At 45.4% G+C, this 57,475-nt stretch carries 55 protein-coding genes, 8 tRNA genes, 2 rRNA genes and 1 riboswitch (2 of these 66 only partly in view); of the genes, 56 read left to right on the forward strand and 9 right to left on the reverse strand.

Translation table 11 applies throughout. The features are described 5' to 3' along the window. The 23 genes from IGJ15_RS16130 to IGJ15_RS16240 form a co-directional block, all read left to right on the forward strand. Positions 1-221, forward strand: a 23S ribosomal RNA gene (locus tag IGJ15_RS16130) (it extends 2,694 nt beyond the left edge of the window). 82 nt (positions 222-303) lie between these two features. Continuing rightward, a 5S ribosomal RNA gene (gene rrf / locus IGJ15_RS16135) occupies positions 304-419 on the forward strand. A gap of 16 nt (positions 420-435) precedes the next feature. Further along, positions 436-508 (forward strand) — tRNA-Val (locus IGJ15_RS16140). Between the two features lie 3 nt (positions 509-511). Further along, positions 512-584: transfer RNA gene (locus IGJ15_RS16145), tRNA-Lys, on the forward strand. Positions 585-598: 14 nt separating this feature from the next. Beyond that, a tRNA-Leu gene (locus tag IGJ15_RS16150) sits at positions 599-680 on the forward strand. 7 nt (positions 681-687) lie between these two features. Then, positions 688-760: transfer RNA gene (locus IGJ15_RS16155), tRNA-Thr, on the forward strand. Positions 761-770: 10 nt separating this feature from the next. Next, positions 771-842 (forward strand) — tRNA-Gly (locus tag IGJ15_RS16160). 18 nt (positions 843-860) lie between these two features. After that, positions 861-946 (forward strand) — tRNA-Leu (locus IGJ15_RS16165). 11 nt (positions 947-957) lie between these two features. Beyond that, positions 958-1,031 (forward strand) — tRNA-Arg (locus tag IGJ15_RS16170). A 30-nt stretch (positions 1,032-1,061) separates the two neighbouring features. Next, positions 1,062-1,135: transfer RNA gene (locus tag IGJ15_RS16175), tRNA-Pro, on the forward strand. A gap of 103 nt (positions 1,136-1,238) precedes the next feature. Continuing rightward, positions 1,239-2,123, forward strand: coding sequence for a ribosome small subunit-dependent GTPase A (gene rsgA, locus IGJ15_RS16180; RefSeq protein WP_154694635.1), 885 nt, complete (start codon positions 1,239-1,241; stop codon positions 2,121-2,123). A 9-nt stretch (positions 2,124-2,132) separates the two neighbouring features. Next, positions 2,133-2,786 (forward strand): ribulose-phosphate 3-epimerase, encoded by a 654-nt coding sequence (gene rpe, locus IGJ15_RS16185; RefSeq protein ID WP_010748842.1) that lies wholly within the window; start codon positions 2,133-2,135, stop codon positions 2,784-2,786. Continuing rightward, entirely contained in the window at positions 2,787-3,419 is a 633-nt protein-coding gene (locus IGJ15_RS16190) for a thiamine diphosphokinase (protein WP_010748843.1), read from the forward strand. 142 nt (positions 3,420-3,561) lie between these two features. Beyond that, positions 3,562-4,419: a rod shape-determining protein MreC gene (gene mreC / locus IGJ15_RS16195; RefSeq protein ID WP_010748844.1), complete on the forward strand. Its 858-nt coding sequence runs from the start codon at positions 3,562-3,564 to the stop codon at positions 4,417-4,419. Between the two features lie 2 nt (positions 4,420-4,421). After that, entirely contained in the window at positions 4,422-4,931 is a 510-nt protein-coding gene (mreD, locus tag IGJ15_RS16200) for a rod shape-determining protein MreD (protein ID WP_010748845.1), read from the forward strand. 185 nt (positions 4,932-5,116) lie between these two features. Continuing rightward, the gene (locus tag IGJ15_RS16205; RefSeq protein WP_154694634.1) at positions 5,117-6,478 is read left to right on the forward strand and encodes an NlpC/P60 family protein; all 1,362 of its coding nucleotides are present in this window, start codon (positions 5,117-5,119) and stop codon (positions 6,476-6,478) included. Positions 6,479-6,547: 69 nt separating this feature from the next. After that, on the forward strand, positions 6,548-8,296 hold the full coding sequence (locus tag IGJ15_RS16210) for a PTS sugar transporter (protein ID WP_034696252.1): 1,749 nt from the start codon (positions 6,548-6,550) through the stop codon (positions 8,294-8,296). Next, a complete protein-coding gene (locus IGJ15_RS16215) occupies positions 8,277-10,307 on the forward strand; it encodes a BglG family transcription antiterminator (protein WP_010748848.1) in 2,031 nt (676 codons plus the stop codon). The genes IGJ15_RS16210 and IGJ15_RS16215 overlap by 20 nt, the downstream gene beginning before the upstream one ends. A 12-nt stretch (positions 10,308-10,319) precedes the next feature. Next, complete coding sequence (locus tag IGJ15_RS16220) at positions 10,320-10,754, forward strand: PTS sugar transporter subunit IIA (protein ID WP_010748849.1); 435 nt, start codon at positions 10,320-10,322, stop codon at positions 10,752-10,754. A 313-nt stretch (positions 10,755-11,067) separates the two neighbouring features. Continuing rightward, the gene (locus tag IGJ15_RS16225) at positions 11,068-12,840 is read left to right on the forward strand and encodes a PTS mannitol transporter subunit IICBA (protein WP_010748850.1); all 1,773 of its coding nucleotides are present in this window, start codon (positions 11,068-11,070) and stop codon (positions 12,838-12,840) included. Between the two features lie 15 nt (positions 12,841-12,855). After that, entirely contained in the window at positions 12,856-13,293 is a 438-nt protein-coding gene (locus tag IGJ15_RS16230; RefSeq protein WP_005230254.1) for a PTS sugar transporter subunit IIA, read from the forward strand. 22 nt (positions 13,294-13,315) lie between these two features. Further along, the gene (locus IGJ15_RS16235) at positions 13,316-14,464 is read left to right on the forward strand and encodes a mannitol-1-phosphate 5-dehydrogenase (RefSeq protein WP_010748851.1); all 1,149 of its coding nucleotides are present in this window, start codon (positions 13,316-13,318) and stop codon (positions 14,462-14,464) included. 175 nt (positions 14,465-14,639) lie between these two features. Then, positions 14,640-14,939, forward strand: a complete 300-nt coding sequence (locus tag IGJ15_RS16240; protein ID WP_010748852.1) for a hypothetical protein — start codon at positions 14,640-14,642, stop codon at positions 14,937-14,939. 135 nt (positions 14,940-15,074) lie between these two features. Here IGJ15_RS16240 and IGJ15_RS16245 read toward each other — a convergent pair whose 3' ends face one another. Next, complete coding sequence (locus IGJ15_RS16245; RefSeq protein WP_010748853.1) at positions 15,075-15,587, reverse strand: type 1 glutamine amidotransferase domain-containing protein; 513 nt, start codon at positions 15,585-15,587, stop codon at positions 15,075-15,077. A 189-nt stretch (positions 15,588-15,776) separates the two neighbouring features. Between IGJ15_RS16245 and IGJ15_RS16250 the strand changes: the two genes are divergently transcribed. From IGJ15_RS16250 to IGJ15_RS16260, 3 genes are all read left to right on the forward strand, one after another. Beyond that, positions 15,777-16,262, forward strand: coding sequence for a hypothetical protein (locus IGJ15_RS16250; protein ID WP_231434790.1), 486 nt, complete (start codon positions 15,777-15,779; stop codon positions 16,260-16,262). Between the two features lie 182 nt (positions 16,263-16,444). Then, complete coding sequence (locus IGJ15_RS16255; protein WP_010748855.1) at positions 16,445-16,876, forward strand: hypothetical protein; 432 nt, start codon at positions 16,445-16,447, stop codon at positions 16,874-16,876. Between the two features lie 8 nt (positions 16,877-16,884). Next, the gene (locus tag IGJ15_RS16260; protein ID WP_005230266.1) at positions 16,885-17,640 is read left to right on the forward strand and encodes a DUF6681 family protein; all 756 of its coding nucleotides are present in this window, start codon (positions 16,885-16,887) and stop codon (positions 17,638-17,640) included. A 55-nt stretch (positions 17,641-17,695) separates the two neighbouring features. On the opposite strand, the gene IGJ15_RS16265 is transcribed toward IGJ15_RS16260, so the two are convergent. After that, positions 17,696-18,103 (reverse strand): Hsp20/alpha crystallin family protein, encoded by a 408-nt coding sequence (locus IGJ15_RS16265; RefSeq protein WP_010748856.1) that lies wholly within the window; start codon positions 18,101-18,103, stop codon positions 17,696-17,698. Positions 18,104-18,277: 174 nt separating this feature from the next. Here IGJ15_RS16265 and ispE point away from each other — a divergent pair, with 174 nt between their 5' ends. Next, complete coding sequence (gene ispE / locus IGJ15_RS16270) at positions 18,278-19,129, forward strand: 4-(cytidine 5'-diphospho)-2-C-methyl-D-erythritol kinase (RefSeq protein ID WP_005230268.1); 852 nt, start codon at positions 18,278-18,280, stop codon at positions 19,127-19,129. A 179-nt stretch (positions 19,130-19,308) separates the two neighbouring features. Here ispE and IGJ15_RS16275 read toward each other — a convergent pair whose 3' ends face one another. After that, entirely contained in the window at positions 19,309-19,488 is a 180-nt protein-coding gene (locus IGJ15_RS16275) for a hypothetical protein (RefSeq protein WP_005232965.1), read from the reverse strand. 306 nt (positions 19,489-19,794) lie between these two features. Here IGJ15_RS16275 and IGJ15_RS16280 point away from each other — a divergent pair, with 306 nt between their 5' ends. The 7 genes from IGJ15_RS16280 (at position 19,795) to thiT (ending at position 26,778) form a co-directional block, all read left to right on the forward strand. Next, entirely contained in the window at positions 19,795-20,754 is a 960-nt protein-coding gene (locus tag IGJ15_RS16280; RefSeq protein ID WP_034696266.1) for a metal ABC transporter substrate-binding protein, read from the forward strand. 12 nt (positions 20,755-20,766) lie between these two features. Next, the gene (locus IGJ15_RS16285) at positions 20,767-21,447 is read left to right on the forward strand and encodes a metal ABC transporter ATP-binding protein (protein WP_005232967.1); all 681 of its coding nucleotides are present in this window, start codon (positions 20,767-20,769) and stop codon (positions 21,445-21,447) included. Further along, entirely contained in the window at positions 21,420-22,250 is an 831-nt protein-coding gene (locus tag IGJ15_RS16290; RefSeq protein WP_005230272.1) for a metal ABC transporter permease, read from the forward strand. Before IGJ15_RS16285 ends, IGJ15_RS16290 begins: the two co-directional genes overlap by 28 nt. 151 nt (positions 22,251-22,401) lie before the next feature. Beyond that, positions 22,402-23,226, forward strand: coding sequence for a pur operon repressor (purR, locus tag IGJ15_RS16295; RefSeq protein ID WP_005230273.1), 825 nt, complete (start codon positions 22,402-22,404; stop codon positions 23,224-23,226). Between the two features lie 179 nt (positions 23,227-23,405). Beyond that, on the forward strand, positions 23,406-24,779 hold the full coding sequence (glmU, locus tag IGJ15_RS16300) for a bifunctional UDP-N-acetylglucosamine diphosphorylase/glucosamine-1-phosphate N-acetyltransferase GlmU (RefSeq protein ID WP_010748857.1): 1,374 nt from the start codon (positions 23,406-23,408) through the stop codon (positions 24,777-24,779). 115 nt (positions 24,780-24,894) lie between these two features. Continuing rightward, on the forward strand, positions 24,895-25,869 hold the full coding sequence (locus tag IGJ15_RS16305) for a ribose-phosphate diphosphokinase (protein WP_005230276.1): 975 nt from the start codon (positions 24,895-24,897) through the stop codon (positions 25,867-25,869). A 181-nt stretch (positions 25,870-26,050) separates the two neighbouring features. Then, a riboswitch (TPP riboswitch) is annotated at positions 26,051-26,152 on the forward strand. 53 nt (positions 26,153-26,205) lie between these two features. Next, positions 26,206-26,778 (forward strand): energy-coupled thiamine transporter ThiT, encoded by a 573-nt coding sequence (thiT, locus tag IGJ15_RS16310; RefSeq protein ID WP_010748858.1) that lies wholly within the window; start codon positions 26,206-26,208, stop codon positions 26,776-26,778. Between the two features lie 55 nt (positions 26,779-26,833). Here thiT and IGJ15_RS16315 read toward each other — a convergent pair whose 3' ends face one another. After that, positions 26,834-27,622 (reverse strand): hypothetical protein, encoded by a 789-nt coding sequence (locus tag IGJ15_RS16315; protein ID WP_010748859.1) that lies wholly within the window; start codon positions 27,620-27,622, stop codon positions 26,834-26,836. Positions 27,623-27,853: 231 nt separating this feature from the next. Here IGJ15_RS16315 and IGJ15_RS16320 point away from each other — a divergent pair, with 231 nt between their 5' ends. From IGJ15_RS16320 to gor, 18 genes are all read left to right on the forward strand, one after another. After that, positions 27,854-28,570: a class A sortase gene (locus tag IGJ15_RS16320; RefSeq protein WP_005230283.1), complete on the forward strand. Its 717-nt coding sequence runs from the start codon at positions 27,854-27,856 to the stop codon at positions 28,568-28,570. A gap of 75 nt (positions 28,571-28,645) precedes the next feature. Continuing rightward, positions 28,646-30,310 carry a patatin-like phospholipase family protein gene (locus tag IGJ15_RS16325; RefSeq protein ID WP_010748860.1) on the forward strand — a complete coding sequence of 555 codons (1,665 nt, stop codon included), beginning with the start codon at positions 28,646-28,648 and terminating at the stop codon, positions 30,308-30,310. Beyond that, the gene (locus tag IGJ15_RS16330) at positions 30,303-30,518 is read left to right on the forward strand and encodes a YdbC family protein (RefSeq protein WP_005230288.1); all 216 of its coding nucleotides are present in this window, start codon (positions 30,303-30,305) and stop codon (positions 30,516-30,518) included. The genes IGJ15_RS16325 and IGJ15_RS16330 overlap by 8 nt, the downstream gene beginning before the upstream one ends. A 27-nt stretch (positions 30,519-30,545) precedes the next feature. Then, positions 30,546-31,430 (forward strand): YicC/YloC family endoribonuclease, encoded by an 885-nt coding sequence (locus IGJ15_RS16335; protein ID WP_010748861.1) that lies wholly within the window; start codon positions 30,546-30,548, stop codon positions 31,428-31,430. A 13-nt stretch (positions 31,431-31,443) separates the two neighbouring features. Beyond that, on the forward strand, positions 31,444-31,725 hold the full coding sequence (locus IGJ15_RS16340) for a hypothetical protein (protein ID WP_005230307.1): 282 nt from the start codon (positions 31,444-31,446) through the stop codon (positions 31,723-31,725). Between the two features lie 124 nt (positions 31,726-31,849). Continuing rightward, on the forward strand, positions 31,850-32,464 hold the full coding sequence (gene gmk, locus IGJ15_RS16345; protein ID WP_005230308.1) for a guanylate kinase: 615 nt from the start codon (positions 31,850-31,852) through the stop codon (positions 32,462-32,464). 5 nt (positions 32,465-32,469) lie between these two features. Further along, entirely contained in the window at positions 32,470-32,775 is a 306-nt protein-coding gene (rpoZ, locus tag IGJ15_RS16350) for a DNA-directed RNA polymerase subunit omega (protein ID WP_005232977.1), read from the forward strand. Between the two features lie 128 nt (positions 32,776-32,903). Then, entirely contained in the window at positions 32,904-35,306 is a 2,403-nt protein-coding gene (gene priA, locus IGJ15_RS16355) for a primosomal protein N' (protein ID WP_010748862.1), read from the forward strand. 10 nt (positions 35,307-35,316) lie between these two features. Beyond that, on the forward strand, positions 35,317-35,808 hold the full coding sequence (def, locus tag IGJ15_RS16360) for a peptide deformylase (RefSeq protein ID WP_005230314.1): 492 nt from the start codon (positions 35,317-35,319) through the stop codon (positions 35,806-35,808). Next, positions 35,801-36,754 (forward strand): methionyl-tRNA formyltransferase, encoded by a 954-nt coding sequence (gene fmt / locus IGJ15_RS16365; RefSeq protein WP_010748863.1) that lies wholly within the window; start codon positions 35,801-35,803, stop codon positions 36,752-36,754. Before def ends, fmt begins: the two co-directional genes overlap by 8 nt. Continuing rightward, complete coding sequence (gene rsmB, locus IGJ15_RS16370; RefSeq protein ID WP_010748864.1) at positions 36,744-38,102, forward strand: 16S rRNA (cytosine(967)-C(5))-methyltransferase RsmB; 1,359 nt, start codon at positions 36,744-36,746, stop codon at positions 38,100-38,102. Before fmt ends, rsmB begins: the two co-directional genes overlap by 11 nt. Before the next feature lie 14 nt (positions 38,103-38,116). After that, positions 38,117-38,857, forward strand: a complete 741-nt coding sequence (locus IGJ15_RS16375; protein ID WP_010748865.1) for a Stp1/IreP family PP2C-type Ser/Thr phosphatase — start codon at positions 38,117-38,119, stop codon at positions 38,855-38,857. After that, entirely contained in the window at positions 38,854-40,851 is a 1,998-nt protein-coding gene (pknB, locus tag IGJ15_RS16380) for a Stk1 family PASTA domain-containing Ser/Thr kinase (protein ID WP_010748866.1), read from the forward strand. The genes IGJ15_RS16375 and pknB overlap by 4 nt, the downstream gene beginning before the upstream one ends. Positions 40,852-41,075: 224 nt before the next feature. Further along, entirely contained in the window at positions 41,076-41,543 is a 468-nt protein-coding gene (locus IGJ15_RS16385; protein WP_005230319.1) for a CtsR family transcriptional regulator, read from the forward strand. A gap of 5 nt (positions 41,544-41,548) precedes the next feature. After that, positions 41,549-44,029, forward strand: coding sequence for an ATP-dependent Clp protease ATP-binding subunit (locus tag IGJ15_RS16390; protein WP_010748867.1), 2,481 nt, complete (start codon positions 41,549-41,551; stop codon positions 44,027-44,029). A gap of 269 nt (positions 44,030-44,298) precedes the next feature. Next, complete coding sequence (locus IGJ15_RS16395) at positions 44,299-45,219, forward strand: peptidase U32 family protein (protein WP_010748868.1); 921 nt, start codon at positions 44,299-44,301, stop codon at positions 45,217-45,219. Between the two features lie 13 nt (positions 45,220-45,232). Then, positions 45,233-46,474, forward strand: coding sequence for a peptidase U32 family protein (locus IGJ15_RS16400; RefSeq protein WP_008381725.1), 1,242 nt, complete (start codon positions 45,233-45,235; stop codon positions 46,472-46,474). 92 nt (positions 46,475-46,566) lie between these two features. Continuing rightward, positions 46,567-47,913, forward strand: coding sequence for a glutathione-disulfide reductase (gene gor, locus IGJ15_RS16405; RefSeq protein ID WP_010748869.1), 1,347 nt, complete (start codon positions 46,567-46,569; stop codon positions 47,911-47,913). Positions 47,914-48,075: 162 nt separating this feature from the next. Here gor and IGJ15_RS16410 read toward each other — a convergent pair whose 3' ends face one another. The 4 genes from IGJ15_RS16410 to IGJ15_RS16425 form a co-directional block, all read right to left on the reverse strand. Beyond that, entirely contained in the window at positions 48,076-49,062 is a 987-nt protein-coding gene (locus tag IGJ15_RS16410; protein ID WP_010748870.1) for a polyprenyl synthetase family protein, read from the reverse strand. Positions 49,063-49,073: 11 nt separating this feature from the next. After that, positions 49,074-49,634, reverse strand: a complete 561-nt coding sequence (locus tag IGJ15_RS16415; protein ID WP_005232987.1) for a Gx transporter family protein — start codon at positions 49,632-49,634, stop codon at positions 49,074-49,076. Between the two features lie 10 nt (positions 49,635-49,644). After that, positions 49,645-50,052: a NusG domain II-containing protein gene (locus IGJ15_RS16420; protein ID WP_010748871.1), complete on the reverse strand. Its 408-nt coding sequence runs from the start codon at positions 50,050-50,052 to the stop codon at positions 49,645-49,647. Between the two features lie 206 nt (positions 50,053-50,258). Continuing rightward, on the reverse strand, positions 50,259-52,199 hold the full coding sequence (locus tag IGJ15_RS16425; protein WP_005230327.1) for an NAD(P)/FAD-dependent oxidoreductase: 1,941 nt from the start codon (positions 52,197-52,199) through the stop codon (positions 50,259-50,261). A gap of 269 nt (positions 52,200-52,468) precedes the next feature. Here IGJ15_RS16425 and pplA point away from each other — a divergent pair, with 269 nt between their 5' ends. The 3 genes from pplA (at position 52,469) to menA (ending at position 55,713) form a co-directional block, all read left to right on the forward strand. After that, the gene (gene pplA, locus IGJ15_RS16430) at positions 52,469-53,407 is read left to right on the forward strand and encodes an extracellular electron transfer flavoprotein PplA (RefSeq protein ID WP_010748872.1); all 939 of its coding nucleotides are present in this window, start codon (positions 52,469-52,471) and stop codon (positions 53,405-53,407) included. 263 nt (positions 53,408-53,670) lie between these two features. Then, the gene (locus IGJ15_RS16435; RefSeq protein WP_005230331.1) at positions 53,671-54,747 is read left to right on the forward strand and encodes an FAD:protein FMN transferase; all 1,077 of its coding nucleotides are present in this window, start codon (positions 53,671-53,673) and stop codon (positions 54,745-54,747) included. A gap of 12 nt (positions 54,748-54,759) precedes the next feature. Then, complete coding sequence (gene menA, locus IGJ15_RS16440) at positions 54,760-55,713, forward strand: 1,4-dihydroxy-2-naphthoate polyprenyltransferase (protein WP_010748873.1); 954 nt, start codon at positions 54,760-54,762, stop codon at positions 55,711-55,713. A gap of 326 nt (positions 55,714-56,039) precedes the next feature. Here the strand turns inward: menA and IGJ15_RS16445 are convergent, their stop codons facing one another. Then, complete coding sequence (locus IGJ15_RS16445) at positions 56,040-57,002, reverse strand: biotin--[acetyl-CoA-carboxylase] ligase (protein ID WP_010748874.1); 963 nt, start codon at positions 57,000-57,002, stop codon at positions 56,040-56,042. 433 nt (positions 57,003-57,435) lie between these two features. Between IGJ15_RS16445 and rpoB the strand changes: the two genes are divergently transcribed. Next, positions 57,436-57,475, forward strand: the start of a protein-coding gene (gene rpoB / locus IGJ15_RS16450) for a DNA-directed RNA polymerase subunit beta (RefSeq protein ID WP_008381746.1). It continues 3,578 nt past the right edge of the window; only the first 40 of its 3,618 coding nucleotides appear in the window; the start codon lies at positions 57,436-57,438; the stop codon falls past the right edge of the window.

The following is a 57,475-nucleotide window of genomic DNA, read 5'->3' on the forward strand; positions in this document are numbered from 1 at the left end:
CCGCTGGTGTACCAGTTGTCTCGCCAGAGGCATCGCTGGGTAGCTATGTAGGGAAGGGATAAACGCTGAAAGCATCTAAGTGTGAAGCCCACCTCAAGATGAGATTTCCCATTTCTTTAAGAAAGTAAGATCCCTGAGAGATGATCAGGTAGATAGGTCAGAAGTGGAAGGCCAGTGATGGTTGGAGCGGACTGATACTAATCGATCGAGGACTTAACCAAAAAGAAAAAAGCACGTAAACTCGGAAGAGTTTTGATTTCTTCGATCCAGTTTTGAGTGAGCAACACTTACTCAATTGAATAGTGTGGTGGCGATAGCAAGAAGGATACACCTGTAACCATGCCGAACACAGAAGTTAAGCTTCTTAGCGCCGATTGTAGTGAAGGGTTTCCCTTTGTGAGAGTAGGACGTCGCCACGCGTTTTTTTTACCTTATGGGGGTTTAGCTCAGCTGGGAGAGCATCTGCCTTACAAGCAGAGGGTCAGCGGTTCGATCCCGTTAACCCCCATATGAGTCGTTAGCTCAGTTGGTAGAGCATCTGACTTTTAATCAGAGGGTCACAGGTTCGAGCCCTGTACGACTCATAGTAATAACCTATGCGGGTGTGGCGGAATTGGCAGACGCACTAGATTTAGGATCTAGCGCCTTCGGGCGTGGGGGTTCAAGTCCCTTCACCCGCACTTCATTGCCGGCTTAGCTCAGTTGGTAGAGCATCTGATTTGTAATCAGAGGGTCGAGGGTTCAAGTCCTTTAGCCGGCATCAGGAATATGCGGAAATAGCTCAGTGGTAGAGCACCACCTTGCCAAGGTGGGGGTCGCGGGTTCGAACCCCGTTTTCCGCTTTGCCTTAGCAATTTTCAGCCGGGGTGGCGGAACTGGCAGACGCACAGGACTTAAAATCCTGCGGTGAGTGATCACCGTACCGGTTCGATTCCGGTCCTCGGCATTTCATAATATGCGCCCATAGCTCAATTGGATAGAGTGTTTGACTACGGATCAAAAGGTTAGGGGTTCGACTCCTCTTGGGCGCGTAGTCTTTTTATTTGTTTCATTTTTATTATCGGGAAGTAGCTCAGCTTGGTAGAGCACTTGGTTTGGGACCAAGGGGTCGCAGGTTCGAATCCTGTCTTCCCGATTTTTTGATGCCTGAAGCATTCGCTTCAGGCTTTTTTTGTGTTTTCAGCCAGTGAGAAGACCTGAAAATATGATACAATAGTAAAAAACGAGGAGGAAATTGTTTGAAGGGAAAAATCATCAAAGCGCTAAGCGGATTTTATTATGTGGCATCAGAAGATGAAATCTTTCAAACCCGCGCTCGAGGAAATTTTCGGAATCGAAAAATCACTCCTTTGGTGGGGGATGAAGTGATCTTTGAAAGCAGCAATCAAACAGACGGTTATCTTTTAGAGATCTTGCCGCGAAAAAATGAGCTGGTTCGACCGCCAGTCGCAAATGTGGATCAAGGGGTGGTCGTGACAAGTCTAGTTGAGCCGAACTTCTCCTATAACCTATTGGATCGCTTTTTAGTGACGTTAGAGTATGAGGGGATCGAACCGATCGTCTTTTTGACAAAAGCGGATCTTGTGAAAGATCTTGCCGCAATGAAAGCAATTGAGGAGACCTATCAAGCAATTGGCTACCACGTGATCACGTCAAAAGCAGAAGGCGAAGATCTATTGGAACTTCAACGGTACTTTCCTGAGCGGATCACCGTATTTATGGGACAATCCGGTGCTGGAAAGTCGACATTGCTGAATCGGATCGTCCCAGAATTGGCATTGGAAACGGGAGTGATCTCAGAATCTCTCGGGCGGGGGAAACATACGACCCGTCATGTGGAGCTCTTGCCGATTTGTGATGGATTGGTTGCCGATACACCAGGATTTAGTTCGATCGACTTTTTGGAAATCGAAGCGGTGGAGTTACCCAAACTATTTCCTGACTTTTTAGCGGTAGCTGCCAACTGTCGTTTTAGGGAATGTAGGCACCTTAATGAACCTGATTGTGCAGTTAAGCAGGGGGTTGCAGCAAATGAGATTGCCGAGACTCGTTATAAGAATTACGTGCAATTTTTAGAAGAGATTGAAAACCGACGTCCGGTTTATAAAAAGAAGAAAAAGTGAGGGAAAAGCATGATAAAACTAGCACCATCTATTTTAAGTGCCGATTTTGCAAATCTTCAAAGAGACATTGAGCTGGTAGAGCGCCATGGCGCAGATTATATTCACGTAGACGTGATGGACGGTCATTTCGTCCCTAATATTACCTTAGGCCCAAACATCGTTAAAGCGATTCGCCCAGTTACCAAACTGCCGTTGGATGTTCACCTAATGATCACCGAACCAGAAAAGTATATCCATGCCTTCGCAGAAGCTGGGGCAGATATCATTGGGATCCACGCGGAAGCAACACCTCATATCCATCGTGCGATCCAAATGATCGTGGCAGAAAATGTCAAAGCAGAAATCGTCATCAACCCAGGCACACCAGTATCAGCCATTGAACATGTTTTATCTATGTGTGATCAAGTGTTAGTCATGACGGTCAATCCTGGATTTGGTGGGCAATCCTTTATTGAAGAATCACTAGAAAAAATTGCGGTACTGGCTGCTTTAAAAGAAGAAAAAGGCTACCAATATGATATCGAAGTAGATGGCGGGATCGTTCCTGAGACAGCCAAACGCTGCCTGGAAGCAGGCGCAAATGTCTTTGTAGCAGGAAGCTATATTTACGATGCCGATGAACCTGCGGCGCAAATCAGAGCCTTGAAAGAAGCTTTACAGTAAATGAAAATTTTGTTAGCGGCAGGTGGAAGTCCTGAAAATTGGCCACAGTTGATGGCGTATGATAAATACATTGGAATTGATCGTGGGGCCCTGTTTTTGCTTCAGCACCAACGGCCAGTCGATCTGGCAATCGGTGATTTCGACTCCCTGACCGCAGCAGAACTGCAAGCGGTCAAACAACAAGTTAAGACAGTGATCCAAGCCCCTGCTGAAAAAGATGATACAGATACTCAATTGGCATTGGTTGAGACGTTGCGTCTTTATCCAGAAGCGCAAATCGACGTGACTGGTGCAACGGGGGGACGCCTTGACCATCTTTTAGCCAATCTGTGGTTAGTTTTAGAAGATCGGTTTCGTCCATTTGCCCCAAATCTGCGTTTTTTAGATCGTCAAAATGTCGTTCAGTTCTTTTTACCAGGCACCTATCAATTAGAAAAAGAACCCGAGATGCAGTATTTGGCGTATTGCTGTTTGACGCCGGTAACAGATTTGACGTTGATAGGTAGCAAGTATTTATTAGAAAACGTCCAAGTGCCGTACCCAACTTCTTATGCCAGCAATGAATTTCTGACACAAACAGCAGGTTTTTCCTTTAGCAGCGGGATGATAGCAGTCATTCAAAGTTGTGATTAAGAGACGCAACGTCTCTTTTTTTTGTTGAAAATTTCAGAAACTTAATTACAAAAAAAACATTAAGACGGTCAACTTAGCTTTTGTTTGCAGGGTATTAATGGTAAAATTGGAACTACAGTTTGGAATTATTTGAGGTGTCTTTGTGAAAAAGTTTAATCCTAATAAAAATATTATCATCACATTGATTATTGTGATTTTAGTTGTCACCGTATTAAGCGTGACGATCGCCCGCAGAGCTGCGGGAAACTCCACCAATGTTGTGCAATCAACGGTCAATGACTCCGTTGGCTTTATCGATAAAGTGATTACGGCGCCTTTTCGTTGGATCGAAAATGGTGCGAATTCAGTCAAAAACTTGTTTGTGACGTATGAAGAAAATGAACGTTTAAAAGAGAAATTGGACAGTTTTGATGAATTGGAACAAGCGAAGGACAATGCGCAAAGAGAAATCGATGCCTTGAAAGAAGAGCTAGAGCTGAATGCGACCTTGACGAATTATGAACGGATCTCCGCCAATGTCATCAATCGGTCACCTGATACTTGGCAAGATATGCTGATCGTGGATCGAGGCTCAAGAGACGGCGTTGAGGTCAACATGGCGGTCATGTCGCAAAAAGGCTTGATTGGTCGTGTGATAGAAGTCAATGCAGCTTCTTCTAAAATTGAACTTTTGACTTCTGAAAACCAGAATTCTAACCACTATCCGGTTCGGATCAGCGGCGAAGATGGGTCAAACTTTGGGATTCTAAGTAGTTACGATCAAAAAGAACGTTCCTTGGTCATTACCCAGTTGACAGGGGACAATGAGCTGAAGGAAGGCGATGTCGTGCAGACCTCTGGATTAGGAGGAAACTCACCTGCCGACTTAGCGATCGGAACAGTGATCCGTACCACCAAAGATGAGTTTGGTCTTGATACCCAAGTGTTTGTAAAACCGTATGCCCAAATGTATGATATTCAAGCAGTAACGATTATCAAACGCTTGGCAGGTGAGGAATAGCCATGAAAAAGCATGACTACATCAAATACCTGGCAGCGGGCGTCTTCTTTTTGATGATGTTGGCAGATGGACAACTGACGCGTTTTTTAGAAAAATGGACCCAAGACAATTATATCGCCAGTGCGCATCTTTTATTGATCGCCCTTTTATGTGGCGCGAAGTATTTGCCGAAAAACTTTTTGATCACCACGGCGCTTGTGATCGGCTGCCTCTATGACGTGTATTATGTCGGTGTGATCGGCATCTACACGGTGGCGTTTCCCTTGATCGTGTGGATCATGTATATTTTGCAAAATACGCTTTATCAAAATGTATTTACCATGTTTTTCGGAATGATCATCTTTGTTACAAGCTTAGAAGTTGTGACGTTGGGCGTCCAGTTGCTATTTAAGATCGCATCAGTTAGCACGTCATTCTTTGTTTCCCGCTTTTTAGCACCAACGCTTTTATTGAACATCATTTTGTTTATCCTTTTAGTCGTTCCATTCATGAAGCTATTCAAAGACGAATAGCTTCATTTTTTTTGCGTTTGACTGTATAAAAATAACAGCGATTGAAATGTTTTTGTAATATTCCTTTTATCTCTCTGACATACGGCTGTGTTACAATCACACTATCGTGAAGGACTTTAGGTATTCTTAAGCATTTATACATAAAAAAACCATATTAGGGGAAGCAACAGCCGGAGGAATGAAGAGTGAAAAAGCGAATTTTATCTTTATTGTTAGTAAGTTCAATTGTTCTTACTTCTGCAGCAGCACCGACACTTGTCTTTGCATCAGATTTTGACAATAAAATTGAAGAAAAAAATAAGGAGATCTCTGACTTGCAAAGCCAGCAAGCGAGCATCCAGTCACAAGTAGCAGCACTTGAAAGCGACGTGGCTGCAATCAATGAAAAAGCCCAAACTTTGTTGCAACAACAAGGTGATTTGCGTGCGGATTCTGAAAAGTTGAAGCAAGAAATTGCTGATTTGAAAGTCAGAATCGAAAAGCGTGAAGAAGCGATCCAAAAACAAGCCCGTGACGTTCAAGTCAATGGACAAAGCACGAACTTTATTGATGCAGTATTAGAAGCTGACTCTTTAACAGATGCTATTGGCCGTGTGCAAGCAATGACGACGATCGTCAATGCTAATAAAGATCTTGTGGATCAACAAAAGGCAGACCAAGAAGCAGTTGAAGCGAAAAAAGCGGAAAACGACGATAAATTGGCAGAGATCGCAGCGAACCAATTTGAATTAGAAACACAATTAGGGGATTTACAAGCCAAACAAGCTGATTTGAATGTTTTGCAAGCGGAATTGGCTGTTCAACAAGCATCTAAAGAAGATGAAAAAGCTGATTTAGAAAAACAAAAAGAAGAATACGAAGCAGAACAAGCTCGCATCGCTGCAGAAGAAGCGGCAGCAGCAGCAGCTCGTGAACAAGCAGCACAAGAAGCAGCGGCTCAAGAAGCGGCAGCAGCTGAAGCAGCTACTCAGGAAGCAGCATCAAGCGAGTCTTCAACGTCGAATTCAACGACATCAAACTCAACAACAAATTCTAGTACGACGACTGATACTACGCAAGGCAGTTCATCACAAGGTGGCGGTTCAACAAATACGACACCATCGACTCCTGCCAACAATAATAATAGCAATAACAACCAAGGATCGAACAATAGCGGCAATGGTGCAAGCAATACTCCTGCACCCGCACAAACGGTCAACGGTTCAGCAATCGTAGCAGAAGCAATGAAATACATTGGTACTCCTTATGTATGGGGTGGTACGACACCAGACGGCTTTGACTGTTCTGGCTTTACACAATATGTATTTGCTAAAGTTGGGATCTCATTACCACGGGTAACTTACGCACAAGAATTTTCTGGTACGGTGATTTCGATCAATGAAGCAAAAGCTGGTGACTTGTTATTCTGGGGTAGCCGCGGAAGCACACACCACGTGGCGATCGCTATGGGTAACGGACAATACGTTCATGCACCAACACCAGGTCAAAATGTTTCTGTTAGCAGTTACTCTTATTACTCACCAGATTTCGCGGTACGCGTAAACTAAATCAATTGAAGCTATTTCAAAAGCTGGCGTTTTACGTCAGCTTTTTTTGATTTCTGTTTTAAAAAACGTATGCTTTTTTTGTTTTCAGTCTTGCCAGAACATCTTATAATAGAGAAGAGAAAGGAAGCGGATAAAATGAACAAGACCTCGTCTTCCAGAGAAAAAATGATAACGGTTAAGTTTTATACGAATTATCTTTCTCGCATGATGATGCCGAATTTAAGTATTTTTATTGCGTGGATGCTGATTTCATTCCTGCTACCTTTTTTTTCAGTCGATCAACAAGTGATCCAGCAAATGGAACAAGGGGTCTTGACTGTGCTGCTGCCCCTCATGATCGCCTATACAGGTGGGCAAATGTTGGCGCCTGAACGAGGTGGGGTCGTAGGAGCAGTGGCGGTCTTAGGGGCTATTCTCGCAACCGATATTCCCCAGGTCTTTGGGGCGATGCTGCTGGGGCCGCTAGCGGGCTGGCTATTGTACCGCAGTGATTCGATCGTGAGCAAAGTCAAAAGTGGCTATGAGATGCTGGTGCGCAATTTTATTGCAGGTGCGTTTGGCGGACTCCTTTTTTTAGGCAGTTACTTCCTATTGGCGCCGCTTTTTAATTGGTTCAGTCTCGGCAGCTATCAGCTGGTTGATTATTTTGTTCAGCAAAACGTTTTGCCCTTTATTCATATCATTGTAGAACCATTGAAGGTTTTGTTTTTTAATAATATTGTCAACCATGGTCTATTTACACCGCTAGGGATCGAAGCAGCGGCACTCAATGGTCAGTCGGTTTTATTTTTGATCGAGGCCAACCCCGGTCCAGGATTAGGGGTCTTAGCGGCGTATCTTTTTTTTGGTTCAAAGCGAAACCGAACGAATGCCGCAGCTTCCGTTTTTGTGCAGGCTATTGGTGGGATTCATGAAGTGTATTTCCCGTTTGTTCTGCTCGATCCTTGGGTGTTGCTCGGTCCGATCGTTGGTGGTTTCAGTGGCACGCTGATCTTCCAATTTTTAGGGGTAGGCTTAAGAGCGCCTGCGTCTCCGGGCTCGATCTTAGCGATTTTACTCAATACACCGCCGTCTATGATCCTAGGTGTCTTAGCTGGGATTATCGTCAGTACGGTCGTATCGTTTGCGATCGCTAGTGTGCTGTTAAAACGGAAGTCCAATATAGAAAATGAGGAGCGTAAGATGCCGAAAATGAAGAAAGTCACTGAGATCGTCGTGGCCTGTGACGCAGGGATGGGGTCCAGTGCGATTGGTGCCAGCATACTAAAAAAACAGTTACAAGAAGCCCAGCTAACGTTTCCTGTCCGCTATCAGTCGATTTATCGTGTGACGGATGATCCCAAGCTGTTAGTGATCACCCAACGGGAATTAGCAGCTATTGCCCAAAAGCAGACACCACACGCACAGCATTATGTGCTAGATAATTTTTTGGCGGCAGATGAGTATGCTCCGCTGATCCAAGAATTACAAAGAAGAGAACAGGATCCGCAAAAATCGTTACAAATCGAAGCAGCAAATCCGCTAGGGTTTTCAACGATCATCTTTTTGTATACTGGAAAAAAACGCGGTTCACAAACGATGGCAGTGGAGATACTAAGAAAAATGGCCCACCAACAAGCGCTTCCTTTGACCATCAAAAAAATGGCATATGAAGGACAAGCTCTTGATCCTACGGCAATCTATATCCTCCCGAAAGAACTTGCAGAAAAGTGCTCGATCCCAGATGTTCCTTTACTGGTGGTGGATGATTTATTGACGACAGATGCGTATCGTCAGTTACTGACAGAAGGAGTCGACTATGTTTTTGACCAATCGTGAAACACTTTTATTAACGGAATTGATGAATAGTACCGGTCCGGTTTCTTTAGATCGCATGATGCAAGTCTTAAAAGTCAGTAAACGAACGGTGTACCGTGAACTGGCTAATCTAGAAAAATCCTTAGAAACAGTAGATGCTACCTTAGAGAAGGTCGGTCGTGGTCATTTCCAAATTTTTGCATCAGAAACGAGCATTCGCCAATTGCAAGAAGCCATTATGGCAGATACCGATCAAGAATTCGCGGCTAGTGAGCGACAACATCGTATTTTGCTGCAACTGACTACCGCCACGAAGCCTGTATCTAGTCATTTCTTCTTGGATCGCTACCAAATCAGCAATACGACGTTTTTTTCAGATATCAAACAGCTAGAAGAAAGTCTCGCACGGCTGCCGTTAAGGATCGTGCGCAATCAAGGGTATGAGATCGAAGGCTCCGAAAAATATCGGCGGTTGATCACAGCCAATACACTAGTGATGGAGATCAATGAATACCAATTTTTCCATTTACTAGAAACCGATGATGAAGCCCCGTTTATTTTTCAATTTCTGTCCCGCGACCATCTATTGCTAGCCCAGCGGCTGATTCGGGAAACCATCGAACCGCAGTTCAAGGAACTTAGTGACCGCAAATTGGCGTTTATCGTCTTGATGCTGGCGCTAGCCATGGATCGTGTAGCTTTGGGCTACACGGTGGAAGAAGAGACGTACCCGAGTCAGATCAACAAAGACTTGCTGAAGGTGGCGAAAAAGATTTTTGCTCAGATCGCCGAAAAGACGAAACTGCTTTATTCCATCAACGAAATCGTCTTTTTTGCCGTGTTACTAGGTGATTTTGCTAATTCCTTTGATCGTGATTTTTTTGATGACAATTTTGATACTGACTTGGCTTATCGTGTGAAACGCTTGATCGAATTGGTCAGTGAGCAAACGGAAGTGGCGTTTTATGAAGATACGAACTTGTATAAAATGCTGCTGACCCATATCTCAGGAGTGATGACGCGGGCTATTTTAGAAGAAGATCATTTGAACAACCCTATCCTAGAAAAAATCATGAACCAGTATGTCGAGATCGCCAGCGGGATTCGCAATCATCTGCCGCAGATCTTTCCGCAGCAGCAGTTCTCGGAAGAAGAAATCGCCTATATGGTCCTGCATTTTGCCAATTCGTTGGAAAAAAATCCGAAAGTGTTAGAAGTCAATATTGCAGGGATCTCTCCTAGCGGATTAGCCTCCATCAGTTTATTAGAGATGCAGCTGCGGAAGCATTTTCCCTTTATCAATCAAATCACCTTCTTTCGAGTGGGGGATGTCAAACGGGAAAATATCGAGGAGACCTATGACTTGGTGATCTCGACTTCCTTGCTACCAGGGTATCAAGGAGAGTACAAACTCGTTTCACCGATCCTGCTCGAAGAAGACATTCAAGAGTTGAAGAAGGCCTTCCAAGCCATTAGTCAGAAAAAACGTTCCGCAAAAAAAGCGCCCTCTGCTTTGGTCAAAGAGGAATCCTATGAAGCGGTCTTGGCTTTTATCGAAGCCATTAACCAGCTATTGGCGCTGTTTCAAGTGCAGGCCATTGATAACCCAGCGGACTTGGAAGAAACGTTGCAGCTGGTACTGACGTCTTTTGATGAACATGTTGTTTTGGATCGTGAGAAAGTCGTTGATCGTCTCTTACGGCGCTACTTCCAAGCGCCAGTGGGCATTCCTGACACTCACTTTGCCTTGTTTCACGCAGCGAGCTCGGCGATCTTGCAACCAGTTTTTCGTATTTTCGACTTGAAACAACCTTTGCCCCTTTTAGCGATGGATAAAAAAGAAATCGCTGTTACCCGTTTATTAGTCATGCTTGCGCCGTATCCTATCAATGAAACAAGCTCTCAGATGTTAGGAAAAATCAGTGGTTCGATCATTATGAATGATCTAAATACGGAGATTTTTAATTCGGGCAATGATTCGATTATTTATCAGTTGCTCTCTTCGCTCTTGATTGAAGAAGTAAAACAATAGGAGGGATCAGCGATGTATATTCCACAGGAGCGGATTTTGTTGGATCAACACTTTACCGATGCCACAGAGGCTCTGACAAAAATTGGCGAGTACTTAGTCAACCAGGAGATCGTTTCCTTGCCCTATGTCAAAAGCCTTTTGCGTCGCCATCAAAAAACAGGTGTTTACATCGGTAACTTTGTGGCATTGCCCCATGCGGAAGAAGAAGCCCAGCAATGGATCAAGGAAGAAGGACTCTTTTTGATCCAAGTGCCTGATGGCGTCGACTTCGGCACGAAGGAGCAGCCTAAAATCGCTACGATCCTTTTCGTAGTCGTCCTAAAAGAGCAGCAATTAGCTGTTTTGCAAGAAATCGCCTTTTTTTGTTCTGATATGCAGAATGTTCGGGTGCTTAGTGATACCGAATCGGTTGAAGAGATCCAACAGATTTTGCTGGCAGAAGAATAAGCGATCAGCAGCAGGCTGGCTTGCAACAAGAGCAGCGAACGAAATAAATGAATGAGCTGCCTCCGTGTACTTGCTCTTTCTACCTTGTGTAGAAGGAGCGGGTACACTTTTTTTTTTGCGTTTTGGCAAAATCCAAAAAAATGCTCCACGTGAAACATAACAAAAATAAGCGAGTGCAGGGGCTGCTCGCCTTTTTTTGTTCTATCCGTTTGGCTACAAGTTTTGGCACAGTTTTTTGTGCCAAAGTACGACTTTCGAGCTTTTTGGGAAGCGCCTACAATAAGGGTGTAAGCAGACGAGAGGAGAGAAAAAAATGGAACAGACACAAAAAGCAGCCAAATCATCAGTCAAAGCAAAAGTTCAAAAATTAGGCAGTACGTTGTCGAGTATGGTGATGCCGAATATCGGCGCATTGATTGCATGGGGTGTATTAACGGCATTATTTATTCCAGATGGGTATTTACCAAATGAAGCCTTTGCAACGATGGTCGGTCCAATGCTAACGTATTTGATCCCAATCTTGATCGGGTATACTGGCGGGAAAGTGATTGCTGGTGACCGCGGAGCCGTGGTTGGGGCGATCGCAACGATGGGGGTCATCGTCGGAACGGATATCCCAATGCTATTGGGTGCAATGATCATGGGTCCTTTAGGCGGTTGGGTCATCAAGAAATTTGACGAGATCTTCCAAGACAAAGTTCGCGCTGGCTTTGAAATGTTGGTCAACAACTTTTCATCAGGTTTGATCGGTTTTGCTTTAGCATTACTGGGCTTTGTAGCAATCGGGCCAGTTGTTAACACCTTGACAGAAGCAATGGCAGCAGGGGTCGAAGTAATCGTCAATGCCCACTTGATTCCATTAGCCAATATCTTTATTGAACCAGCAAAAATCTTATTCTTAAATAATGCTATCAACCATGGAATTTTGACACCACTAGGCACTGAGCAAGTCAGCGAATTTGGGAAATCGATTCTTTACTTGTTAGAAGCCAATCCTGGACCTGGTTTAGGAGTCTTGCTAGCCTTCACTTTCTTCGGAAAAGGAGCAGCGAAATCTTCGGCACCTGGAGCGATCATCATTCACTTTATCGGTGGGATCCATGAGATCTACTTCCCATACGTCATGATGAAACCATTGATGTTCTTAGCCGTGATTGCCGGCGGTGTATCAGGAAGCTTTACCTTCCAATTGCTAGGTGCAGGCTTACGGGCACCTGCTTCACCAGGTTCGATCATTGCGATCTTAGCAATGACGCCATTCAACTCAGTGATGAGTGTCGTTTCTGTCTTAGCGGGAATTGCCGTAGGAGCAGGCGTATCCTTTATCGTCGCTGCCGCGATCTTGAAAGCAGATGCGAAGGATACGGTGGATAATTTTGAAGAAAAAGTACAACAAACGCAAGCAGCAAAACTCAGCTCAAAAGGCTTGGCGGCTCAACCAATGACTGGCATCAATCGTATTATCTTCGCATGTGATGCAGGCATGGGCTCCAGTGCTATGGGGGCATCGATCTTACGGAAAAAAGTCAAAGAAGCGGGTCTTCCACAAAATGTTTCTAATTCCGCCATCAACAATTTAACGGACGATGCCAATACGCTGATCGTCACTCAAGAAGAATTGCAAGAACGTGCCAAACAAAAAGCGCCAAATGCGACCTTCGTCGCGGTTGAAAATTTCCTGAACTCTCCACGGTACGATGAAATCGTAGCCACATTGTCAGGGACTAAGACAACGGGGGAGTCAGCAAAAAAGTCTGAAGCAGGCAACCAGGTAGATGTTCCTTCCGCCAATGACCTTAAGCAAGTCAGCGAAATCATTTTGGCCCACGATGATCGCAAAGGTTCGGCAACGATGGCTCAGAAAGTCTTCCAAGATCTTTTAGCCAAAGAAGCTCTGACGATGCCGATCAGAAAAAGCCATATCAATGATCTCCATGCCAACGCCTCTTCACTGGTGATCACAAAAGAAGCCCTAACGCCGCAAGCGCAAACGTCAGCGCCAGAAGCGATCCACCTATCTGTCAATAATTTGATGGGAACGACGAACTATCAACGGATCGTAGCATCGATCAAAGCAGCAAATTAAGAAAGGATGAGCCGAATGCAAGTATTAGAAAAAGACATGATTGAATTGAACAAACAATTTGCGACCAAAGAAGAAGCCATTCGTTACTGCGGCGAAAAATTGCTGGCGGCAGGCTGTGTGGAAAAAGAATACGTCGAAGCCATGCTTGAGCGTGACGAGATGCTCTCAGTCTATATGGGGAACTTTATTGCGATTCCTCACGGCACGGATGAAGCCAAAAAATACGTCAAAAAATCTGGTATCTGTATCGTGCAAGTACCTGATGGCGTGAATTTCGGTACCGCGGACGAAGAAAAAATTGTCACCGTCCTTTTCGGCATCGCGGGCAAAGGGGAAGATCACCTGCAATTGGTCCAACAAATCGCCCTCTTTTGCAGCGATATCGATAACGTTGTCGAATTGGCGGATGCCTTAGATAAAGAAGAAATCGCCCAAAGTTTGACCGTAGCATAAGGATTTAAGGAGGAGACAAGACATGAAGGCAGTTCACTTTGGTGCAGGTAATATTGGTCGCGGCTTTATCGGCGAGATATTGGCTGCCAACAACTTTGAAATCACATTTATTGATGTCAATGAAACGATCATTGACGCCTTAAAAGCAAGACAAGGGTATACGATCGAATTAGCCGATGAGACCCAAGAACAGATCCACATCGAGCATGTGACGGGATTGAACAATGCCAAAGAACCAGAAGCGGTGATCCAAGCGATCGCCGAGGCAGACATCCTTACGACCGCCATTGGTCCCAACATTTTGCCGCATATCGCTGAGCTGATCGCCAAAGGCTTAGAAGCACGTCAGCAACACCCAGACAAGCCAGCCATTGATGTGATCGCCTGTGAGAACATGATCGGCGGATCGACCTTTTTAAAAAGCGAAGTGCAAAAATACGTTGCGGATTGGTCCGCGTTAGAAGCGACGGTTGGTTTTCCAGATGCAGCGGTGGACCGCATCGTACCGCTGCAGCACCATGAAGATCCTTTATTCGTTCAAGTAGAACCTTTTTGCGAATGGGTGATCCAAGAGTCAGGGATGAAATCCTCGATCCATCTGCAAGGGGTCCATTATGTGGCGGACCTGGAACCGTATATTGAACGGAAATTATTCAGTGTCAATACGGGTCATGCTACGGTAGCGTACACAGGCGCCCTCCAAGGCTATCAGACGATCGATGAAGCGATGCAGGACCATTTAGTGGTGATCCAATTAAAATCCGTTCTCGAAGAAACTGGGCGGCTTTTAATTGAGAAGTGGGCCTTTGATCCCGAAGAACATGAACGGTATATCGAAAAAATCATCCAACGCTTTAAAAACAAACACATTTCCGATGCTATCACTCGGGTGGCACGGACACCTGTCCGCAAATTAGGGACCGAAGAACGCTTTATCCGACCAGTCCTTGAGTTAGAAAAACGCAACATGCAGCCAGACCATCTCTATGAAACGATCGGCATGATCTTCAACTACAAAGATCCGGAAGATGAGCAAAGCCAACAGTTACAAGCACTTTTGGATGAAAAATCACTACCGGAAGTCATTGCAGAAATCACTGGCTTACAAGATGAAGACATGATTGAAACGATCCGACAAAACATTGAAAAATATGCGTATGTTGCCGCATAAAAACGAGTAACACACAGAACAAGCAGATAAATTGCCGCATCCGTAAAAGCTAGCCCAACAAGCGAGCTTTTGCGGATGTGTTAATTTCTTTCAACGCTTGTTTTGTGTTTTTTTGCTCACGGATTGACCTTTGCTGCTAACTTGACGATAATAAGAAAAGAAATGAGGGAGAGCGATGGAACGATGGTTTGAAGAAGCCCAGCTTCAAGTAATTGAGTTGCCGATCGAATGGCAGGAAAACCGCCCCGTCTATCGGGCCTTTATCCGTGAATTGCCGACGATCCAAGGGGAAGGAACTTCGCGGCAAGCTGTTTATCGGCAGTTGGCAGAAGCCTATGCGGCTTACCTTGCCCAACTTCGAGAGGCCAATGAGACACAGGAAGAAATGACGTCTTCCTTATTATCGACGGAAGAATTATTGCGCTACTATGATGGCGAGACTTTCGATGGTTTTGAGCTGCCCTCTGACGAGTAACGGGGAAAGAGCCATTCACTGAAAACTGAAAAGCTACGCAAGAAAAAACCGCTCAGCTGCAGCTCGATCGATACGAAGGATCGAACGCTGCAACTGGCGGCTTTTTTTCTCTAAGAAACCAAGTCTTATTCGTGGTTAATTCAATGCCTCGGTAATGGCTTGATTGAAGGCATCTAGATCATCTGGGTTTCGGCTGGTGATCAACCGATAGGTTTCGTCGATCACGACGGGCTCATCTTTGACGGTGGCACCTGCGTAGGCTAAATCTGGTCGCACAGAATCATAAGCCGTCAAGGTCAAATCTTTTGTCAGTCCTGTTTGGATAAACAGTTGTGGGCCGTGGCAAATGGCAAAGACGGGACGATCAGATGTCAAAAAGTCTTTCGTCAATGACACATAGCGCTCATCGGTCCGTAATTGGTCAGGGGAGAAACCGCCTGGGATCAACAAAGCATCAAAACTTGCAGGATCGATCGTATCGATGGTCGCATCGACGGTAAATGTTCCACCTTGTTTGCCTTCGACGGTCTCGGCGCCTTCATTACTAATAACGACTACTTCGTGTCCAGCCGCTTCCAGTGCTTCTTTTGGTGACGTCAACTCAACATCTTCAACTAGATCAGTGACAATAACAGCAACTTTACTCATTCGATCTCCTCCTTATTACTTGATGAACAATTTGTTCACCTGCTATTATTTATGCTAACGAAGATTTTCGCTGTTGACAAATCATCTGTTTGTCCGCAGCTTGAAAAAGAAAGAAGGCAACGCCATGGCAACGATCCAACTATTTATCTCTGATACCCCCTTTGCTTTGAAAAAGCGGAATTCACTTTTATGGAAGAAACATTTGTCATCGAGAAACAGCAATTATTTGAAAAAGTTGATGCGGTGATGCATCAGGAGGTATCCTCGGCCTTGGTTTCATTGGTAGAAAAAGCCCTTTTGACGCTAGAAGCGATCGGGGAAGAAGAGGATTATTTCGACCTGCTTTATTTGACCTATGAGAATACCCGCCATTCCCTCAGCGGACAGCAATTACTCGCGCAGCCGTTTCCAGCTGTAGAAGCAGCCTTGCAGCCAGTCTTTGATGAGTTGGCAGAACCGATCGTAGAAAAGTTTTATGAGGAGCTGACCAATCAGCTAGAAGAAGTCGCTGATGATGAACTGTTTAGTTCTTATTATCTGGATGAGGAGGAAGCGGTGATCCAAATCGATGCCCCGATCCCACATGAAGAAGTGATCGCCTTGCCCGCCCTTTTACGGGATTACCATGGCACGTTGCGATTGACCTTTGAAAAGTTTTATGAATACCTTGTGTAGCGGCGGCAACTGCCGTCGTTGTTTTTTTGTGAAAACAGTTACATGTTTAGTTTTTTTTAAATCCTGCGACAGAAGCCTCTGGAATCTTGACCCTTTTGTCAGAAACGATTATAAAGGTAAGAAGAGGCTGAAGGAACCGAGGCTGCCAATGGGCAACATCGGGTAAGAAAAGGATGAGAATCATGCGAAAAGTCCCGCCTATTTTAAAACCAATTGCACTTTTAACGATATCAACGATTATTGCCACTGCCACCGGCGTGGTGAATTCAGGCAGCTACCGCCAACCAAGTCGTGCGACGGAAACGACAGAGACGACCGAACAAGCACCAAGTGAAAGCACACCCTCTTCGATGACAGAAGACAGTCAAAATCAGACACCTGCTAGCACGGACTCACAACCGACGAACGATGACCAGCAGACAACACCGTCATCCAGCAGTGAACCAGCATCGTCGGGAACGACACCGTCTTCTTCGACACCGGCCAGCACAACACCTTCAAGTGGAGCGACAGTTCCGTCAACGCCGGCAAACAATCAGGAAATACCTTCTTCAAGTGAAGAGACCACGCCAGATCCACAAGGGATCATGGATGAGAATCAAGGAAATGAGTAGGTGAGAAAATGACGCTTATTTTAGATTTAATCAACGGCATCCATAAATTTTTGGGCTATCTCGATATCAGTCCTAAATATTTGAACCGTGCCTATACCATCCTCAGTATCATTCCAACGGCGTATATTTTGCGGATCGTCTACGGGATGTTTGCGAACCAAAACTATTTTCAAGCGATCCTTTATACGGTCGGCTTTTTGGTCTTAGTCTACTTCTGGGTACTGAATATCTTCTATTATTTCTTAAACAAAAATATGAAGTTCGATGTCACACAGGCCTTTGTCAAAGTTTTACCAGACGAAGTCTTCAATATTGAAGGAGAAACCATCAGCACCACCGACATTGATCGTTTGACGACTGAAAAAGCGGTGATCCATTTTGAAGAAGACTATCAGCTGGTATTGGCGAATCATTTGCAGACCTTGATCGCTCAAGAAGAATTGGCGATCAAACCGTCATCCAACGGCTTTACGATCCCGAAAAACACCTTGTATCCTTACTATTTTGTTAAACAGCAAGGGGAAAATGAGTACGCATTGCAGATCGGTACTAGCTACACGGAGATGACGAAAGTCGGCACGATCCAATGGACAGGCAAACAACCTTTAGAGCCAGTGGGTTTATTTATCACTGGCGGTGATTTTATCAAAAATGATGTGAAATACCATGAACCATACAGTTTGAAATTGTACGTCAAAAAAGAGATTTCTGAAGAAGAACCACAGACCTCAAGACAGGCGTATCGACGACAAGCACGCAAATAAGAAAAGCAGTCCTCTCAGAGCGTTCTCTGAAGGGACTGCCTTTTTGGTATCTCGGTTATTCGATCGGGATGTTTTTTGCGGGTGCATCTTTGTAGCTGGCTTTTGGTAACGTCAGGGTCAAAACGCCGTCTTCAAACACTGCTTTAATGGACTCGTCATCAATGTCTGTGATGGTGAAGGTCCGTTGATAGGCACTGCTAGAGCGTTCTTTGCGCAAATAATGTCCGAAATCATCCTCGGTTTCCGTGGTCTCTGTTTGAGCCGCTGAAATCGTCAGGGTGTTGTTGACGTAACTGACGCGGATGTTTTCTTTCTTGATGCCGGGTAAATCTGCTTGAACGAGATACTTGTCTTCGTACTCTTTAATGTCCGTATTCATTTGCCGTTCTTGCCAAAAACTGTTCATTAATTTGCCTAATAGTTCTTCGCCGCCTGCGAAATCTCTTGGAATCAAATTTGCCATGTGGTTCCCCCGCTTTCTTTTATCTATTGAGTTGGTACTTCTATTTTACGAGGAACCAAGCCAAAGGGCAACCAAAATGGCAACAATCATAAAAACAAGAGAAATCACTCAACTATCTTATAAGAATCTGCTATGATAGAACTAAATAACTATCAGATGATTGGATGAATGAAGATGGAGATTATTGAAAAAGCGCCAGCTAAGATCAACCTCGGTCTCGATGTGTTAGAGAAAAGAACAGACGGCTACCATGAGTTGGAAATGGTGATGTCTAGTGTTGATCTAGCCGACCGTCTGATAATGGAAGAGATAGCAGAAGATAAGATCATTATAGAAACCAACAAAGCCTTTTTGCCGATCGACAAACGCAATAATGTCTATCAAGCCGCCAGTATCTTAAAAAAACGCTACGGCATAAAAAAAGGCATCCGTATCCGCATCACCAAGAATATCCCGGTGGCAGCTGGGTTAGGTGGTGGCAGTACGGATTGTGCGGCAGCGCTGCGGGGGATGGTTCGCCTTTGGGACTTGGATCTTTCCATGGCAGAGCTGATCGATATTGGTATGGAAGTTGGCACTGATGTTCCCTATTGTCTGTATGGGACCACTTCCCATATTGCAGGAAAAGGGGAGCTGGTGACGCCGCTGCGGCCGATGCCGCAATGTTGGGTCATCTTAGTCAAACCTCGTCTGAGTGTTTCAACGGGGAAAATCTTTCAAGAAGTTGAGCTGGATCAACTGCACCATCCAGATATCGCAGCATTGTCTGCCGCCGTCTTAGCCGAAGATTACCCAGCAATGATCGCTGCCATGGGCAATAGCCTAGAAGCCATCACGATCCCGAAGTATCCGATCGTCCAACAGATCAAAGATCGCATGATGAAATACGGCGCAGATGTTGCCTTGATGACCGGCAGCGGACCGACTGTCTTTGCTCTTTGTCAAAAATATTCGCGGGCACAGCGGGTCTATAATGCCTTAAAAGGATTCTGCGATGAGGTTTATCTTGTACGTACATTGAAATGAATGAGTCAAGGACACAGGCTGGATTCGCCTGTGTTTTTTTGCATTCCTTCTATAAAATCCAGTTCAATAGTAAAGAATAAGGCAGCTGAGGTAGGGAGGAAGCATCTAGAAGCTGCCTTACAGAAAAGACCCCGACGAAAAAAAGGCGTCAGGGTCTGATTCTTTACGTAAAGCAAAGGCTATTCTTTTTGGTGCTGCTTCTTTGCGGATTTTTTCTTTTTGTCTTCTTCGTACAATGGTTTGTCGATCGTTTTGCGGATTTCTTCGGTTTGCTGCGATGCAGGATCTTCCGGTAAATCGATTCGATTCAGCAGTTCGCTGTTGTTTACAGTTGGCGGCACAGTTACAAATTCGTTCATCTTCGTTTCCTCCAAGTGCTTTTAGATGATTATCCTACTTACTCTCTAATTTTTCAAGTTATCACAAAGGAATCGCATGGCCAACGGTGTAAAATAAGACGATGTTCCCGAGAGAAGAATCCGCTTCAAATGAACGTTTTCTCCTATGTTTTCCGATTTATCTCGAAATAAAAGTTTTAAATCGTAAAATGTACGATTTGTCTTGACGAACCGGAAATCATTTGATAGAGTAACTTTTGCTAACAAAACGGAGTTGTTCCGTTTTAAAATAAAAAGAAGAGCCAGCAAATGGAAGGGGAAATCCCGATGAAAAAAATCTTACTTACTACAGCACTCCTTTTAGGGGGCGTGCTTCTTGGCGCTTGTGGGCAGCAAGAAGCGACAAGTCAATCGAGTGACACAGAGAAGCTGTCGATCGTCACGACGTTTTATCCAATGTACGAATTTACGAAAGAAGTCGTAGGTGATGCAGCAGAGGTCTCCTTGTTGATCCCTGCAGGAACCGAACCCCATGACTATGAGCCAAGTGCCAAAGATATGACCAAAATCATGGATGCAGATGCCTTTGTCTACAATAGTCCTGAGCTAGAAACTTGGGTCGCTAGTTTGACGGATTCCGTCGATCCTGAGCAAACAGCCGTGATCGAAGCGGCCAAAAACATTCAGTTGGTGGAAGGCACAGAGGAGGAAGATCATGACGCGCATGATCACGAAAGCGAAGACAGCCATGAAGGCCATGATCATACGTACGATCCTCATGTTTGGACCGACCCAGTCTTAGCGATCCAAGAAGTAGAAACGATCCGCGATGACTTGATTGCGAAGTTTCCTGAGCAAAAGGCAACTTTCACGGAAAATGCAGCTGCCTATATCGAAAAGCTTTCTGCTTTAGATGAAGCCTACCAAGCGGCGTTAAAGGATGCGACCCAACGAACCTTCGTTACGCAGCACGCAGCCTTTGGCTATTTGGCACGGCAGTATGATTTAGTCGAAGAATCGATTTCGGGCATTTCACCCGATCAAGAACCAACGCCAAGTCGGTTGGCTGAGCTGAAAGAATATGTAGAAGAAAAACAAGTCAAAGTTATCTATTTTGAAGAAAACGCGTCATCGAAGGTGGCTGAGACCTTAGCGTCTGAAACAGGAGTGGAGCTGGCGGTCTTGAATCCATTAGAAAGCTTGACGCAAGAGCAGATGGATAACGGCGAAACATACCTGTCTGTAATGGAAGACAATTTGGCAGCATTACAAAAAAGTATTCACTAAGGAGGCGCCTGCGTGCGTTATATCGATGTAAAAGATTTGACCTTTTATTATGATGATGAGCCCGTCTTGGAAGACATTTCCTACTTTGTCGAAGACGGCGAATTCGTGATTTTGACTGGCGAAAATGGGGCGGCAAAATCTACTTTGATCAAAGCAACCCTTGGTTTGTTGAAACCTTCTAAAGGAGCAGTCACCTTGGCGACCAAAAATGCTGCTGGTGAAAAATTAAGCATCGGCTACATTCCTCAGCAGATTGCTTCCTTTAACGTCGGGTTCCCCAGCACCGTTTTGGAATTGGTCCAATCGGGCCGCTACCCAAGAGATCGCTGGTTCAAGCGCTTGACGAAACGAGACCATGAACATGTCCGCCGTGCATTAGATGCCGTCGGTATGTGGGACGTGCGTCATAAACGGATCGGCGAGTTGTCCGGTGGCCAAAAACAGCGGATCAGCTTGGCACGGGTCTTTGCCACGGACCCTGATTTATTTATTTTAGATGAACCGACTACGGGGATGGATGAACAATCCCGCAATCTGTTTTATGAACTGCTACGGCACAATGCTCATGACCACGGCAAGTCGATTTTGATGATCACCCATGATCACGAAGATATCAAAGAATATGCGGACCGTCAGATCCGTTTAGTGCGGAAGGAGGATTCACCATGGCGTTGCTTTCATATGAATTCATGAGAAGAGCTTTTCTTGCGGCGATTTTTATTGCTGGTATCGCACCGATGCTGGGGGTCTTTCTAGTGATTCGGCGACAGTCATTGATGGCTGATACGCTGTCCCATGTCTCTTTAGCAGGGGTGGCACTGGGCTTCTTTCTAAATCTAAATCCGAGTTTGACGACGCTATTGATCGTAGTCATTGCCGCAATCATTTTGGAATACTTGCGAACACTGTACCGCAGTTATTCAGAGATCTCGATCGCCATTTTGATGTCTGGCGGCTTAGCGTTAGCCCTCGTCTTGATGAACCTTAGCGGGGGGAACTCCGCAACGAGTATCCAATCGTATTTGTTTGGGTCGATCGTTACGATCACACAAGAACAAGTCTGGATCTTAGGCTTTTTGTTTTTAGTCGTTTTTGCTTTATTCTTCTTATTCAAACGGCCCATGTACATTTTGACCTTTGATGAAGATACCGCTCATGTCGATGGCTTGCCTGTGCGAGTGATGTCCATGCTCTTTAATGTCTTGACGGGGGTGGCAATCGCCATGATGATCCCGATTGCGGGTGCATTGTTGATCTCTGCGATCATGGTTTTACCAGCTGCCATCAGTATGCGTTTAGGCAAGAGCTTCAATGCCGTGATTTTGATCAGTGTCGTGATCGGCATGATTGGGATGATGTCTGGTTTGACCAGTTCCTTTTATTTGGACACACCACCGGGAGCGACGATCACGCTGGTTTTTATCGCTCTTTTCTTAGTGATCAATTTGATCAAACGCATCGTGATCCTCGTCCAACGAAAACAACGCCTAAAATAAAGGGCTTTATGAAAAAGAAACGAAGAATTTTCGTTTCTTTTTTTTAAACTCTAATCAAAACCGAACAATATAAGCAATATTTTAGATAATGCTCGCATTTATCCCGAAAAAGCCTTATAATAAGGCGAATAAACTAAAGGAGTTGTCCGGTGTGAAAATACGTCGAAGTGAACGACTGATCGATATGACACATTACTTGTTGAATCATCCCCATGAATTGATTTCATTGTCCTTCTTTTCTAAACGATATGCCTCTGCAAAATCATCGATTAGCGAAGATTTATCTATTATCAAAAAGACCTTTAAAGAACGAGGAACAGGCATTCTTGATACCGTGCCAGGCGCTGCTGGCGGTGTTTTTTTTGTGCCTGAAATTTCTGAAGAAGAAGCGTATGCGTACGTCGAAGGGCTGGCAGAACGCTTGTCTGAGCAAGACCGTTTGTTGCCTGGCGGCTACGTCTATCTATCTGACTTATTAGGCGAACCGGAATTGCTGCGCCAAGTCGGCCGCATCATCGCTTCCAAATATTTAGGCGAACAAATCGATGCGGTGATGACCGTTGCTACTAAAGGAGTGCCGATCGCTCAAGCAGTCTCTTACTACTTGAATGTTCCCTTCGTGATCGTGCGTCGTGATTCCAAGATCACTGAAGGCTCGACCGTGAGTGTCAATTATGTCTCTGGTTCTTCAGAGCGCATCGAAAAAATGGAATTATCCAAACGCAGCTTAAAGCGCGGCTCTAGAGTATTGGTGGTCGATGACTTTATGAAAGGCGGCGGCACGGTCAATGGGATGAAGAGCTTGATTGAAGAATTTGAAGCCGAATTAGTCGGTATTACGGTTTTTGCCGAAACGAAATTCAAAGGCAAGCGGGCCATCAGCGATTACAGTTCTCTGCTGTATGTTGAAGATGTCGATACCCAGACCAAAACGATCTCGGTAGTACCGGGAAATTACTTTGAGAAAAAAGCCTGATTTTTTGTGGCTCTTAGACTGGCGCAAGCAGCTGTTTTTTAAACGGCGGCCGCCAGTCTTTTTTTTGATTGGTCTAGGTGGGGATTCCTTAAATCGTTGAAATTTACAAGTACTTGGGCTAAACTGTTTATAGGAAATTCAATGAACAAAAATCGTTCAGATTGATAGGAGTGGAATACGTGGACGCACGTTTTGCAATAATTTTAGCGGCTGGAAAAGGCACGCGCATGAAATCGAAGTTATATAAAGTGTTACATCCCGTTTGTGGCAAACCAATGGTGGAGCACATCATGAATCGAGTGGTGGAAACAAATCCTGAAGAGATCGTGACGATCGTCGGTCACGGGGCAGAAATGGTCAAAGAGCAGCTGGGGGATCGCACCAACTATGCCTTACAAGCCGAACAATTGGGTACTGGCCATGCTGTCGTTCAAGCCGAATCATTTTTAAAAGGCAAAAAAGGGACGACCTTAGTGATCAGTGGGGATACACCGTTATTGACGACGGAAACCTTGAATAACTTGTTCGATTACCACCAAGGGAAAAATGCGTCGGCGACGATCTTAACGGCGCAAGCGGCAGACCCAACAGGCTATGGCCGAATCGTGCGGGATCGTGTCGGTATCGTGGAGAAAATCGTTGAGCAAAAAGATGCGTCGATCGAAGAAGCGTTGATTCAAGAAATCAATACAGGGACGTATTGCTTCGACAATGAATTGTTATTTGACGCCTTGGCAAAATTAGATACGGACAATGCCCAAGGGGAGTACTACTTGACTGATATCATCGAGATCTTAAAGGAAGACGGCAAAATCATCGCTGCTTATCAAACCGAAGATTTTCATGAATCATTAGGAGTCAATGACCGCATCGCCTTAGCCGAAGCCAATCGCTTGATGCGTCAGCGGATCAATCGTCAGCACATGCAAAATGGCGTGACCTTGATCGATCCTGCAACGACTTATATCGACGAAGGTGTTGTGATCGGCTCAGATACCTTGATCGAAGCCTGTGTCACCATCAAAGGGAAGACGACGATCGGAGAAGATTGTGTCATTACGGCAGCTTCTGAAATTGAAGACAGCAAGATCGGCAACCAAGTGACGATCAAGGCATCGACGATCGAGGAGAGCATCATTCATGATGGCGCCGATGTCGGTCCCAATGCCCATCTTCGTCCTAATGCGGAAATTTTGGCCCATGCCCATATCGGGAACTTTGTGGAGGTCAAAAATGCGACGATTGGTGAAGGCACCAAAGTCGGACACTTGTCTTATGTTGGCGATGCGACCTTAGGCAAAAACATCAATGTCGGTTGCGGCGTAGTCTTTGTTAATTATGACGGCAAGAGTAAATTCAAAACGACTGTCGGCGACAATTGCTTTATCGGCTCTGGCTCCAATCTAGTTGCGCCATTGACCATCGAAGAGGAAACGATGATCGCTGCTGGCTCAACGATCACCAAAGATATTCCTAAACACAGTATGGCGATTGCCCGCGCCCGTCAGGAAAATAAAGCGGATTACGCGAAAAAGTTGCCTTATCTAAATTAGAAATAGCGAAATGACTTGATTTCTTAAGGAAAAATGACTACTATTTATTAGGAAGAAGATTCTAGTAAAAGGAGTCATTTTTTTCTAGATGAACGCAAAGAAAGTGGAGGTTCTCATGTCAAATCATTATTTTGATCCAAGATTGAAGATTTTTTCTCTGAACTCAAATCGTCCTTTGGCGGAAAAAATCGCAGCTGCAGTAGGTGTTGAATTAGGTAAGTGTTCAGTCAAACAATTTAGCGATGGTGAAATCCAAGTGAATATTGAAGAAAGTATTCGTGGTGCCCACGTCTACGTGATTCAATCAACCAGCAGCCCTGTAAACGATAACTTAATGGAATTGCTGATCATGATCGATGCTTTGAAGCGCGCCAGTGCGAAGACGATCAATGTAGTAATGCCTTATTATGGTTATGCAAGACAAGACCGCAAAGCGCGATCAAGAGAACCAATCACCGCAAAACTTGTAGCAAACATGATCGAAAAAGCCGGTGCGAACCGCATGGTTACACTGGATTTGCATGCCTCACAGATTCAAGGGTTCTTTGATATCCCAGTTGACCACTTGATGGGTGCACCATTGATCGCCAACTACTTCTTGGAAAGAGGCATTCAAGGCGATGACGTCGTCGTCGTTTCACCAGACCACGGGGGCGTGACTCGTGCCCGTAAATTAGCTGAGTTTCTTAAATCACCAATCGCGATCATCGACAAACGTCGTCCGAAAGCCAACGTAGCAGAAGTCATGAATATCATTGGTCATGTTGAAGGCAAAACTTGTGTCTTGATCGACGATATGATCGATACTGCGGGTACCATCACATTGGCTGCGAATGCGTTGAAACAAGCAGGTGCTAAAAGTGTCTACGCCTCATGTACCCACCCTGTCTTGTCAGGACCTGCCTTGGAACGGATCGAAGATTCTGCCATTGAGCATCTAGTTGTGACAGATTCGATTCACTTGCCAGAAGACCGCAAGTCGAAAAAAATCGATGAGATCAGTGTCGGTGCCTTGATGGGCGAAGCGATCAAACGAATCCATGAGAACAAACCAGTCAGTCCACTGTTTGAATCAAAATTATCAATTTAATCGTGTCTCATAAGCATGAGAACAACAGCCAATGGTCGGTCTTTAGCCCCTCATTGGCTGTTTTTTTCTGAGGAGTTTCAGGATGTTTTTAGAAAAAACGATCGCAGTCATGTTTCTTTTCACCAATTTATGGTATTCTTGAAAGTGACTTGCGAAATGCAAGCAAAAAATAAAATAGAATCTAATCACAAAGGGGAGTCTGCAAAGGCTGAGAATGAGAGTACTCTAAACCCTTCGTACCTGTTTCGATCATGCGAACGTAGGAATTGTGACGAGTTGAAGTGTCCAACACTTCTCCTTTGTGAATTGTGATGATTCTAAAGGAGGAGTTTTTTTTTGAAACGAAAAATGTCGCTGCAGGTGTGGACGGAAGGAACGATGATCGCTGCGATTGGGGTCGTCTTGTCGTATATCCCGATCCAGACAGCCAATTCCAGTATCGACTTGTCTCTAGGTCTCGGGCCCTTGGTCTTGTATTCGTATCGTCGCGGAGTGCTGCCGGGAATGACGGCTGGATTTATGTGGGGCTTGCTGAATATTTTGATTGGTAGTGCGATGCGTAACTTTATCACCGTTCCACAGATCATCTTTGAATACCCCTTTGCCTTTGCTTTTGGCGGGATGGGCGGCTTGTTTGCTAATAAAATCCAGCAAGCGATCCGTCAAAACAGCAAAACCGTTACGTGGTATGTCGTCTTAGGGGGCATCGTGGCGGTGATCAGCCGTTGGTTTTGGCATTATTGGGCTGGGGTCTTTGTCTGGGGAATGTACGCACCGCCAGGACAAAGTCCGTATCTGTATTCCTTGATCTTTAATGGATCATCGGTCATTATCAATATCGTTTATGTAGGGGTCGTCCTAGGTCTCTTAGTCAAGGCAGCCCCGAAATTATTTGTCCCGAAAGTTTAGTTTTAGAAATGGAACCATCAAAAAATGTCTTGATGCTCTTTGAGAAAGAGAAGCATCAAGACATTTTTTTGTCGATAAAGCCAAACGCTAGATCTTCTTGGTCGATTTCCAACGACCAGCTTTTTTTGCTGGCTGAATAGCGTAAAACAGCGATTTGATCCAGCTCTTTTTGATTGACCAGCGTGTTTTTTAAGCCAGCATCTTCTGACAGATAGATCGGGATCGTATAGGTTCTGTCGATCAATTGTTCTTGTGTCAGACAAAAGACGATGCCTTCTTGCATGATTCCCCGCAATTCTTTCAGCAAATTAAAATCGAGCTTTTCCACCGGTGTTGCTTTTTTAAAAAAGGAGAGGCGATCATTGATTTTTTCTAAGACGATGCGGGTGATCCGATCCGCCAAGATCCGATAATATTCATCTAAATAGCGATAATAAACGCGGGAACGTGCATCTTTTAAGTCAAAGAAAACAAAGTTATTTTGCAGTTTGTAAAAGAAAGGGGAGTGGAGGTGTGTCTTCATGTGGCCAAAATATAACAACTCGGAGATCTCTAAAGGCGTCAATTCTTTGACCATCTCGTAATCATTAAAATCGATCCACTTCATTTCTTCGGCAACACGACCTTTGTTGACCTGCTGAAAAAACAGTTGGACGTCTTCCATTCCGCGTATCACTTTTAAGCCCGTATGACCGTCGAATTCGCCGAAATCACTGGAAGGATCAAGCAAGAGCAAATTCTTGGGCTGATGGACGATGCTCTTGTTAAAATCTTGGGGGGCAAGCCCGCGGGTCAAGACGGCATTGCTGGTTGTATCAATATGTACGTAAATCGTGTTAGACATGCCGATCGATCCCTCCTATATACTAAGTTCATTCTACAACAAAGCGCTGAAAATTGCTTGTATCTTTTCGTTTAAAGTTATATTACAAAATAACAGAAAAAACAATTTTTAAGTTCCCTTTTTCGACAAAAAAAGGCAAATCTTGTCTTTTCGTAAAAAAACTGGCCAAAATTGGCGTCTTTATGAGGATTTTGGTATGATAAAAGAAGAAACTAATGGAGACGAAAACCTATGAGAAAAAAGAAACGCAGACTTTCGAATTGGCTGAGCAATCTCTTTTTGCTTTTGCTGTTATTGATTGGTTTAGCATTGATTTTTAATAATCAAATCAAAAATTATTTTATTAAACAAACAGGTGAAGCATACGCAGTCGGCACCATTGATCGCAGTGATGTGGAAAAAAATATGGAAGCGGAAGCGACCTTTGATTTTGATGCCGTGGAGCCGGCAAGTTCAGAAGCAGTCTTACGGGCGCAACTGAGCAACAAAGCCTTGCCAGTGATCGGCGGCGTGGCGGTTCCTAGCGTGGGGATCAATCTGCCGATTTTTAAAGGCTTGGCCAACGAGGCCTTGCTGTATGGTGCTGGTACGTTAAGTCCCACCCAAAAAATGGGGGAAGGCAATTACGCACTAGCCAGCCATCGCGCTCAATCGCCAGAGCTTTTGTTTACACCATTGGATGATGTCGCCATCGGGGCGGCTATCTATGTGACCGATCTGGAAAATATTTACACGTATACCGCGACTTCTTCTGTGCGGGTCGATCCGACCGATGTCTATTTGCTTGACGAAGTAGAAGGCCGCAAGATGATCACGCTGATCACTTGTGGCGAAATGGGCGGTGTCACCCGTCGTGTGATCCAAGGTGATCTGGAATCTGTAACGCCTGTCGACGAAGCAACGGATGAGATGCTGGCGGCATTCAACATGGCACAACGAACATTTTAATCAAAAGAATAGCTCGAGTGGTACGGCAGCTGGCGTGTCATTCGTCTATTCTTTTTTGCTTGAGGAGGCGTCTTGATGAAAGTGAAAAAACTGACTTCGATCGATTTTCTTGCACAAAGGGCAGCGTTTCAAGAAAGCCGACTCGTCTTTTCCTTTTTTGAGTCGCATTCAAAAGCGCGACGAGCCTTTCTAGCCGATATAGCGCAGCAGGGCTGGCAGATCGACAGCCGTTACGGACGTTTTTACCTTGCTGGGCAGTTTGATTTTGACCAAAAGACACTGACTATCACCAATCTGCTGGTGGAAGCGGCCGCCGATTTTACTTGGAAACAACTGCTAGCCGTGACAGAAAGCTTTGCTCGCAGTCGTTTTGTAGCAGCTGTCTCGTGGCAACTTCCTCATCGAACCCCCTTGGCTGAGTGGTTTATCCAGCAAGGGTATCAGGTGGTCCCTCAAGGGTATCAAAGAGCGCTAGCTTATCAGACGGCGCTGGTTTTAGGCGGTGGCGGTGCTCACGGGGCGTATCAAATTGGTGTTTGGCAAGCGCTGCAAGAACGGGGCACCACCTTTGAATGGATCACGGGAACTTCCGTCGGTGCCTTGAATGGCGCCTTGATTTTAATGAACGATGTGGAAGCGGCCGTCGATTTATGGGCAAATATCTCTAACGAGCAAGTATTGCACTATCCGCTTGCTTCGGTACGTGCCCAAACACTGCGGGATTTGATGAATCAAGCCAATTCGCTGGTCCGCGAAGCGGTCAAAAGCAACGGTGCCAGTACCGAACCCTTGGCAAAGCTTTTGCAAAAGACCTTTGATCAAGAAAAATTCAGCCAAACCGCTTGTCGTTTGCTGATCTGTACGACTCGTCTGCCCGATTTCAAGGAGACGGTTTATGCCTTTGATCCATCCGCAGTAGAGGAAAATCTGCATTGGTTGTTGGCATCCGCTTCATTTTATCCAGCGATGCAGGCGCAAAAAATTAACGACGCTTATTACATCGATGGCGGCTATCGCAACAACCTGCCCATCGATGTCGCTGTCCAGCAAGGGGCAACGGAATGTATCACCGTGGATGTCCAAGGACCTGGCATCAATAAAAGGACGGTTGTGACGGAAGAAACTGCGCAGCTTTCGTTGGGGTCTCCTTGGTCCTTAGGCAGCTTTTTGGTTTTTGATGCCCAGCGTTCGCTGGATAATATGACTTTAGGCTATTTGGAAACCTTGAAAGTGTTCGGCAAATACCAAGGCCATTGGTATACCTTTGAAAGGACGGTTGATTTTCAGCCGTTATGGCGGGGCTTTTTGAAAGAGCTGCGCCAGACAGACCCGCTGCTTTATCAGGAACTAAAGAAAAAAGAATTTTGGAAAAAAATGCGTAAATTCTATCAACAGGATGTGCCATTTGAGCAGTGGGGGCGTATACTGATAGAGTGTACCGCGAAAGTATTGTATCTAGCGCCTACAGTGATTTATGAGCAGGAAACGATTCTAACGGCTTTAGCTGAAAAAATTGCGCTAAAGGCAGTGGAAGAAGCCGATGCCTGGTCGATCACCGAGTGGCTGAGCTATTATCGCGACCGTTTTTTTGTCTTGTCCGAGCAAAACCGCTTTTTCTTTTTTTATCGGACGCAGCAATTGAATCTGCCCGCCCTTCAGCAGATTCGTCGGCGTTACCCACTGACTGCTTTAATGGCAGCGTATAGTCACTATCTTTTGAAAGGAGCAGAAAATGGATAAATTTTCGTATGAAATCGTTGAAGAGATCGCCGTGCTTTCGGAAAATCAAAGAGGCTGGCGCAAAGAATTGAATTTGGTGAGCTGGAATGGGCGCCCGCCAAAATTTGATCTGAGAGATTGGGGCCCAGAGCACGAGAAGATGGGCAAAGGCGTGACCTTATCCAATGAAGAATTTGCAGAACTTAAAAAAGCCCTGCTTTCCATGTAAGAAAGCAAAACGGTGAGGAGTGATCAAATGAAAAGTATGACTGGTTTTGGCAAAGGCAGTGCAGAAACGCCAGATGTGCAGATCGAAATTGAGATCAAAAGTGTCAATCAGCGCTTTTTGGACCTGCAGCTGCGAATGCCCAAACAATTGAATCCTCTAGAAGGTGCTTTACGGCAGTCGATCAAGCAGACCCTCCAGCGAGGACGAATCGAATTGTATGTGACGTTAAAAGAAAAAACCACAAATACGAAACAGATCGAGATCCAATGGGACTTGCTGGAACGTTTCATGCAGGAGATCGATACCGAAGCCAAAGACCGTTTTGACCTAGCAGAGCTGCCAAAAGCAGCATTGCTGGAACAATTCCTGCTCCATGAGGCCTTTCTAACGATCTCTGATCAAGAGCCAGAAGAAAGCACCTTGGCCGATGGCGTGATGGAAGCATTAGATCAAGCGCTGGCAGCGATCGATCAAAGCCGCTGGGTGGAAGGGCAAGGTATTCTGCAGATCTTGCAAGAAAACCAGCGACAGCTGCAGGAAAAGCTGACAGAACTCAAACAATTCGTGGCCCTCTATGAGGCGGACTACCAAGAACGCTTTGAAAAGAAACTGACTGCTTATTTAGGGGAAGAAGTCGATCGCGATCGTTTACTGACAGAGTTGGCGATTTTATTAGAACGCGGCGATATCCACGAAGAACTGGATCGTTTAAGTATCCATTTAACGACGATGACGGAGCTGCTGGCAGCTGAGACACCGATAGGTCGAGAGCTGGATTTCTTGATCCAAGAGATGAACCGAGAAGTCAATACGATTGGCTCAAAATCAAGTCCGATCCAAATCAAAAACAGTGTCGTCCAAATGAAGACGATCATTGAAAAAATCAGAGAACAAGTTCAAAACATCGAGTAGGAGGAATGAACCAATGAAATATTACGATATCACCTTTCACGAACTAAGCGGAAAAAATGTCATTAAGCGCAGTATTCCTTCTGACAAAGAGAATTTCTCTGCGTGGGAAGATGCTTGCGTAGCCATCGAGCCAGATTTTCTCCATCTATTAGTTGATGGCGTAGCTGTTTCTTTAAATCGTCGGTACATCGTACGTATCGATTGCCAAGAAGTGACGGATCCTACTGAAAAAGCGATCACCGCTAAAGACGAATTGGCAGGGGTCATCAATACCTTAAGCAACATGGGCTTTTAAGAAAGCGGCCGAAGTGTAGACTAGCAATTTCATGAAATTCCCATTATAATAAAGTAGTTCTTGAAAGTTGCTGAAAAAAAGTGCAAAATAGACGTTAAGCAAATGTCAGTGAAAGGACGTCATTATGTCAGAGCGAGGATTACTTATAGTTTTATCAGGACCTTCCGGAGTAGGGAAAGGGACCGTGCGCAAAGCAATTTTTGAGAGTGACGACAACGATTTTCAATATTCCGTTTCAATGACCACTCGTCAAAAACGCGAGGGGGAAGTGGAAGGGGTCGATTACTATTTCCGCACGCGTGAAGAATTTGAAGCCTTGATCGAAGCCGGTGAAATGCTGGAATACGCCGAATATGTCGGCAATTATTATGGAACCCCATTATCTTATGTCCAACAGACACTGGATCAAGGAAAAGATGTGTTTTTAGAGATCGAAGTGCAAGGGGCAAAACAAGTAAAAGACAAAGTTCCCGATGGTGTGTTTATTTTTCTGACGCCACCTGATCTGGCAGAATTACGCTCTCGTATTACAGGAAGAGGAACCGACTCTGCCGAAGTGATCGATGAACGGATGCGTGTCGCCCGTGAAGAAATCGAAATGATGGCTTTGTATGATTATGCCGTTGTCAATGATGAAGTACCTAAGGCAGTCCAACGAATTCGCGAAATTATTTCGAGTGAACATTTTCGCGTTGACCGAGTGATCGGAACCTATATCAAAATGTTAGAGGAGCTGTAAGAAATATGATGTTAAAACCTTCAATCGATTCTTTGTTGGATCGTGTCAATTCAAAATATTCATTAGTGATCTTAGCAAGCAAACGGGCGCATGAACTTGACGCCGGTGCGCAAGCAACACTAGAAAACTTTGATTCAGTGAAAAGCGTGGGTCAAGCACTTGAAGAAATCGAAGCGGAATTAGTCGTTAATGATCCGCATCCAGAAATCAAGCGCGCCCGCTTGAAAATGGAACAAGAAGAGCGCAAAGCGCAAAAAGACCAAGAACAAAAAGAATTAGAAGCGCGTATCCGCGACGAACAAAAGCTATAGACAAAAGCAAGCTAGAGCACGCCTGTGTTCTGGCTTTTTCTTTTGAATGATGATGGTTAAATTTTTGTAAGGGGTACAGACAAACCCCCACCCATTTAGTAAAATAGAACCTAAAAGGAGGAGAAGAAATGGCGTACATAGCAGAAGTGATCGTGGATGTTCCCACGATGCAGACCGATCAGCCTTTTACCTATCTGATCCCATCAGAATTACAAGCCGCCATTGAGACAGGGATGCGGGTCGAAGTGCCATTTGGCAAGGGCGACCGCCATATTCAAGGGTTCGTCGTCGGCCTTTCAGAAATTGCCGAACCGCAGCAGACCTTAAAACCAATCGTTCGTTTGTTGGATTTGTCGCCTGTCGTCAATGAAGAACTTCTCCAATTAGCCGACTACATGAAGGAAACGACCTTTGCCTTTAAGATCACTTGCTTGCAGACGATGCTGCCTAGTGTGATGAAAGCCGAGTACCAAAAGCAGATCGTTTTGCTGGAAGGAAATCATCCCATCAAAGAATATTTTCCCGAAAACGGCATCCTCAGCTGGCAAGACGCCGAAAGTGCTGGGCTGCTGCCGCAGTTGAAGCCTTTGCGAGAAGCCGCAGTAGTTGAACTGCAGTATCTCGTGAAAAATAAAAACAAAGCGAAAATGACCCGTTACATTGAACGCAAGATCGATCCAGCAGAAATCCCCGCCGTCCAGCAACAGCTGCGCAAAGGGGCCAAACGCAAGCTGGAAATCTTACAGATTTTGACAGAGGAAGCCCGCTTGCCGGTTTCCTTTTTTACCGAACAAGGGATTTCCACCGCGGCTTTGAACCAAGCGCAAGAAGCTGGTTGGCTGACCTTTACGGAAGTTGAAGCCTACCGCGATCCTTACAAAGACCGTCAATTTCAAAAAACGGTCCCGCTTGAATTAAATGAAGAACAGGCAGCTGCAGTAGCGCAAATCACTGCTTGTGCGGATAACCAAGAGGCACAGACTTTTTTACTGGAAGGGATCACCGGCAGTGGAAAAACAGAAGTCTACCTGCAAGCGATCGCCCAATTGCTGAAACAAGGCAAAACCGCGATCATGCTCGTGCCAGAGATCGCGTTGACTCCGCAAATGGTCGAACGCTTTAAAAGTCGTCTCGGCGACGCAGTGGCTGTTTTACACAGCGGCTTGTCCCAAGGTGAAAAATACGATGAATGGCGTAAGATCGAACGTGGGGAGGCGCAGGTGGTGGTTGGCGCCCGCTCGGCGATTTTTGCTCCGTTGAAAAACATCGGGGTCATCATCGTCGATGAGGAGCACGAAGCCTCCTACAAGCAAGATGAAGCCCCTCGTTACCATGCGAGAGATTTAGCGATTTGGCGCAGCCAGTACCATCACTGTCCAGTGGTGTTAGGCAGTGCGACGCCGTCATTGGAATCTCGTGCTCGGGCGCAAAAAGAAGTCTACCGCTTATTGAAATTGAATCAGCGGGCAAAAACCAGTGCGCAATTACCGCAGATCGAAGTCGTGGATATGCGTACCGAATTTGCCAACAAAAAGTATCAAACCTTTTCTCGTCCGTTACAGGAAAAAATCACAGACCGCTTGGCCCGCAAAGAACAGATCGTCTTGCTGCTGAATCGGCGCGGCTACTCTTCCTTCGTGATGTGCCGCGATTGCGGGTATGTTTTGCCTTGCCCAAATTGCGACATCTCCTTGACGCTGCATATGGATACCAAAACGATGCGTTGTCATTATTGCGGACATGAAGAACACATCCCCCATCGTTGCCCCAACTGCAATGCAGACAAGATTCGGTATTACGGAACGGGTACGCAAAAAGTGGAAGAAGAGTTGAAGGAACTGTTTCCCGAAGCGCGGGTCTTACGGATGGATGTCGATACCACCCGCAAAAAAGGCGCCCATGAAAAAATCTTGACCTTGTTTGGGGAGAAAAAAGCGGATATTTTGTTAGGGACTCAAATGATCGCCAAAGGCTTGGATTTCCCTGATATCACACTGGTAGGGGTCTTGAATGCCGATACCGCCTTGAATTTGCCAGATTTTCGTTCGAGTGAACGGACGTTCCAGCTGTTGACTCAGGTCAGTGGTCGGGCAGGTCGGGCAGAAAAAACCGGCGAAGTGGTGATCCAAACATTCAACCCTGAGCACTACGCCATCCAATTGGCGCAGTCGCAAGATTACGAAGATTTCTATCAAAAAGAAATGTGGATGCGGCACCAAAGCGGCTATCCACCGTATTATTTCACCGTCAAAATCACCTGCAGTCATCCCGAAGAGCAAGTCGCAGCTCAGAAGATGTTTGCGATCGCGCGGGATCTGCAGCAGGAGCTGTCACCGCAAAGTATTTTGTTGGGTCCGGCACCCAGTGCGATTTTGCGGGTGAAAAACCGTTATTACTACCAATTGATCATTAAATACAAAAATGAACCGCAGCTACCTGCTTTGTTGACCCGTCTGTTGGATCAAAGTCAAATCGATCAGCGCAAAGGATTGTACGTGTCGATTGACCAAGAGCCGTTGAATTTTATTTAGAGGAGAAAATATGCGTTATCCTATTATTATCACCCCCGATGAACGTCTTCGTCGGCAAGCAAAACCCGTCAAAGTTATTACCGATGAGCTCGTTCAGCTACTAGACGACCTTTATGAAACGATGGTCGCCCACGACGGGATCGGTATTGCCGCACCGCAAGTCGGCAAAAACCTGCAAGTGGCGATCGTTGAAGTCGAAGAAGACGACCGCTTTGAAATGATCAACCCTGAGATCATCGCTTCTTCTGGTGAATCCCTCGATGTGGAAGGCTGCTTGAGTATTCCCCACACCTTTGGGACCGTCAAACGAGCAGACGAGATCACTGTCCGCTATTTCGACCGAGAAGGAGAGGAAATGGAAGTGGAAGCATTCGGCTACTTGGCGCGTGCGATGCAGCATGAGATCGATCATTTAAATGGCGTGCTGTTTGTCGACAAGCTCGTCGAACGCATTCCTGAAGAAGACTTAGAAAAGTATATGGAGGAACATGAAAATGACTAAAATCGTCTTTATGGGTACCCCGGCGTTTTCCGTCCCAATTTTAGAAGGCTTGCTTGAAGCCGGCTATGAAGTGGCAGCAGTCGTGACCCAGCCGGATCGTCCCGTCGGTCGCAAAAAAACCATCACTCCGACCCCCGTCAAAGAAGCGGCGATGAAGCATGGCTTGTTGGTTTTACAACCAGAAAAAATCAGTGGGTCACCAGAAATGGAGCAGATCCAAGCTTTGGCACCTGATCTGCTGATCACGGCAGCTTTCGGCCAATTTTTACCTAGTGCTTTACTAGAAGTACCAAAGCATGGCGCTATCAACGTTCATGCGTCCCTACTGCCGAAATACCGTGGCGGAGCACCTGTGCATTATGCCATCATGGAAGGTGAGCAAGAAACGGGTGTAACCATCATGGAAATGATCAAAAAAATGGATGCTGGCGGTATTTTTGCTCAAGCTCGTTTGCCGATCACGGCCCAAGATGATGTGGGGACGATGTTTGATAAGTTGAGCCTATTAGGCAAAGACTTGCTGCTGGAAACTGTGCCGAAAATCTTGTCGGGAGAGCTGCAGCCTGTCCCGCAAGAAGAAGCAAAAGTCACCTTTTCACCAAATATCAGCCGTGAACAAGAAGCCATCGACTGGCAGAAAACGGCGGTGCAAATCGATGCCCAAGTCCGAGGCATGCGACCATGGCCGATCGCCTTTACGACACAAAATGGCAACCGCTGGAAACTTTGGCAAGTAACACCGCTGGAGCAAACGACGACAGCCCAGCCAGGAACGATCATTGAACGGACGAAAAAAACGTTGCTGATCGCTTGTGGGGAAGGCACGGTATTGGCTATCGATGAATTGCAGCCAGCTGGAAAAGGCCGACAAGACATTGCTGCATTCTTAAACGGCAGTGGACAACAGATTCAAAAAGGGGATCAGGTAGGTACCTATGAAGCGTAATCTTGGAGACATACAATATACAGTGCGCTTTGTGGCACTAGAAGCGTTGTTGCGAATCGAAAAAGGCGGCGCTTATTCCAATCTACTGCTGCGGGAATTGATGAATCAAGGGCGTTTAAATGACAAAGACGGTCGCTTGCTGACTGAATTGGTGTACGGCACCATCAGTCGTCAGCTTTTATTGGATTATTATTTGGATCGGTTTATTAAAAATGCCCGCAAAGTCGACCCGTGGGTCAAAACGCTGCTGCGGCTTTCCTTGTATCAGATGCTGTATCTCGATAAAGTACCCGCCCATGCCATCATTCATGAAGCCGTGGATATTGCGAAAGCCAAAGGCAATCCGGGAACTGGAAAATTCGTCAATGGCGTCCTGCGCACGATCCAACGACAAGGAGTGCCAGACTTGGCATTGATCAAAGACCCAATGGAACGTTTAGCAACGGAAATCAGTTTGCCCCTGTGGCTAACGAAGAAACTAGTCAAACAAATTGGGATCGAAGAAACCAGTGAGCTGGGCTATGCCCTATTTGAACCCAATCATGCCAGTGGTCGTATCGATCTGCAGCGCATCTCGCAAGCAGCAGCGATCGAACGGCTACAAGAAGAAGGCATCGACGCACGACCAAGTGAGCTTTCCCCCTATGGGGTTGTGGCTGACAAAGGCTTTATGGCGGGCTCGTCCCTCTACAAAGAAGGTTTACTGACGATCCAAGATGAAAGCTCGATGCTGGTTGCCCCCGTTTTACAAGTAGCCCGAGACCATCAAGTACTGGATGCCTGCGCAGCACCAGGAGGCAAAACGACCCATATCGCTGCCTTCTTGTCTGCCGCAGAGGGCGGCAAAGTGACAGCATTGGATATCCATGCCCATAAGGTTAAGCTGATTCAGCAAAATGCCCAACGTTTAGGCGTCGAAGCAGTTGTGGAGACCCGCGTGATGGATGCGCGGGAGACGGCTCAAACCTTTGCACCCGAACAATTTGATCGCATCTTAGTGGATGCCCCTTGTTCTGGATTAGGGTTGATGCGCCGTAAACCGGACATCAAATACAGCAAGACGGAAGCCGATTTCCAACGCTTGCCGCAGATTCAGCGAGAGATTTTGGAAAGTGCCGCCCCAACCCTGAAAAAATCGGGTATAATGGTCTACAGCACATGCACGATTCTAGCGGAAGAAAATCAACAAGTCGTGGCAACGTTTCTCGCTGACCATCCTGAATTTGAGCAAATGCCTCTTGCGGTAGGACCGCTGGCAGCCGAAGCGGTTCAAGAGGATATGTTGACGATCTATCCGCAAGATTTTATGACAGATGGCTTTTTTATCAGTTGTCTACGCAAAAAGTAACGAGGTGAAAGAAATTGGAGATTCGTTTTCAAACAGATGTCGGCAAACGTCGCAACACAAACCAAGATTTTGCAGCAACCTATGTAAATAAAGCCAATGTGACATTGGCCTTGCTTGCCGATGGCATGGGGGGCCACCGGGCCGGAGATGTCGCTAGCCGTCAAGCAGTCAGTGAGATCGGCACCGCTTGGGAACAGACAGAGCTGACAGACAGTGAAAAAACTGCCCAATGGCTGATCCAAAAAATCCAAGCGGAAAGCCAAGTGATTTTCCAAAAAGGACAAGAACAAGAAGAACTTAGCGGCATGGGCACCACGATCATTGCTGTGGCCTTATTAGGCGACCAGTTTACGATCGCCAATGTCGGGGACAGCCGTGCCTATCTTTTACGCAATCAAGTGCTGACCCAAATCACAGAGGACCATTCACTGGTCAATGAATTGGTGAAGTCAGGACAAATCACAGCAGAAATGGCCTTGAATCATCCTCGCAAAAACGTTTTGACCCGCTCGATCGGTATGCCAAGCGAAGTCGAAGTCGATGTGGCGATCCACTTTATTGCAGACGGGGATTATTTGCTGCTGTGTTCAGACGGATTGACCAACATGGTCTCAGATGAAGAGATCACAGCAACGATCCAAGAAACTCCTATGCTGGAAGAAGCAGTGCAATCATTGATCGATCAAGCCAACGAACGCGGCGGTGTCGACAATATCACGGTATTATTGATTAAAGTTGGAGGAGAGCGCCCATGATCGAAATTGGGAAGAAGATAAACGGCCGATACAAAATCATCGGCAATATCGGCAGCGGCGGAATGGCAAATGTGTTTTTGGCGCATGACTTGATCTTAGACCGTGAAGTGGCAATCAAAGTGCTTCGTTTTGACTTCCAAAACGACCAAAGTGCGATTCGGCGCTTTCAACGAGAAGCCTTGGCGGCGACTGAGCTGGTTCATCCAAACATCGTAACCGTTTATGATGTCGGCGAAGAAGACGGCATGCAGTTTTTGGTGATGGAATATGTCAAAGGGATGGATCTCAAGCGCTATATCCAAACGCACTATCCCGTACCTTATTTGCAGATCGTTGATATCATCCAACAAATTTTATCAGCGGTGGCATTGGCCCATCAGCACCGCATCATTCACCGGGACCTAAAGCCCCAGAATGTGCTGATCAATGAAGACGGCGTGGTGAAAATCACCGATTTTGGGATCGCGATCGCCCTATCAGAAACATCGATCACCCAAACCAACTCGATGCTAGGCTCGGTGCATTATCTTTCACCAGAACAAGCACGAGGCAGTATGGCGACCAATCAATCAGATATTTATGCGATTGGGATTATCCTCTATGAAATATTAACAGGCAAAGTACCCTTTGATGGCGAATCAGCCGTAACGATCGCCTTGAAACATTTCCAAGATGAGATCCCTTCGATTCGGATCTATGACAAAAATGTTCCGCAATCGCTGGAAAACGTCGTATTGAAGGCGACCGCCAAAGAACCGGCGGATCGGTACAAAACTGCCGATGAAATGCGAGCGGACCTTGATACCGTGTTGTCTCCTGACCGACTCAATGAACCGAGATGGGAACCTCATGCCCTGATGGATGAAACGAGAGTGCTGACTCCTGTGGAAGCAGCCCAAGTCGAAACGCCGCCAGTAGAAGAACCTGTAGAAGATAAGGTTGCGGATCAAGCTGAAGAACCAGCGCAGCCGAAAAAGAAAAAACGCAAACGGTGGCTGCTGCTGCCCATCATTATGGTGATCGCACTGCTTGGGATAGGCAGTTACTTCCTATTCGGCGGTGGTCGAGGAGATGTGGCAATTCCTGAAGTCAGTGGTCAGACAGAAGCAGCTGCCCGTGCCGAGCTGGAAGCTGCTGGTTTGCAAGTGGCAGACGAGGTAGAAGAAATCGAAGACGATGAAGTCGAAGCAGGCAATGTCGTCAAGACCGATCCGCCAGCAGGCAATGAAGTCAAAAAGAATTCCGTCGTGACTCTTTATATCAGCAGCGGAGCCAAGAAAATCACTCTTGATGATTATGAAGGTCGCTCCTTTGATGATGTCAAAAAAGAGTTGATCGATTTAGGCTTTGATGAAGACAGGATCAAAGAAGAGCTAGAGTCGTCAGATGATGTCGATGAAGGGGATATTATCAGTCAATCACCAGCAGCAGGGCGGGAAGTTTCCCCAGCAGAAGACGAGATCACCTTTAAGGTCAGCTCCGGACCAGATAGCTTCGCAATGGACAACTATTATGGCATGACAGAGGCAGATGCACGAGCAGCATTAACTTCTCGCGGGGTAAGCCTTTCACAAATCAATGTCACTTACGAATCCAGTAGCCAACCGGAAGGTACGATCATTGGTCAAGCACCAGCGAGTGGCGAGTCCGTTGTGACTTCCAGAACCATCATTACATTAACTGTCAGCAGCGGGCAAGAAATGGTCAATGTACCAAGAATCGTTGGCAAAAGCCAAGCCGATGCAGAAGCAGATTTGAATGAAGCAGGATTGCAGTATACGATAGAACAAGAATCTGATTATAACGACTCTGTGCCTGCTGGAGAAGTAGTGCGCGTTACGCCCGGAGCAGGTACCTCTGTAGCAGTAGGAAGTTCTGTTACCGTGACGGTTTCAAGAGGTCCTCGACCACAGGATTCTTCTTCGTCAAGCAGCTCATCCTCCTCAAGCAGCAGCTCGTCAACGAGTGAAAGTAGTTCAGAAAGTACGCAATAAGACGAACGTTTATGTTAGAAGAACAAGCAGCCTTCGGGGACCAAAGAATTCTCTTTTTGTTCCCCGACGAGCTGCTTGTTTCTTTTTGTAGCTAAAAAGCTGAAGCGAGGGATAAGTGTCTTTAAAATTTCCTTTAGACCTTCCTTTTGTGCAAGCGTACATCTTTCCAAGGATTCAAAAATTGGGTATAATGAAGGTCAGAATTAGTCAAGGGAGGGAATGAATTGAGTCATCACAACACTTCCGATTTGATTGAAGCATATTTGAAGAAAATTCTTGAAGACAGTGAAACCATTGAGATTCGTCGCGCAGAAATGGCAAATTTGTTCAACTGCGTGCCCTCACAAATAAATTACGTGATCAATACCCGCTTTACCGTTCAAAGAGGCTATGCGGTTGAAAGTAAACGCGGCGGGGGCGGCTATATTCGGATCGAGAAAGTCAAAATTACTGACAGCCACCACTACTTAAAAGAAATGAATCAATTATTCGATGAAACCATCTCGGAAAAAGATGCGTATGCAATAATCCAGAAACTTTATGAGGAAGGAATCCTGTCCAAGCGAGAAGGCAATTTATTGTTGACCGTCATCGCGAAAGCAGTTCTAGGACGTTCTCCTTATGAAAATAGAACACGAGCAGATTTGCTCCATGCAATTCTAGAACGATTAAGTTACGAAGACAGGAAGTGAAAGAGATGGATGAATTATTCACCCAACGCGCGAAAGCCGTTTTGGCTATCGCCCAAGAAGAAGCAAAATACTTTAAGCACCAAGCGGTAGGTTCTGAACATATTCTATTGGCACTGGTCATTGAACAAAACGGGATCGCTGGCAAAACGTTACGGGAAATGAATATCACAGAAAACGATATTCGTGAAGAAATCGAACATTTAACAGGGTACGGCACCGTTCGTCAATACCCAGAAAACGCCTATCTCGCGTATTCACCACGAGCAAAACATACATTTGCTTATGCAGGGGATGAAGCCAAGCGTTTAGGGGCTCCACAAATCGGTACCGAACATCTATTATTAGGCTTATTAAGAGACGAAGACATTTTGGCTTCACGAATCATGCTGAATCTCGGCTTGAGTCTCGCGAAAATGCGTCAGCTTTTGAAGAAAAAAATGGGTTTCAATGAAAGCAAAACCAACGGAAGTGCTGGTCGTCGTCGTCCAGCCCAAGCCAAAGCGCAGCAAGGAACACCGACCTTGGATTCCTTAGCCCGTGATTTGACCAAATTAGCCCGTGAAAAACGACTAGATCCTGTTGTCGGTCGTGCCAAAGAAGTCAAACGGCTGATCCAGATCCTTAGCCGTCGGACTAAAAACAACCCTGTTCTCGTTGGGGAACCTGGTGTTGGGAAAACCGCGATCGCCGAAGGCTTAGCCCAAAAAATCATCAATGGGGAAGTCCCAGAAGACATGCAAAACAAACGTTTGATGATGCTGGACATGGGGGCTTTAGTTGCTGGAACGAAATACCGTGGAGAATTTGAGGACCGAATGAAAAAAATCATCGATGAGATCTATCAAGATGGTCAAATCATCTTATTCATTGATGAATTGCATACACTGATTGGGGCCGGCGGAGCCGAAGGGGCGATTGATGCCTCGAATATCCTGAAACCAGCCTTAGCCCGTGGAGAATTGCAAACTATCGGTGCCACGACATTAGATGAGTACCAAAAATACATTGAAAAAGATTCTGCGTTAGAACGCCGTTTTGCCCGAGTGCAAGTCGACGAACCAACACCAGAAGAAGCGGAAGAAATTTTGCGGGGCTTGCGTCCTCGTTATGAAGAACATCATGGGGTGGAAATTTCTGATGATGCGTTACACGCCGCTGTGCAATTGTCCGTACGTTACATCAATTCGCGCCAATTACCAGATAAAGCCATCGATTTGATGGATGAATCAGCAGCCAAAGTGCGTCTAGACAAAACCGATGAAAGTTCGGAATTGGCAGATCTACAAAACGAGATCGCTAACTTGATCGAAGAAAAAGAAGCAGCCATTCGCCAGCAAGATTTTGAAGCAGCAGCTCGTCTGCGGATCAAGGAAAAGAAATTGACCCAACAACTGACGGAAGTGGCGTTTATGGAAGTCAAAGAAGCGTCAGGCTATGCCGATAGTGTTACTGCAGAAGATGTTGCTACGGTCGTTTCCCAATGGACTGGTGTACCTTTGCAACAGATGGAGAAAAAAGAAAGCGAACGCTTGTTGGATCTTGAAAAGATCTTGCATCAACGGGTAGTTGGCCAAGAAGAAGCGGTCAAAGCAGTCGCTCGTTCGATCCGCCGCGCCCGCAGTGGGTTGAAAGACCCCAACCGCCCAATTGGTTCCTTCATGTTCTTAGGCCCGACTGGTGTCGGGAAAACCGAGCTTGCTAAAGCCTTAGCGGAAGCGATGTTTGGTAGTGAAGATGCCTTGGTTCGTGTCGATATGTCCGAATTTATGGAAAAATACAGCACGAGCCGTTTGATCGGTTCACCGCCAGGCTATGTCGGCTATGACGAAGGTGGGCAATTGACGGAAAAAATCCGTTCAAAACCTTACTCCGTCATCTTATTGGACGAGGTAGAAAAAGCCCATCCCGATGTCTTCAATATCCTCTTGCAAGTGCTAGATGATGGACATTTGACGGATGCCAAAGGTCGGAAGGTCGATTTCCGCAACACGATTTTGATCATGACTTCTAATATCGGTGCCCAACAAATCCGCGAAGAAAAAAGCGTTGGATTCAATGTCACTGATTTAACGAAAGATCACCAAGCGATGCAAAAACGGATCTTAGAAGAGCTGAAAAAAGCCTTCCGTCCAGAGTTCTTGAACCGTGTGGATGAAACAGTGGTCTTCCAATCCTTAGGTGAAGGGGAGATCCACGAGATCGTGAAGATTATGAGCAAAGCGATCATCAAACGGTTAAGCAACCAAGACATCCAATTGAAGATCACGCCATCTGCCATCGATGTGATCGGTAAAGCTGGTTTTGATCCAGAATATGGGGCACGGCCGATTCGTCGAGCATTGCAAAAAGAAGTCGAAGACCGTTTAAGTGAAGCACTCCTATCAGGACAAATTCATTTAGGTGACAAAGTGACGATTGGTGCTTCCAAAGGATCGATCACTCTCAATGTCAAAGAGGGACAAGCACGGGTCTTGCAACAAGTTTAAGTCGAGCCAATAACGGCAGCGGCGTTTCTATGGTCGAGTAATCGGTATCCATAGAAACGTCGCTTTTTTGTCTTGCTATGTCTAGTAGTGATCAAGTGATTTCTATTGATTATGATTGATGATTCACAAAAAAATATCCTTATAAATGGCTTTATGACAACGGTTGATTAACGGAAAATGCGCTATTCGTGAAAAAAAGAGTAACGAGACCTCTTGGAAAGAATCCTGCTGTGTGATACTATGAATGAGTTGAAAAAAGGAGGAGTATTATGGTTGAGATTATCGCCACGGTGGAATCGATCGAGCAAGCACAGCAGCTCATCCCTTATGTTGATACATTGTTTTTTGGAGAAGAGACATTCGGGCTGCGCCTACCGGCCTCTTTTTCTCGTGAAGAGCAAATCAGACTGATCGACATGGCCCACGAAGCTGGAAAGAAAGTGACGATCGCGGTCAATGGCATCATGCATCCAGAAAAAATGAAGCGGATTCCAGAATACCTAGCATTTCTGAAGACCAATCAAGCCGATCAAATCGCTCTCGGAGATCCTGGGATCATTTACCGCATGAAGCAAAATCCAGAATGTGCCTTGCCATTTATCTATGCAGGGGAAACCTTAGTAACGAGCGCTCGTCAAATCAATTTTTGGGGAAAAAAAGGAGCAAAGGCAGCCGTTTTAGCGCGAGAAGTTCCTTTCGAGGAAATGAAAATCATGGCACCGCAACTAAATATTCCTGTGGAAGTATTGGTTTATGGTGCGACCTGCATTCACCAATCGAAGCGTCCGCTTTTACAAAATTATTATAACTATACCCAACAATCGGAAGAAAAGAACCACGACCGTGGGTTGTTTTTATCTGAACCGAAAAAAGAAGAAACTCACTATTCCATTTATGAAGATAGCCACGGCACGCACATTTTTGCCAATAACGACATCAATCTGATGCTGCAGCTGGCGGAATTAGCCGCAACAGGCTTTCAAACCTGGAAGCTGGACGGAATCTATACACGAGGGGCAGCTTTTGTGGCAATTGCTAAGCTGTTTGCCCAAGCCAAGAGCCTTGTGGAAAGTGGGAAGTGGCAAGCAGAGCAAGCAGCTGTGCTCAGTGAACAAGTTGCCCAACTTCATCCAGCAGAACGTGGGTTAGATACTGGATTTTATGCCATCGATCCTGACGATATCAAGTAAGGAGCAAGAACAAATGACCGTTAAACAAGCATTGAAACGACCAGAAGTGTTAGCACCAGCTGGTACGTTAGAAAAATTAAAAACAGCGATCCACTATGGCGCTGACGCTGTCTATATCGGCGGCAATGCCTATGGTCTACGGAGTCGCGCGGGAAACTTTACCTATGAAGAAATGGCGGAAGGGGTGGCTTTTGCCAAAGCCCACAACGCAAAAGTCTATGTAGCAGCCAACATGGTGACCCATGAGGGCAATCAAGAAGGTGCAGGGGAATTCTTTCGGGAATTGCGAGATGTCGGTATTTCGGCAGTGATCGTTTCTGATCCCGCTTTGATCCAGATCTGCGCAACAGAAGCGCCAGGTCTACCGATCCATTTGTCCACCCAAGCCAGTGCCACGAACTATGAAACATTGGAATTTTGGAGGGAAGAAGGTCTAGAACGGGTCGTTCTCGCCCGAGAAGTGTCCATGGAGGAAGTCGCTGAGATCCGCAAAAATACTAGCGTGGAGATCGAAGCCTTTATTCATGGCGCCATGTGTATTTCTTATTCTGGCCGTTGTACTTTGTCCAATCATATGTCGATGCGAGACGCCAATCGCGGCGGCTGTTCGCAATCTTGCCGCTGGAAATATGATCTGTTTGACATGCCCTTTGCAACGGAACGAAACAGTTTGACTAAAAACGGGACAGTGGAAGAAGAGTTTTCCATGAGTGCTGTGGATATGTCGATGATCGAACATATCCCTGATTTGATTGAAAACGGCGTGGATAGTTTCAAAATCGAAGGCCGCATGAAATCGATCCACTATGTTTCAACCGTGGCGAACGTTTATAAAGCAGCCGTGGACAGTTACATGGCCGATCCAGAGAACTATGTCTGCAAACAAGAATGGATCGATGAACTGTGGAAAGTTGCGCAGCGAGAGCTTGCCTCAGGCTTTTACTACGATACCCCAAGTGAAAATGAGCAGTTGTTTGGTCCGCGTCGGAAAATTCCGCAATACAAATTTATTGGGGAAGTCATGGCGTATGATCCGGCAACGAAAACAGCTACGATTCGGCAACGGAACCACTTTTCCGTCGGTGATGAAATCGAATTTTACGGTCCCGGATTCCATCACTTTCACCAAACCGTCGAAGTCATGTATAATGAAGACGGTGAATCCATCGATCGTGCACCAAATCCTATGATGCTGTTGACGATGCCGGTCAAAGAACCGGTGGAAGTCGGAGACATGATTCGGAAGAAAAAATAAGGTCGAGAGTTTCTCTCGGCTTTTTTGTTGAATCAATCCAGCCAAAAAGGATCGATGAGAACATAGACAATCTTAAGGAGGAAACAACAAATATGGAAACATACGACTACATAGTAATTGGTGGCGGCAGCGGCGGAATTGCCTCAGCCAATCGGGCAGGGATGCACGGCGCCAAAGTATTATTGATCGAAGGCAATGAATTAGGTGGCACCTGTGTCAATGTCGGTTGTGTACCGAAAAAAGTCATGTGGCAAGCTAGTGAGATGTTAGAAATGATCAAACGGGACGCAACTAGCTACGGCATTTATCCACATGTGGATAAATTTGATTTTACCGAGCTTGTGGATAACCGTGAAAAATACATTGATTTTTTACACACAGCCTATCAAAAAGGCTTAGATAGTAACAATGTAGAAGTTATCCACGGTTATGCACAGTTTGTGGATAACCACACGGTTACCGTCAATGGGGAAAACTACCATGCAGCAAACATTTTGATTGCCACCGGTGGAAAACCTAGCGCGATGAATATTCCCGGCGGTGAGTACGCTATTGACTCGAATGGTTTTTTTGCGTTGCGAGAAGCACCAAAGCGTATGGTCGTCTTAGGGGCAGGCTACATCGCAGCCGAAATCAGCGGTGTCAGCCAACAGCTGGGCAGCCAAGTGGCTTGGGCGTACCGCAAAGAGCGGCCATTACGAACCTTTGACAAGATGCTTGCGGATAACCTCGTGGAGATGTACCAAGAATCAGGAATCGAAACTTATGCAGGCTACGTGGCCTCTCGTATCATTAAAGAAGGTGACGAGTATCTCGTTCACTTTGAAAATGGCGAAACCTTGACCGGCGATTGCGTCCTTTTTGCTGGTGGTCGCGTGCCGAATACGGATAAGTTAGGTCTGGAAAGCACCGATGTCCAATTGGATGAAAAAGGGTTTATCATTGTGGACAAATATCAAAATACCACAGCTGACTCGATTTTTGCGGTGGGCGATGTCATTGGAAAATTGGATTTAACCCCGGTTGCGATCGCCGCCGGTCGTCGCTTGTCTGAACGCTTGTTCAACGGTCAAAGCGATGCGTACTTGGATTATCACTTAGTACCGACGGTCATCTTTACGCATCCACCGATTGCCACGATTGGTTTATCCGAAGAAGCAGCCTTGGCAAAATACGGCCAAGAGCAGATAAAGGTGTATCGTTCGCGCTTTACACCGATGTACTTTGCTTTAAATGAGTATCGCCAAAAATGTGAGATGAAACTGGTGTGCTTAGGAGAAGAAGAAAAAATCATCGGTCTGCACGGCATCGGGATCGGTGTCGATGAAATGCTGCAAGGCTTCGCTGTAGCCATCAAAATGGGTGCTACAAAAGCAGACTTTGATCAAACCGTTGCCATTCATCCGACGGGGTCAGAAGAATTTGTGACGATGCGTTAAAAGAAAAAAACCTCAACTGACAGATGATTTGTCAGTTGAGGCTTTTTTTGCGTATAAAATTCTATCTATCAACTAAAAAGCCCCCAAAGGTAGATCAAAAATCTAATCTTGGGGACTTATTTCAGTATGATTCCAGCTGCTAGGCTTTTGCTAGATCCTTGATCAGTTCTGACGCCCAAGGATCTGAGCAGTGATCTGATAAAGATATGTTTTGGTTTCATCTTTGGTCTCAGGCAATTTCTGGATCGCCTGCAAAGCTTTTTTCGTATAGTCGGCTGCGAGTTTCTTGGCTTCCTCGATCCCAGCACTTTCTTGGACGATCCGATAGACTTCGTGGGTGTCGGTGTCCGTCATGGCGTCTTGTTTTTCCAGCAATGGGAGCAGCTGTTGGCGGTCACTTTTCAGTGCCATTAACAGCGGCAGGGAATAGACGCCTTGCCGAACATCTTCCAATACTGGTTTTCCTAAAGCAGCCGCATCTTGGCTGTAATCCAAGACGTCATCCATGATTTGAAAGGCAAGTCCAATGGCTTCACCGATCTCACGGGCTTGATTGGCAAAGCGCAAGGAGGTGCCGCTTTCGTAAGCTCCGATGAAGCAGCTTAAAGCAAACAATTCAGCGGTTTTGCCGCGAATGTTTTCTAAGTAATCTTCGACAGTGACGGACAAATCGTATCGTTTGCTCATTTGTCCTAATTCGCCGGCCAGGATTTTTTCCATACTACGGGAATTCATCTGCAAGCTTTTCATGGAGCTGGCATAATCCGCCATCAATTTAAAGCAACAGACGAAGAGGTAATCACCAGCATAGACAGCGACATCATTGCCAAATTCGGAACGAATGGTTGGCAGCTTGCGGCGGGTGTCCGCATGATCGACGATATCGTCGTGGATCAACGAGGCAGTGTGGAGCATTTCGATCGAGGCCGCCAATGCGACGGCTTTTTCGCGATCTTTGTCGCTGCCATAAGCAGAAAAGAGCAGCTGATAAGCAGGACGCAGCAGTTTCCCACCTGAATGGATCATGGACAGGATCGCTTGTTCGACCTCTTTGTTTTTTAGTTTTAATGATTTTTCCATCAATTGCAAGGAGGCAGATAAGTCAGCTTGCAGTGCTGGATACTCTTGCCACATGGAATGAAGTTTCATAATTAACTCCTTTATTCTGAATCCGAGCGCCATTTGACTTTGGTCTGGCGTTCATAATCAATTTGAAAACGGCGCAGTGTTTCGACACGGCGCAGCAAGTAGTTGGCGGCGATCCCGATAGCGATCCCGGACAAGATCCCAAAGAAAGACAGGACCGGCAAGTAGAGCATGACGCTCCAGGATTGAGCGATCCATGAGGCAGTGATCAACTGTCCGACGTTGTGTAAGAACCCGCCGGCCGCACTAATGCCGATGATACTGACACGCTTAGGCCCCAACTGTTTCACCAAAGACATCCCAAAGTAGCTCAATAAGGAACCGCTCATACTATATAAGAAGGTCGAAACCGTTCCTCCTAGTAACGTCGTTAAGATCAGTCTTAGCCAAATCAAGAGAAAGCTGTCTTTTTTTGGCATGGTGAACAAAGCAATAATGGTAATTAAATTTGCCAAACCTAGTTTCGCACCAGGCGCAAAGGCAAATGGATAAGGGATCATATTTTCAACTAAACCAATCACGACCCCTTGGGCGACCAGCAGTGAGATGAAAATTATTCGTTGTAATCGACTCATAAGCAAACGATCAATAGATTAGATCGTCGGTCTCACTCCCATCTGCGGCTTGGATTTCGATCACCAATTTATGAGGCAGACAGACAATGGTTTCCCCATTTTTACTGGCCCAGCCACGGCGGACACAAATCTGGTCGCCGCAATCGGCTTCCTTGATTCGGATCCGATCCCCTTCGATCTCCAGTAAATTGGTATCGCCATCTTCATCTTCATAAAGATAGGTGTACGTTTTTTGACCTTCAACTAAGTCAAAACGCTTGATTTCTGTCCCATCGACCCGCAAGACGGCTTCTTTGTCCGCTGTTTGCGTCTGGCCAAAAATAAAAATCGGTAAAAAAGAGCTGAGGATCAAAACTAGTATGATGACGCCATCCCATGGTTTTAAATGGGCATCGCGGATAAATTCTTTTAATTTCATCAAAAAAGACTCCTGTTCTTTCATGTGATGTGTCTCATTCTAGCATAAGAAGACAAGATTCTACTAGCTGAATCCTCAATAATCCACCGATTTCTGTGCAAGGACGATCAAGAAAAAGTTCTGTACTTGGAAAGAGACCAAGACACTGATTGAAAATCAGAATGTCTTAGTCTCATGAAGTCGTACAGGTATTCTATTTTGCTGGCTTATTTATTGCCGTATAAGGAGCGAGGGGTACCGTACCACCATTTTCCAAGGGTACGTTGCAACCATGGGATTACCCAACGGTCTAAACCGACTGCGCGTCCTGAACCGTTCATCAAGGCAAATGCAACTGGAATGAACCAGATGTTTACCCAGTAGAACATACCAGACATACAGAAAGTCAACACTAAAACGATAGTCGTTGCGTTTACTAACCAAGTGAAGAGACCAGCCATCAATGCAAGAGCTAAAGCAATTTCAAAGAAGACCATGAATTTTTGGAAGAACATTGCAACGTCGTTGTTTGGCATGATAAATTGCATAACTTTTGTGAACCAGTCAGGTGATTTTTCAATCACGATCATTGGTTGCTCACCGTAGGCATAGCTCAAACCGAAGTGTGCGGCTTGTGTCGCTGCATCGGCTGCTTCACCGGCACCACTAGCGGCACTTGCTGCATCGGCTGCTTCACTAGCACCACTTGCTGCATCAGCGACTGTTTGGTATTCCCAGGTCCAAGGGAAAACGCTGTTGCCTTGGAACCAAGAACCTTCACCGAACCAAGTACCAGGTTTGAAGACTTCCCCATTCGTACCCAAAATTTTCTTGAAGGCTTCAACGAACCAGACAAGACCATAGAAAATACGAAGCGGAACACTCCACAAGACGTTTCCGTAACGAGACGTATGACCACGAGCGACTGTCCGGTCATCTTTGATGTGGAAGATTTCATGCATCAAGTATTGGAACATGTAGTAACCAGAACGAATATCAAAGAAGTATTTCAAGTTAACGATATGTTTCATAATGATCGCTAAGAAACCGCTCAGGTGAATCTTATTGAATAAGTTCGCCACGCCCCATTTGGCACCGATGGAAACCATAAATCCTTGGTAGTTTCCTTTGAATTTATGTTTTTCGCCGCCTTTGATGGCTGAAACGATATTCGTTGCTGCAGTGTGCCCAGTTTGTTCAGCTGCTTGCACGATTTGTGGTGTTGGTGTGTTCGGGAATTCTTCGAAGTAAACCAAGTCACCAATAATATAGATGTTTTTGTCTTCGTAGCCTTTTGCTTCCATGTACTCATTGGCAACTAGACGGAAACCACGAGCGGTTTCTAAACCGAAATCAGCAGCATCGCTAGTTCCTTTGACGCCGGCAGTCCAGATTAATGTGTGGGTTGGGATCGTTGAACCATCTTTTAGTTTGATGTGGTCAGGTGCCACTTCAACGATTGGTGCATTCAAGACAAGATCAACATTGTTTTTCTTCAAGTAACGTTCTGCTTTGGCTGCATCGTTACGATCAAGCATGTTTAAGATCGTTGGCATTGCTTCAACGACTTTCAAGCTGATTTCACTTGGGTCCAATTTATAATCGGAAGCTAAACGATCTTTCCAATCGATCAGTTCACCGATCATTTCGATCCCAGTAAATCCAGAACCACAAACGACAAACGTCAACATTGCTTTACGTAATGCTGCATCTGGTTCGATCGCTGCTTTTGCGACAGTTTTTTCAATGTGTTCGCGAATGCGGACAGCATCGTCAAATGACCATAGAGTAAAGCCATTTTCTTTGACACCAGGTGTACCGAAGTCATTCGGTTCGCCACCCATCCCTAAGATCAAGTAGTCAAATGAATAGCTGCCTAATTTTGTTTGGACGGTTTTATTTTCTTTATCGATCCCAGTTACTGTATCGGTTACTAAACGAACATTTTTCTTGCGTGAGAACAAGCGCTGCAAGTCATATTGAATTGCGGTAGGTTCTACACGTCCTCCAGCGACTTCATGCAGTTCAGTCATCATCGTATGATAAGAGTGACGGTCGATCAATGTTATCTCAACATCATTGTCTTTTTTCAATTTCTTTGCCATGTACTTCGTAGCAGAAACGCCTGCATAACCGGCACCGACAACGACAATGTTTTTCTTTGCCATTGCAAATCTCTCCTTAATAAAAATAATCTATGATAATAATTACACAATCGTTCCTATTATATAGACAAATGGTTCATTTGTCTAACGATTCTGATGAAAAAAACGCATATTTCCTGAAATTCGTGAAAACTTGCGAAAATCAAAAAATAAGTCATTTTTTATTGAAAAAGCGGAAAGGAAGCGGTTGACATATCGTAAATTTACTTTACAATGTTAGATGTATCACAAACTTTTTGTGGGGAAAATAAACAAGTAAAAGGTGGATAATTATGAAAGCAAAGAAATTGATTGTAGGTATGGCGGTATTTTTATTCTCAGCAATGTTGTTAGGGGGTTGCGGAGCAGATGACAATAACACAGATTCTTCGTCAACTAGTGAAAGTACATCACAAACTTCTGCAAGCGATTCAGCATCAACAGAAAGCACGGAAGCAACCGTTGTTGCGGGCGAGCCAATGCAAGATGGGACGTATCGTTTAGAAGAAAAGAACTACAAAAACGACTACCGTGTCACATTTGAGATCACAGTCAAAGACGGCAAAATCGTTGAATCAAAATATGACAACGTGAATGCTGATGGCGAATCAAAAACAGAAAACACTGAATACAATGAAACGATGAAAGAAAAAGCAGGCATCAGCCCAGAAGAATTTATTCCTAAATTCAATGAAGAATTAGTTGCCGCACAAAGCCCTTCTTCAATCGAAGTAGTTTCTGGCGCGACTCATTCCTTTGATTCCTTCCAAAACTATGCACAACAATTGATCCAAGCGGCGCAAGCAGGCAACACGGAAACCATTGAAATCGACAATGGTGCAGACTTGCAAGACGGAACCTATACATTAGAAGAAAAGAACTACTCAAACGGTTACCGCGTGGTCTTCTCAATGACTGTGGCTGACGGCAAAATCGCTGAATCAAACTACGACTACCTAAACGAAGCCGGCGAGTCGAAAAAAGATGATGCAGAATACAATGAAAACATGGAAGCAAAATCTGGTACTGGTCCAGAAGAATTCATTCCAAACTTCAATGAAGCTTTTGTTTCTGCAGTCAATGCTGAAGATGGTTCTGTGGCAGACATGGACGTCGTTTCTGGTGCAACCCACAGCTTCCACAGCTTTGTTATCTATGCACAACAATTGTTGAATGCAGCTGAAAAAGGTGACCAAACAACCATTGAAGTCGATAACTTCGTTACTGAATAATCACAACTTCTTTCCATGAAGAGGACAGCATTCGCTTTGAGTGCTGTCTTTTTTTCGTGGGCAACAAGGTCACAAAAGCAAGTTCGTGCAAAAGGAAGCAATCTGGTGGGAAGGTTTTTTAAAAAAGAATGGTTTTTTACAAAGAAGAAAAGGTTCGATTAAGGATTCCTAAAATACGTTGAGGAATCACGGAATGCCCCTTTTCATTCTGCCAAAAAAAGGCTATTATATGAAGGTTGAAGACAATAGAAAAGAGGAAAATCATGAAAAAGAAAGTAACGTTTTTTCTGATGTTTGTTTTTTTAGGCACAATGTTGGCAGCCTGCGGCAGTGATCAGGAAGCAACGACGCTGCGAGAAGAACCATATTTTCAAGAAGAATTTTTATTAGGTACGTATACTCGGATTCGCATTTATGATGAAGGCAAAGAGGACGCTATGAAGCCTGCTTTTGACCGCATCAGAGAGTTAGGCGATAAAATCACCATCAACCAAGCTGGGTCAGAGATCGATGAAATCAATGCGCAAGCTGGCATCAAGCCAGTGAAGGTCTCAGATGATATCTATTATTTGTTGAAAGAAGCCTATGATTATAGTGTGAAATCAGAAGGCGGCTTTAATATGGCCATCGGTGCCATCACCCAATTATGGCGAATCGGCTTTGATGATGCCCGCAAGCCAGAGCAATCTGAGATCGATGAAGCGTTGAAACATATCAATTATGAACAAGTCGAGTTTAACGACGAAGACCACACGGTGTATTTAAAAGACAAGGACATGATCCTTGACCTTGGGGCGATCGCCAAAGGCTACATCACGGATGAAGTCGTCAAAGTGCTGAAGGACAATGGCGTGACTTCCGCGATCGTCGATTTGGGCGGGAATGTCTATGTGTTAGGTCATAGCAACCGCGGTGCAGATGAGCCATGGAATGTCGGAATCCAAGATCCAAACAAATCTCGCGGCTCGATTATCGGCAGTATCAAAGAAACCAATAAAACAGTAGTTACTTCAGGGATCTACGAACGCTACTTAGAAGTAGACGGCAAAACGTATCACCATATTTTTGATTCTGAGACTGGCTATCCTTACGATAGCGATGTAGCAAGTGTGACTGTGATCACTGACAAATCCATCGATGGTGACGGGTTGACTACGGTGGCGTTTGATAAAGGAGTCAAAGAAGGCTTGGCTTATATCGAACAGCATACCGAAAAGGGAACCGATGCGATCTTTATCACAAAAGAAGATAAAGTGTACGTAACAGACGGCATCAAAGATACCTTTGAGCTTTCAGAGGAATCAGGCTACACGATGGGTGATCGTGCTGATTTAGAATAGGAGGAGTGAAAGATGTCTCTTTCAGTGTTTTTAGAAGTGGTGGAGATCCGCACCAAGGTGGCGAGTGTCTTCCCCTTCATTATGGGTGTGTTGTTCTCGTTGGTGTATTTTCATGAATTTCATCCGTTGAATACTGTAATTTTTTTTCTGGGGATGCTGCTGTTTGATTTGACGACGACGTCCATCAACAATTATATGGATTTCAAAAAAGCCAAATCAGAGACCTACAAATACCAGCACAATGTGATCGGGCGCGAAAACATCTCAGAAGCTACTGTTCGCAATCTGATTTTTGCGATGCTGGCAGGAACCTTACTGATCGGTCTTTACTTGACCTTTGTTACCGGCTGGCTGCTGCTAGTGATGGGGCTGGTGGTTTGTTTTATCGGGGTCTTTTATACCTTTGGCCCCATTCCGTTATCGCGGATGCCTTTAGGCGAGGTATTCAGCGGTGTAACGATGGGATTAGGGATTTTTGCCATCACGATCTATATCAATACCATTGATCAAAAAGTTTTTTATCTGGCACTGGATTTTGCGAACGGAACCTTTGGCTTAGTGGGGAATCTCTGGGCTGTGTGTGCCATCGTGTTGGCATCCTTGCCATTGATTTTCACGATTGCTGACATCATGTTAGCCAATAACTTACGGGATCTGGAAGCCGACATCGAAAACCATCGCTACACGCTGGTGTACTACATCGGTCGCGAAGCAGGTATCCGTCTGTTTCAAGGCATGATGTTGGCGTCTTATGCCGCTATTTTATTGGGCCTCTTGTTTGGACTCTTTCAATGGCCGATTTTGCTCGTGTTTCTAACACTGCCAAAAATCCGCCAAAACTTGAAAGAACATCAAGCCAGCCTGCCCCACCCACATAGCTTCGGCTATTCGATTAAAAACATGATTTTATTCAACAGCAGCTATGCCTTGGGCTTACTTTTGTGCCTGCTGTGGCAATTGCTGTAAAAGAAAAGATCGACCCGCTCTTGAAAGAGCAGGTCGATCTTTTTTATGTGGGGAATGAAATAGCGTGTAAAAACTGTAGAAAAGGCATGATAAAAGAACGAGCATCCTACTTAGTATGAAAAGATGAGGCTCGCTTTCTTTGCGATCCTGATTGCAACAGTAAAGTTTTAGTGACAGTAGCTAATCCCGATAGAAAGGGGAGCTGCCTAGGTTGTTCTTTTGTATAAACCTTCGGAATAAGCAGGTCTGCTTATGGAGCATTTATGCTTGACTGATTCCTTACGAAAGCAGCGAATCAGCAAGCGGATTTGCGACTTTTTGCAGCATCAATACCGGTCCAAACTGATTTCTCCAGAAGAAAGCACCTTGCGCTCCGTTGCTGTTTCCACCACTAATTCACCTGTGTTAGTAATGTCTTTGGCGATTCCTTCATAGGTCACACCTTGTTGTGTAAACTGAACGGGGCGGCCCAAAACGAAGGACTTCTGCCGATAGCGGGCCATATAATCCATGTCAGGCAGTTGCGCCAATAATTGGAAGAACCGACGCCAAATTTCTTGAATCAACGCGGCTCGAGAAAAGGTTGGATACTCTTCACCAGGAAAGAGTGAGGTCGCTTTTTCCCGAATCTCTGCTGGAAACTGCTGTTGCGGAATCGAAAAACTGATGCCGATACCGATTACAACCGAGGTAATGCGGCCTGTTTCAAAGTCACTGGTTGCTTCAGACAAAATACCGCAGATTTTTTTTCCATCTAAGTACAGATCGTTGACCCACTTAATGGCCGTTTCCTTCATTAGAAGGGCATCGATGGCTTCTGCGACTGCCACCGCTGCCAAAACGGTATATTGCGGCAATTCTTGAAACGCTTGGTTTGGTTTTAAGAGCAAGCTCATGTAGATCCCTTGTTTTTTCGGTGAGAAAAATGGTCGTTCGAAGCGGCCATGACCGCCTGTTTGCGTTTCGGTCAAAAAAAGGGCGGGGGTTGCCAGTCCACTGTCCAAAGCGGCGATCTTGGCTTCTTTCATGGTGGACTCAACAGCATCCTTGATTTGAATCGTGGGGATCATCGGCAAGGCGGCTGCAAGTGCTGCTTGATCGTAGCGGTCAGCGGAGACAAAGCGATAGCCGTTGGCCAAGTGTTCGAAATGATAGCCTTCTTTCTCAAGTTCTTTAATGGCTTTCCAGACTGCTGTACGAGAGATCGACAAGGCTTGAGCTAGTTTTTCTCCGGACAGTACAGTATCTTCTTTTTGTAATAAGGTCAGTATTTTTTCTTTTGTCGTCATAAGGATATCCTTCCTAATGTTTCACGTGTAACGTTTTCGTTAGCATAGCAAGAAATCGGCAAAAAGCAAAGTAGTTTCTTACGAAAAACAGTCCTCACCAGCCTTGTTTTTTTCTTTAGAAAATCTTAGGAAATGGGTGCGTCAGAAAAGCATTGTAACTTCCAATGAGAGCTTGACAGAAAAGTACTTCATCTGTATAATAAGGAGTTGCAAAAACTATCTGAACGAAAAAAGCAGAAACGAAATATTGTCCGTTTCGGCTTAGGAATAAGGAAACAAAAGTAGAAAATGCCCAATGCATCCGTTCTATTTTTGGTTTTTTTTTGCCTAAAAGCCGCAAAAAATGCTTTCTGTAACCTATATTTAATATTTGTTACAGTTTTGTAAATAATCGGATAGCCTTTTTGAAAGACTTTATGAAGAGGTGAAGAGCTTGGCTGGACACGTAGTAAAATACGGAAAGCATCGCGAAC

This window comes from Enterococcus sp. AZ079 (assembly GCF_050547255.1).
In the GTDB taxonomy this organism is placed as follows: Bacteria; Bacillota; Bacilli; order Lactobacillales; family Enterococcaceae; genus Enterococcus_D; species Enterococcus_D casseliflavus.

Bases quoted from the DNA above. Each gene is read 5' to 3' on its own strand.
- rpe (WP_010748842.1), top strand. From the start codon at position 2,133: ATGATAAAACTAGCACCATCTATTTTAAGTGCCGATTTTGCAAATCTT.
- IGJ15_RS16190 (WP_010748843.1), top strand. From the start codon at position 2,787: ATGAAAATTTTGTTAGCGGCAGGTGGAAGTCCTGAAAATTGGCCACAG.
- mreD (WP_010748845.1), top strand. From the start codon at position 4,422: ATGAAAAAGCATGACTACATCAAATACCTGGCAGCGGGCGTCTTCTTT.
- IGJ15_RS16210 (WP_034696252.1), top strand. From the start codon at position 6,548: ATGCTTTTTTTGTTTTCAGTCTTGCCAGAACATCTTATAATAGAGAAG.
- IGJ15_RS16215 (WP_010748848.1), top strand. From the start codon at position 8,277: ATGTTTTTGACCAATCGTGAAACACTTTTATTAACGGAATTGATGAAT.
- IGJ15_RS16220 (WP_010748849.1), top strand. From the start codon at position 10,320: ATGTATATTCCACAGGAGCGGATTTTGTTGGATCAACACTTTACCGAT.
- IGJ15_RS16225 (WP_010748850.1), top strand. From the start codon at position 11,068: ATGGAACAGACACAAAAAGCAGCCAAATCATCAGTCAAAGCAAAAGTT.
- IGJ15_RS16230 (WP_005230254.1), top strand. From the start codon at position 12,856: ATGCAAGTATTAGAAAAAGACATGATTGAATTGAACAAACAATTTGCG.
- IGJ15_RS16235 (WP_010748851.1), top strand. From the start codon at position 13,316: ATGAAGGCAGTTCACTTTGGTGCAGGTAATATTGGTCGCGGCTTTATC.
- IGJ15_RS16240 (WP_010748852.1), top strand. From the start codon at position 14,640: ATGGAACGATGGTTTGAAGAAGCCCAGCTTCAAGTAATTGAGTTGCCG.
- IGJ15_RS16245 (WP_010748853.1), bottom strand. From the start codon at position 15,587: ATGAGTAAAGTTGCTGTTATTGTCACTGATCTAGTTGAAGATGTTGAG.
- IGJ15_RS16250 (WP_231434790.1), top strand. From the start codon at position 15,777: ATGGAAGAAACATTTGTCATCGAGAAACAGCAATTATTTGAAAAAGTT.
- IGJ15_RS16255 (WP_010748855.1), top strand. From the start codon at position 16,445: ATGCGAAAAGTCCCGCCTATTTTAAAACCAATTGCACTTTTAACGATA.
- IGJ15_RS16260 (WP_005230266.1), top strand. From the start codon at position 16,885: ATGACGCTTATTTTAGATTTAATCAACGGCATCCATAAATTTTTGGGC.
- IGJ15_RS16265 (WP_010748856.1), bottom strand. From the start codon at position 18,103: ATGGCAAATTTGATTCCAAGAGATTTCGCAGGCGGCGAAGAACTATTA.
- ispE (WP_005230268.1), top strand. From the start codon at position 18,278: ATGGAGATTATTGAAAAAGCGCCAGCTAAGATCAACCTCGGTCTCGAT.
- IGJ15_RS16275 (WP_005232965.1), bottom strand. From the start codon at position 19,488: ATGAACGAATTTGTAACTGTGCCGCCAACTGTAAACAACAGCGAACTG.
- IGJ15_RS16280 (WP_034696266.1), top strand. From the start codon at position 19,795: ATGAAAAAAATCTTACTTACTACAGCACTCCTTTTAGGGGGCGTGCTT.
- IGJ15_RS16290 (WP_005230272.1), top strand. From the start codon at position 21,420: ATGGCGTTGCTTTCATATGAATTCATGAGAAGAGCTTTTCTTGCGGCG.
- IGJ15_RS16305 (WP_005230276.1), top strand. From the start codon at position 24,895: ATGTCAAATCATTATTTTGATCCAAGATTGAAGATTTTTTCTCTGAAC.
- IGJ15_RS16315 (WP_010748859.1), bottom strand. From the start codon at position 27,622: ATGTCTAACACGATTTACGTACATATTGATACAACCAGCAATGCCGTC.
- IGJ15_RS16320 (WP_005230283.1), top strand. From the start codon at position 27,854: ATGAGAAAAAAGAAACGCAGACTTTCGAATTGGCTGAGCAATCTCTTT.
- IGJ15_RS16325 (WP_010748860.1), top strand. From the start codon at position 28,646: ATGAAAGTGAAAAAACTGACTTCGATCGATTTTCTTGCACAAAGGGCA.
- IGJ15_RS16330 (WP_005230288.1), top strand. From the start codon at position 30,303: ATGGATAAATTTTCGTATGAAATCGTTGAAGAGATCGCCGTGCTTTCG.
- IGJ15_RS16335 (WP_010748861.1), top strand. From the start codon at position 30,546: ATGAAAAGTATGACTGGTTTTGGCAAAGGCAGTGCAGAAACGCCAGAT.
- IGJ15_RS16340 (WP_005230307.1), top strand. From the start codon at position 31,444: ATGAAATATTACGATATCACCTTTCACGAACTAAGCGGAAAAAATGTC.
- gmk (WP_005230308.1), top strand. From the start codon at position 31,850: ATGTCAGAGCGAGGATTACTTATAGTTTTATCAGGACCTTCCGGAGTA.
- rpoZ (WP_005232977.1), top strand. From the start codon at position 32,470: ATGATGTTAAAACCTTCAATCGATTCTTTGTTGGATCGTGTCAATTCA.
- priA (WP_010748862.1), top strand. From the start codon at position 32,904: ATGGCGTACATAGCAGAAGTGATCGTGGATGTTCCCACGATGCAGACC.
- def (WP_005230314.1), top strand. From the start codon at position 35,317: ATGCGTTATCCTATTATTATCACCCCCGATGAACGTCTTCGTCGGCAA.
- fmt (WP_010748863.1), top strand. From the start codon at position 35,801: ATGACTAAAATCGTCTTTATGGGTACCCCGGCGTTTTCCGTCCCAATT.
- rsmB (WP_010748864.1), top strand. From the start codon at position 36,744: ATGAAGCGTAATCTTGGAGACATACAATATACAGTGCGCTTTGTGGCA.
- pknB (WP_010748866.1), top strand. From the start codon at position 38,854: ATGATCGAAATTGGGAAGAAGATAAACGGCCGATACAAAATCATCGGC.
- IGJ15_RS16390 (WP_010748867.1), top strand. From the start codon at position 41,549: ATGGATGAATTATTCACCCAACGCGCGAAAGCCGTTTTGGCTATCGCC.
- IGJ15_RS16395 (WP_010748868.1), top strand. From the start codon at position 44,299: ATGGTTGAGATTATCGCCACGGTGGAATCGATCGAGCAAGCACAGCAG.
- IGJ15_RS16400 (WP_008381725.1), top strand. From the start codon at position 45,233: ATGACCGTTAAACAAGCATTGAAACGACCAGAAGTGTTAGCACCAGCT.
- gor (WP_010748869.1), top strand. From the start codon at position 46,567: ATGGAAACATACGACTACATAGTAATTGGTGGCGGCAGCGGCGGAATT.
- IGJ15_RS16410 (WP_010748870.1), bottom strand. From the start codon at position 49,062: ATGAAACTTCATTCCATGTGGCAAGAGTATCCAGCACTGCAAGCTGAC.
- IGJ15_RS16415 (WP_005232987.1), bottom strand. From the start codon at position 49,634: ATGAGTCGATTACAACGAATAATTTTCATCTCACTGCTGGTCGCCCAA.
- IGJ15_RS16420 (WP_010748871.1), bottom strand. From the start codon at position 50,052: ATGAAATTAAAAGAATTTATCCGCGATGCCCATTTAAAACCATGGGAT.
- IGJ15_RS16425 (WP_005230327.1), bottom strand. From the start codon at position 52,199: ATGGCAAAGAAAAACATTGTCGTTGTCGGTGCCGGTTATGCAGGCGTT.
- pplA (WP_010748872.1), top strand. From the start codon at position 52,469: ATGAAAGCAAAGAAATTGATTGTAGGTATGGCGGTATTTTTATTCTCA.
- IGJ15_RS16435 (WP_005230331.1), top strand. From the start codon at position 53,671: ATGAAAAAGAAAGTAACGTTTTTTCTGATGTTTGTTTTTTTAGGCACA.
- menA (WP_010748873.1), top strand. From the start codon at position 54,760: ATGTCTCTTTCAGTGTTTTTAGAAGTGGTGGAGATCCGCACCAAGGTG.
- IGJ15_RS16445 (WP_010748874.1), bottom strand. From the start codon at position 57,002: ATGACGACAAAAGAAAAAATACTGACCTTATTACAAAAAGAAGATACT.